Here is a 55,919-nt window from a genome sequence, read left to right on the forward strand (position 1 = left end):
GTGCTGGCGGACCGGAACCAGGACCCGCTCACGATCCGGCGTCCGACACTGGGTGCGAGACATCATGCGCCTCCCCGTAGACGCCCCCGCACCCTCAACGCTCAAACAGCCAATTCTGCCGTCCTAGAAAAAAAGGCCGGCGCTTGGTGGCGCCGGCCTTTTCTCGGAGCGGCGACATCCACCTTTCGGCCGACGTCCCGTTTTATTGGTCGGAGTAGCAGGACTTGAACCTGCGACCCCCTGTCCCCCAGACAGGTGCGCTACCGGGCTGCGCTATACTCCGTCACGTCCGCTCCGTCGGGCCGTTCGAGCACCGACACCCCGAAGGGTCCGCGGGTCTTAGCTTTCCGCTCCGGGGCACGCAAGCCCCGTTCCTGCGCTTCGCCGAAACAGCATGCTAGGCCGCAGCGGGCGCAGGCGAAGAAGCCTCTTGCGCGATGCCGGCCGGATCGGACACGACGCGGTGCAGCGCAGGGAGGTCGGCGGTGGCGGTCTATTTCACGAGCGACACCCATTTCGGCGATCCGCGCATCCTGCGGCTCGATCGCCGGCCCTTCGCCGACCTCGCGACGCACGACGCCGCGTTGATCGCGAACTGGAATCGGGTCGTCGGCGCCGACGATAGCGTCTGGCATCTCGGCGACTTCGCCCTCGGACCGCCGCGGGAGCGAGTCCACGCGATCCTCGCCGGCCTTCACGGCGTGAAGCACCTGATCGTCGGCAACAACGACGGCCCCGACACCCTCGACGCGCCGGGCTGGGCCTCGATCGCGCATTACGCGGAGATCGCGGTGGAGGGTCGCGGCTTGGTGCTGTGCCATTACGCCTTCCGGACCTGGAACGGCATCGGCCGCGGCGTGCTCAACCTGCACGGCCATTCCCACGGGCAGCTGCGCACTGCGCCCAAACAGTACGATGTCGGCGTTGACGCCCAGGGGTTCGTGCCGGTGGACCTTGCCGCGATCCTGATTTCGCGCCGCAGCCGCAGCGCAGCGAAAGCGGAACCATCGGTCTAGCTCCGCCGTTGTGCGCTCATACCGGCGGTTGAAAGACACCGGTCGAATACTTCGCCTCTTCCAGCGTACTGCTTACGTGATTGTCTTCACGGTGGCCCATGACCCGATCTGAGACACCGATGCTGGCCGTGTTCGGCCTGGTCCTCTCCCTCGCCCCGGCGTTCGCGGCGCCGGCGTGCCTCGAGGCTCGCGCCAAGATCGACGAGGCTTCGGCCCTTCGCTACCAGGCGAGGCAGGAAGCCCGGCTCGGAAACCACGACCGCGTCTGCGACACGCTCGACGAGGTCGGCGACCGCTACAACGACGCCCGCGACGGCTTCGAGGATTGCGGCGCCGGCGTTGTCGCGATCGATCTTCGCACCGAGTTGCGAAACCTTCGCATCGCCAAACGCGTAAACCGCTGCGACTGACCGGGTGCGCGCCCGCACCGCAAAGCCTCTTCGTTCCCACCATCGTCACATCGAGCGCGACGCTGCACGTCGCCGACAGGGCCAGCCGCCATGACCACCGAGACCCAGACCGTTGCCGTCCCGACCGGTCCCTCCTTCGCCGCCGCGCTCTGCGGGTTCCTGAGCACCACCGCCGCGACGACCATGCTCATGTTCCTGCTGAGCAGCGTCTGAGCCGGACGGACATGCTCAAGGCGCGACGGACCAGAACCGGCGCCGATTGAAGAGCATCTCCTGCGTGCCGATGGTCGGCGCGGCCGCCACGGGCGGCGGGCATGCCGGCTCCGCCCGTGGCGGAGCCGCCATCAGGGTCATCGGCGTGGCGGGGAACAGGCCAAGCCGCTGCTGGATGTCCGGGTTGCGTGCGCCGGCGATCGCGGCGATGCCGACGATCAACGCCCCGGCCACAGCTCCCAGAACGAAGTTCATCATCCCACACGATTCCCGCGGTCCGACCCACCCACGGCCCGCACGCCGCGTGTGATCGCGCAAGCCGGCGGCATTGCGGCGGGATCGGCCGTCGTCTCTTGGCAGCGATCACTCCATGCGCCGATCGGCCCCTGGATGAACACCTCACGCGGAGGTGGTGCCCCTTCCGTCATGGCACTGGCCACGCCATATTTCTCCCATGGCAATACCGAAGAAGCCCCGGCACGTCTCAGCGACCGGAAAGGCCGACCGGCCGGACGTTCAGCCGCTCGACCCGTTCCTGGCGCAGCTGCTGAGTCCCGCCCTCGCCCGCAAGCCCCAGATCCAGTCCGAGCGGCAGGCGGAGCTTCCGCGGCCGGGCCAGCGCAAGCCAGCCAAGGCGAAGCCGGCTCCGAAGACTGAAGCGAGAGAACCCACCGGCTTCGGCGAAGCGCCGCAGCGCGGCTTCACCACCGCACCCGGTGCCGAGATCGATCCGGCTCTTGCGCAGGCGCTCGGCCTGACCCCGCCCGAAGACGGGCCGGCGCCGGAAGGCGCACCGGACCAATCATCGCTGGCCTCCGACGGCGTCTCGGCGACGGTGGATGCCCTGCAGCGGTTGCTCGAAGAGGGCAACCCGCTGTTCAAGAACGGGGAGACTTGGGTTCCGCACCGGCCGGACCGGCCGGCGAAGTCCGAGGGCGGCAAGCCGTTCCGCCTCGAATCCGAGTTCACGCCGGCGGGCGACCAGCCCACCGCCATCGCCGAGCTCGTGAAGGGCGTGAAAGCCAATGAGCGCGACCAGGTGCTGCTCGGCGTGACCGGCTCGGGCAAGACCTTCACGATGGCGAAGATCATCGAGGAGACTCAGCGACCGGCCCTGATCCTCGCGCCGAACAAGACGCTGGCGGCGCAGCTTTACGGCGAGTTCAAGAGCTTCTTCCCCGACAACGCAGTGGAATATTTCGTCTCCTACTACGACTACTACCAGCCCGAGGCCTACGTGCCGCGCTCGGACACCTTCATCGAGAAGGAATCGTCGATCAACGAGCAGATCGACCGGATGCGGCACTCGGCGACCCGGGCGCTGCTCGAGCGCGACGACGTCATAATCGTCGCGTCGGTCTCGTGCATCTACGGCATCGGCTCGGTCGAGACCTACACGGCGATGTCGTTCACGGTGACGTTGGGCGAGAAGATCGAGCAGCGCCAGCTCGTCGCCGACCTCGTGGCGCTGCAGTACAAGCGCATCCAGTCAGACTTCGCCCGCGGCACCTTCAGGGTGCGCGGCGACGTGATCGAGCTGTGGCCGGCTCACTTGGAGGACCGCGGCTGGCGCATCGGCCTGTTCGGCGACGAGATCGAGGGGATCGTCGAGTTCGACCCGCTCACAGGCAAGAAGATCAACGAGCTGAAGTTCGTGAAGGTCTACGCCAACTCGCACTACGTCACGCCGCGACCGACGCTGCAGCAGGCGATCAAGGGGATCAAGAACGAGCTCAACGGCCGCGTCGAGGAGCTGACCAAGATGGGCCGTCTGATCGAGGCCCAGCGCATCGAGCAGCGCTGCACATTCGACATCGAGATGATCGAGGCGACGGGCGCCTGCAACGGCATCGAGAACTATTCGCGCTACCTCACCGGCCGCAAGCCCGGCGAGCCGCCGCCGACCCTGTTCGAGTACCTGCCCGACAACGCGTTGGTCTTCGCCGACGAGAGCCACGTCACCGTTCCGCAGATCGGCGGCATGTACCGGGGTGACTTCCGCCGGAAGGCGACGCTCGCCGAATACGGCTTCCGCCTGCCCTCCTGCCTCGACAACCGTCCGCTGCGATTCGAGGAATGGGACGCGATGCGGCCGCAGACGGTCAACGTCTCAGCCACGCCCGGCAAGTGGGAAATGGAGCAGACCGGCGGCGTCTTCGCCGAGCAGGTGATCCGCCCCACCGGCCTCGTCGACCCGGTGATCGAAATCCGCCCGGCGCGGAGCCAGGTCGACGACCTGCTCGGCGAGGTGCGCGAGGTTGCGCTCGCTGGCTACCGCACCCTCGTCACCACGCTGACCAAGCGCATGGCCGAGGACCTGACCGAGTACCTACACGAGAACTCGGTTCGCGTGCGCTACATGCACTCCGACATCGACACGCTGGAGCGCATCGAGATCATCCGCGACCTGCGGCTCGGCGCCTTCGACGTGCTGATCGGCATCAACCTGCTGCGTGAGGGCCTCGACATCCCAGAATGCGCATTGGTCTGCATCCTCGATGCCGACAAGGAAGGCTTCCTGCGCTCCGAGACCTCGCTGGTGCAGACCATCGGCCGCGCCGCCCGCAACGCCGACGCGCGCTGCATCCTCTACGCCGACCACATCACCGGCTCGATGGAACGGGCGATGGCCGAGACCGAGCGCAGGCGGCAAAAGCAGCTCGCCTACAATCTCGAGCACGGCATCACGCCCCAGAGCGTGAAGCGCGGGATCAGCGACATCCTCAGCAGCGTGTTCGAGCGCGACCGCGTCCAGGTCGACACCGGGATGGCGGAGATCACCGTCGGCCACAACCTCAAGGCAGTGATGGCCGACCTGGAGAAGCGGATGCGCACCGCCGCCGCCGACCTCGACTTCGAGGAGGCCGCACGCCTGCGCGACGAGCTGAAGCGCCTCCAGGCGACGGAGCTGATGATCTCCGACGACCCGATGGCGCGGCAGGCCGACGTGGAGCGGGACGCCGGCAAGTACGGCCGCAGGGCGCCGCGCGGCTCCGGCACGCGCATTTCGAAGCCGACCCTGGACAACATGGGGCCGGGCACCGACCGCGAGCTGCCGGCGAACGCCGTCGCCTGGACCGAGCGGCCGAAGCCGCGCTCGACCCAGGGGCTCGGCGGCCAGAAGCCGAAATACAAGGGGGGCGGCGGCCGGCGCTGAACGCGCCGGTCGCAGGTCCGGACGCGACCTCGACAAGCCGATCGTTTTTAAGTGGAGGCTTGGGTCGGGCACCCGCGGCTGCATCCGATACACGCCTGCGGCCGACACGAAAAAAACAACCGCGGGTTGTATTTTCAAACTCTCGTTAAGCATTCGCGCTCAGGTTGCATGAGCCATGCAATGGGTCTCTCGCGTTGTGTTTTACGACGCGATGCAGCCTCCCGGCATGGGTCCCAGTCGGAGTGCTCCCATGTCTCGTCGCCAGAACCGCGCCTCCGCGCGTCCGTCCACGCTCGCGCAGGGTCGCGCCGCCCTTCGCCCGCACGACGTCATCGCGATTCCGATGCTGAGTGGGGTGCTTCTCCTGGGCACCTCCGGCTTGGCCCAGGCCCAGCTCCTGCGCGGAACGCTCGATACGGTGACCTCCGTGGTGAACGGAACCACCGGGAGCTTGGCGACCGTTGATGCAACGCTCGGTGGTGGTTCCCTCGCCACCGTCGGAGCGACCGTCGGTGGTGGCAGCGTCGCCAATGTCGGAGCCACCGTCGGCGGTAGCTCGGTCGCCGATGTCGGCGCAACGGTCGGCGGGGGAACCGTCGCAAGCGTCGGCGCCACAGTTGGTGGTGGACCAGTTGCTACTGTCGGCGCAACGGTCGGCGGCGGCACCCTGGTCGACGTGGGCGCGACCGTCGGCGGAGGAACTGTCGCAAGCGTCGGGGCGACGGTCGGCGGGGGCTCCATCGCCGGCGTCGGCGTGACCATCGGCGGCGGCACTGGAACCGGCACCGGCGGCACGGGGGGCGGAACCGCCTGCAATCCATGCACCGGTGGAGCGGGCACAGGCGGTGGCACTGGCACCGGCGCTGGCGGAACCGGCGCCGGCGGGACCTACGACCCCACCCGCGTCGCGTTGTTCGAGCTGCGGCTGTCGAACGTCGAGAAGCTGCCGATCCGCGGTAACAACACCAGCTCGTTCCCGCTTCCGGCCGCAGGCGGCGCGGACGCGCTCGCGGCCGGCTATGGTGCTTCCGCCGGGGGGGGCAGCGCGACGGCGCTCGGGACGCAGGCGAACGCCGCCGGCGACGGGTCGATCGCCATCGGCCGCAGCGCCTCGGCGACACAAGCCAACGCGATCGCCATCGGCCCCGGCGCCCGGACCACCCGCGCGAACCAGGTCGCGATCGGCAACGGCTCAAATACCTATACGCTCGGCGGGATCGGGTCGGCCCAGAGCGCTGCGGCCCAGTCCGGCGAGACGCGGTTCGTCACCTCGGACACCGCAGGAAACCTCGCCACCTCGGGCTACGGCCCTAGCACGATCGCCGGCCTCGGCTCCCGCCTCGACTCGGCGGAGGGGCGGCTCGGCGGAGTCGAGGCCCGCGTCGGCACCCTCGAATCGCGCACCAACGCCCTATCGCAGTATAGCACCGAGACGCGTCGCGAGGCCCGCCAGGGCGTCGCCACCGCGCTGGCGATGCCGACCGCCTCGATGCCCTCGGCACCCGGCCGCACCACTTGGGTGCTGAACAGCGCGACCTACCGCGGCGAGTGGGCCGGCGGCGCGGCGCTCTCTCACCGTCTGCCGACTGCGGTCCCGCTGGCGATCAACGTCGGCTACGCCTACGGCGGAGACGGCGGCCACGGGGTGCGAGCCGGTCTTGGCGGCGAATTCTGAGCGCCCGCGGCCCTGCCGTAATCAGCCCATCGCGCGCTTGATGAAGCGGTCGTCGAAAGTGGTCGCAAGGTCGATCTGCGCACTCTGCATCTCCGCGTCCAGCGTCCGCACCAGGTCGAGGACGCTGGTCATGCCCTCCTGGGTCGGGATGCCGGTGCGCGAGTAGCTTTCGAGCGACTTGCCCACCGCTTGGACGTAGAGCGCCCGGTCGCCGAACTGGTAGGTGGCGGGCACGAGGTCGGCGATCGCCTCGGGCGAGGCTGTGGCAAGCCACTTGAGCGCCTTGGCGAAAGCGTTGACCACCCGCTGCATCGCCGCCGGGTGGTGCTCGATCCAATCCTGCTTGGTGTAGACCACCGCCGCCGGGTTCGGTCCGCCGAAAAGGGCGCGGGTCCCGGCCTCGGTGCGGGTGTCGACGAGGATCTGGATGTCGCCGTCGGCCTCCAGCTTGGCGATGACCGGGTCGAGGTGGGCGATCGCGTCGATCTCGCCGCGCTTGATCGCGGCGACGGCGCCGGCCCCGCCGCCGATGCCGATGAGCGGCGCGTCGGTGGCCTTCAGCCCGGCCTTGATCATCGCGAACTGCACCGCGAGCGCCGTGGACGAGCCCGGCGCGGTCACGCCGACCTTCCGGCCCTTGAAGTCGGCGACGGACTTCACCGTGCCGGCGAGGTCCTTGCGCACGGCGATGACGATCGCCGGCAGGCGACCGAGTTCGCACACGGCGCGGACGTCCTGACCCTTGGCCTGCATGCGGATCGTGTGCTCGTAGGCCCCGGTGACGACGTCGACCGAGCCGCCGACCAGCGCCTGCAGCGAGCGGGCGCCACCGCCGAAATCGGAGATCTCGGCCTCGACGCCCTCCTCCGCGAAGTAGCCCTTCCGCTCGGCAACCGTCAGCGGCAGGTAGTAGAGCAGCGGCTTGCCGCCGACCCCGATCCGCACCTTCACGGTGTCGGCTTGCGCGTCCCTGCAAGCGGCGAGCACCGCGGCGGATCCGGCGAGGAATGAGCGGCGGTGCATCGCAAACGTCCTTTCAGTTCCGTCCCTGCGGGCCGCGCGGGCGCCAGGCCAGGAGGCGGTTCTCGGCCAGGGTGACGAGGGCGTCGATCAGGACGACGAACACGGTGAGGATCAACATCCCGGCGAAGACGCCCGTCACGTCGAACACGCTCTCGGCCTCGTGGATCTTGTAGCCGAGCCCGGCCGACGCGCCGAGATATTCGCCGACCACCGCCCCGACCAGCGCGAAGCCCACCGCGGTGTGGAGCGAGGAGAACATCCAGGTGAGCGCCGACGGCCAGTAGACGTGGCGCAGCAGCCCGCGCTCGCTCATCCCGAGCATGCGGGCGTTGTCGCGTACCATCGGGCTGACCTCGCGCACCCCCTGGTAGACGTTGAAGAACACGATGAAAAACACCAACGTGAACCCGAGGGCCACCTTGGACCAGATGCCGAGGCCGAACCACAGAGCGAAGATCGGTGCCAGCACCACCCGCGGCAGGGCGTTGGCCGCCTTGATGTAGGGGTCGAACACCGCGGCCAGCAACGCGTTGCGCGCGAACAGGAAGCCGAAGGCGATGCCGCCCGCAGCCCCGAACGCGAACGCCAGCACCGTCTCCTGCAGAGTGATCGCGATGTGGCCCCAGATCTCGGGCGACGTGATCTCGGTCCAGGTCCGCGCCAACACCGCGCCGGGAGTCGAGAAGAAGAACTGGATCTGCCGCGGCTGGCCGAGCACTGGGTAGAAGGTGAGCACGTGCCAAATCGCGAAGCCCGCTACCCCGACGAGGATCTGGAGCGCGAGCAGGCCGAAACGGTTCACCGGCGGGTCTCCGAAGGGTGAGGCGTCATGCCGGCCCGTTCGCGTAGGCGCGCGAGACCTCGACGCGCAGGCAAGACCAGATCCGCTGGTAGAGCGCGTGGAACTGCAGGTCGAGGCGGATCTCGGCGATGTCCCTCGGCCTAGTCAGGGCGACGGGGAAGTCGCCGACGACCCGCGCCGCCGGCCCGGCCGACAGCACCACGACCCGGTCCGCCAGGCCGATCGCCTCCTCCAGGTCGTGGGTGACGAACAGCACCGCCTTGCGGTCGGCGGCCCAGAGGTCGAGCAGCAGGTTACCCATGATCTGCCGGGTCTGCGCGTCGAGCGGCCCGAACGGCTCGTCCATCAGCAGGATCTCGGGGTCGCGGATCAGCACCTGAGCGAGGGCCACGCGCTTGCGCTGCCCCCCCGAGAGCGTGTGCGGATAGCGGTCGGCGAAGGTGGCGAGGCCGACGCGCCCGAGCCACTCGCCCGCCCCTGCGCGGGCCGCGGCGCGGGGGACGCCCTTCGGCTCGAGGGCGACGGCGACGTTGTCGAGCGCGGTCTTCCACGGCATCAGCGCATCGGACTGGAAAAGGTAGCCGGCCCGGCCGTTCAGGCCTCGCAGCGGCGCGCCGAACGCCGCGACGCGGCCGGACGCGGGCTTCAGCAAGCCGGCCGCGGCGTTAAGCAGGGTCGACTTGCCGGACCCGGTCGGGCCGACGACGGCGACGAACTCCCCGGGCGCGACCGCGAGGTCGATTCCCTCCACCGCGACGTAGCGCCGGCCGCCCTTCAGGGGGAACGCGATCGCGACGTCTTCGAAGTCGAGGGCGTTCGGTCTGCCGGTGGGCGAGAAGTCTCGATCGTCCACGCTCCCCTCCCCCGGCGCCCGCGCGGGATCCGGCAGGTCATCGGGTCTCGATAGAGGGGCCTAGGCGGCAGGCCAAGGGGTTGCGCTCTGACATCACTCGCAACCTTCCATGCCCCGCAGAGGGGAAGGGAAAGCGCCTGCGCTGCGGACGCCTCCTCAGCGCGCCCCGCGGTGCAGGTCGCCGTCGATCAGCAGTGCGCTCTTGTTGTCGAGGCGCGTGCGATAGACCTGCAGATTCTCCATCACCCGCTGGACGTAGTTGCGGGTCTCGGTGAACGGGATGCGTTCGACCCAGTCGATCGCGTCCACGTCGCCCTTGCGTGGGTCGCCGTAGGCGTCGATCCACTTCTTCACGTTGCCGCCGCCGGCATTGTACGAGGCGAAGGCGAGGATGTACGAGCCGCGCCAATCCTCCATCAGCTCGCCGAGATGAGCCTGGCCGAGGCGCGCGCTGTAGATCGCGTCGGTGCCGAGCCGCTCAGGATCGTAGGCCGCAGAGACCCGGCGGGCGGTTCGCTGGGCGGTGGCCGGCATCATCTGCATCAGGCCGCGGGCGCCGACGCCGGACTGGGCGCGGGGGTCGAACTGGCTCTCCTGGCGCGCGATGGCGAACACCATCGCCTTCTCGACCAGTGGCACCGAGCCGAACGCCTCGTAGGTCGGGATGCCGATGGTGGGGTAGGCGTGGGCGTCCAGCGGCAGCCCGCGCTGGACCGCGAGCTTGCCGACGGCGACGAGGGCGCGGGCGTCCTTCATCTCGACGGCGAGGTCGCCGAGCGCCTGCACCTCGCGGGCATCCGTCAGGCGCTGCGCGGTGTCGATGTAGAGCGGCAGCGCCATCTCCTTCAGCGAAGCCGCCGCCAGCAGGCGCAGGGCACGGATGCAGAGCCGGTCGTCGAAGGCGGCGCGCGCAGGGCCGTCGAGATCGGCCGGCGCGCGGAGCGCGAGGCTTGTCTGGCCGAGCTTGGCCCGAGCGAGTTGCCCGTAATAGGCGATCGGCTGCAGCGCGGCGGTCTCATAGAATCCCTTGGCCGACTCGGCCTGCCCGAGGGCGTCCGCCGCCCGGCCCTGCCAGTAGGCGGCGCGGGCAATCGAGATCGGCGTCTCGGCGATGCCGGCGGCCAGCGCGAAGTGGCGGGCGGCGGCCTCGGGGTCGCCGCCGAAGCGCAGGGCGATCCAGCCGGCGTGGAACTCGGCCTCGATCCGCTTCTCCACCGTGCGGGCCGGGTTGGCGCTCGCCACCGCGTAGGCGGTCTTGGCGTCGCCGAGATCGATCAGCTTGCGCGCGACGATGCGGCGCTCGACCCACCACTCGTCGCCATCGACGAGCACGTCGAGGTTGCTCGGCGCGGTCGCCAGCACGGCGGCCGCCTCGGCCGGCTTGTCGGCCCGGCGCAGGAACTGGGCGCGGGACAGGATGTACGAGCTGTCGTTGCGCAGGGACGGCGGCACCGCGGCTAGCGCCGAGGCCGCTCCCGAGCTCTTGTCCTCGACGGCCCGTCGCGCCCGCACCAGGCTGGCGTAGGCGCCGCCCGCGTAGGTCGCGGCCCGGCCGGCCGCCTCCCAGTCCTCCTTCAGCAGCGCGCGCTCCATGCGGTAGCGGTGGTCGATGCGGGTGAGCACGCCGGGGAAGGCGTCGGCGACCTTGCCTTCGAGCGAACGGCCGAAGGTCTCGGAGCGCCACAGGTCGCGCACGAGGTCGGCGGCGTCCCCGTCGAGGCCGTCCGCCTTGAAGGCGAGCGCCAGGGCGAACTTGCCGGGCGCGCTCGCCGGCCGGGAGGCGCCGAAGAAGGCGCGCACCGTCGCCGGGTTCTTGCGCTCGGAGAGCAGGGCCTCCTCGGCGCGACGCCGCAGCAGCGGGCCGGCTGGCCAATCCGGGTTGGCGCGGGTGAAGGCGACGGTGCGCTCGAAGCCGATGCCCGCGCCGGCGCGGATCGCGACCCATTCGAGTAGTGCCTTGGCGGCGGGGTCCGAGAAGCCGTCGCGCAGGCGGTCGCCGTCCGCGACTTTGCCCTTGCGGTAGAAGTCGATCGCCTGGCGCAGCTGGGCGACGTCGGTGTCGCCGACCCGCGCGATCGGGCCGAGGCCCGGCACCTCCGGCACGGGGGCGGCCGGCGTCACGGTGGCGTCCGGCAGCGGGAAGGCGACCGGCGCGTCGGGATCGGCGGAAGCGTAGGCCGCAGCGCCGGGCGGAAGCGCCTGCCCGGTGGCGAGCGGCTTCGACGGGCCGGCCTCGCTCGCGGTCTTGGGATCGAGCTTGAGCGCGTCGGCGGCGACCGGGTCGGGCGCGGCCTTCGCGCCCTCCACCTGGCTCGCGGGCGCGATGGCGTCGCTGGCGGGCGGCGTCGGCTGCGAGGCGGCCGGCGCCGGCGCGGCCGGCAAGTCCGCGGAGGGCAGGCCCGCGGAGGGGGCGGCAAGCGCCACGCCCGCGGTCAGCGCGAGGCCGAGGGCGACGATCTGCGAGCGTGTGAGGGACGCCATGGATGCGGTCACTCCCTGGGACCCGGTTTCGACGGATGCCGGCAAAGGACAGCCTCGGGCCGGAGCGTTAAGAACGCATTAACCGCGTGCGCGAAGGGTTTGCGCGGGGGGGGCGGAAGCCCTATGTCTGCGCCGCCCGCAACATGGCGCCGGACCACCGGCGACTGCCGGACCGGGCGAAGTGACCGGCTGGGACGCCCGAGATGACCGAGACCACTGCGCGCCGCCTGCGGGGCTCCATGACCGCACTGGTGACGCCGTTCCGCGACGGCGCCTTCGACGAGGCGGCGTTCCGAAAGTTCGTGGCTTGGCAGATCGAGCAGGGCAGCCACGGCCTGGTCCCGACCGGCACCACCGGCGAGAGCCCGACGCTCACCCACAGCGAGCACGACCGCGTGGTCGAATCCTGCATCGACGAGGCCGGCGGCCGCGTGCCGGTGATCGCCGGCGCCGGGTCGAACTCCACGACGGAGGCGGTCGAGCGGGCGCGGCACGCGGAGAAGGCGGGCGCCGACGCGGTGCTCGTGGTCACGCCCTACTACAACAAGCCGACGCAGAACGGGCTCTACGCCCACTTCAAGGCCGTCAACGACGCGGTCGGCATCCCGATCATCATCTACAACATTCCTCCGCGCTCCGTCGTCGACATGAGCGTCGAGACGATGGCGCGCCTGTTCGAACTCAAGAACATCGCCGGGGTGAAGGACGCGACCGCCAAGATCGATCGCGTCAGCCTTCAGCGCCAGGCCATGGGCGAGGGTTTCATCCAGCTTTCAGGCGAAGATGCGACCGCGCTCGGCTACAACGCCCACGGCGGCCACGGCTGCATCTCCGTGGTCTCGAACGTGGCGCCGAGGCTCTGCGCCGACTTACAGGAGGCGACGCTGTCCGGCGACTACGCCAAGGCGCTGCAGCTACAGGACCGGCTGCTACCGCTCCAGGTCGGGCTGTTCGCCGAATCGAACCCCTCCCCGGTGAAGTATGCCCTGGAGCGTCTCGGCCACATGAGCGCCGACGTGCGCCTGCCGCTGGTTCCGGTCTCGGACGAGACCAAGGCGATCGTCGACGCGGCCCTACGCCATGCCGGCCTCCTGGCCAGCTGACGCCGCGCACCAAAGAAACCGATGGCTCCCAAACCCGAACCGAACCGCCGCATCGTCGCCGACAACCGCGCCGCACGCTTCCACTATGCGATCGAGGACACCCTGGAGGCCGGTATCTCATTGACCGGCACCGAGGTGAAATCGCTGCGCAGCGGCCGCGCGACCATCGGCGAGGCCTATGCTGGGCCATCCGGCGGCGACCTGATGCTGTTCAACGCCTACATCCCGGAATACGTCCAGGCGAGCCGCTTCAACCACGAGACCAAGCGCCCGCGGCGCCTGCTGCTGCATCGCCGCCAGATCGACAAGTGGATCGGCGCGACGCAGCGCCAGGGCTACACGGTGGTGCCCTTGAAGATCTACTTCAACGAAAAGGGCCGTGCGAAGGTCGAGCTCGGCCTCGGCAAGGGCAAGCAGGCCCACGACAAGCGCGAGGCCAGCAAGGAGCGCGACTGGCAGCGCGATCGCGCTCGGATTTTACGCGACCGGGGGTAGGTCTCGGATCGCTGCACGCAGGCCGCCACGCCGGGCAACGGGAACACGGATCGCGCCAAAACCCCAACGCACCTCCCCTCCCCCTTTGCGGAGGAGGGAAGGCGAGGATGCCTCACGCAATGTTAGAGTTCGACGGTACGCCTGAGAGTGCGAGCCGTAACGCCGCTTCTCGCACGCCTCTCCCCTTGAGTCGGAGCGACGCCATGGATCCGAACCTTGCCCTGCCCGCCGACCTCCCCGCCCCGATCGACGACGGCGCGGCGGCGCATCTGGTCGAGATGCGCCTGCCCGACGTGTCGCTGGCCGCGACCGACGGGACTCGCGTTTCGCTGGCGAAGTGCGCCGGCCGCACGGTGGTCTTCGCCTATCCGCGCACCGGGGAGCCGGGGAAGCCGAACCTCGTGCCCGACTGGGATGCGATCCCCGGTGCGCGCGGCTGCACCCCGCAGGCCTGCGGCTTTCGCGATCTGCATGAGGATCTGAAGGCCCGGGGCGTCGCGCAGGTGCACGGGCTGTCGACGCAGACGAGCGCCTACCAGCGCGAGGCGGTGGAGCGCTTGCAACTGCCATTCACGCTGCTGTCGGACGCGTCCCGCGCCTACGCCATGGCGGTGCGCCTTCCGACCCTCGAGACAGCTGGCACCATCCTGCTGCGGCGGCTCACCCTCGTCATCGACGACGGAGTCGTGACGAAGGTGTTCTACCCGGTGTTCCCGCCCGATCGCAGCGCCGCCGACGTGATCGCCTGGCTCGATGCGGAGGCCATGAAGCCCTAGTCGGCGTCGGGCGCGTCCGGCGCGCCGTTCTGGCCCTGGCGGATGCCGTAGCGGCTTTCGAGGCCGGGATTCGGGCGCGTCGGCCGCTCCGCGTTGTCGCGCATGCGGTCCCCGGCCGGGCGGACCTGACGCTCTCCCGAGTCGCGGCCGACCTTGCCGATCAGCTGGACGAGGTCGACGAATTCGTCGGCCTGACGCCGGAGGTCGTCGGAGATCATCGCCGGCTGGGTCTGGATGGTCGAGACCACCGTCACCTTCACGCCGCGACGCTGCATCGCCTCGACGAGCGACCGGAAGTCGCCGTCGCCGGAGAACAGCACCATGTGGTCGATGTAGGCGCTGAGCTCGAGCGCGTCGATCGCGAGCTCGATGTCCATGTTGCCCTTGATCTTGCGGCGGCCAAGGGAGTCGGTGAACTCCTTGGCCGGCTTGGTCACAACGCGGTAGCCGTTGTAGTCGAGCCAATCGATCAGCGGACGGATCGAGGAATATTCCTGATCCTCGACCATGGCGGTGTAGTAGAACGCCCGGATCAGGTTGTCCCGGCCCTGGAATTCCTTCAGCAGCCGCTTGTAATCGATATCGAACCCGAGAGCTTTCGTCGTGGCGTAGAGGTTGGCGCCGTCGATGAACAAGGCGCTGCGTTGTAGTGCACTCATGGCACGATCCATCTTTGAAATATCGACACAGGAAAATCACGCCGCGTGCCGCGCCTACGATGCAGGCGAACGACACGCATCAATGTTACGGCTGCCAAATCGCACAAACGGATGAAAATCGAATTTATTTTTTTCAAAACGCAGGCGACGGTTCGCAATAGTAACCGCTCGGTATTCTTGAGGGGCGCCGACGAACGTGTCAAGCTCGGGCATAAAATCGGCCGCCCATCGCTTGTGGTAATGCAACCTCGTCGATACTTTTGAGAACAATTAAGCAACGACTGATCGACATCTATCTCCCGGCAGATCAGATTAGATCCACCGGATGCTCGGTCGTGATCAAGCCTTCGTCATCACCCGGCTTCCGGGCTTCACCGGCGGCAGCGCGGCGAGTTCCGGCGGCAGGGCGTCGGGGGGATAGGCCGGGATATCGAGGGTTACAAGCGAGACCAGGGGTAGGCCGATCTCGCCGCGGCCGCCCGATCGGTCGATCAGGCAGGCGGCCCCGACGACCTCGCCGGGCTCCGCCTGGAGCGAGGCGAGGCATTCGCGGGCGGAGAGCCCCGTCGTGACGATGTCCTCGACGATGACCGCGCGCTGGCCCGCCGGGATGCTGAAGCCGCGCCGCAGGGTGAACGGTCCGCCGGGATCGCGCTCGACGAAGATCGCCCGCGCCTCGAGGTGGCGTGCGGTCTCGTAGCCCGGCACGATACCGCCGATCGCTGGCGAGACGACGATGTCGACCTTGCCGAACCGCGCCGTGATGACGGCGGCCAGCGCCTTGCACAGGCGCTCCGTGCGCGGCGGCTCGGAGAAGATGGCCATCTTCTGCAGGAAGACCGCCGAACGCAGGCCGGAACTCAGGATGAAATGGCCTTCGAGCAGCGCGCCCGCATCGCGGAATTCCGCCAAGACTTCGTCCGGACTCATGCGCGCGTGGCTCCTGGCGGGATTGGATGCAGACGCTGCGCTTGTGGCAGCGGCGGCAGGGGGAGGCAAGCCGCTGACCGTGCAGGGTGCGGCGTCGGCGGCGCCCAGCCGAGCGGCCGCCGTCCAAAAGATCCTCCCCATCATGCCGGGGCGGCCCGAACGAACGGCAGCCCTATCCGTTCACCCGGTCCACCCGGCTCACCGTGCGCTTGCCCCTGAGTTCCGCGACGATCGCGTTGAGGTGCTGCAGGTCCCAGACCGAGAGGTCGATGACGATGTCGGTGAAGTCCTGGGTGCGGCGCTTCATCGATAGGTTGTCGATGTTCCCGTCGTGGTCGGCGATGACCTGGGCGATCTGCGCCAGCACGCCGGGCTCGTTGATCGATTGGGTGGCCAGCCGCGCCGGGAAGCGCTCGGTGGCGTCCGCCTCGATGTCCCAGCGCACGTCGAGCCAGCGCTCGGGCTCGTTGTCGAAGGCGGCCAGCGCCGCCGACTGGATCGGGTAGATCGTCACGCCGACGCCGGGCGTAAGGATGCCGACGATGCGGTCGCCGGGCACCGCACCGCCATCCGGTGCGAAGCTGACGGGCAAGTCGCCGGCCAGCCCACGGATCGGAATCGCGTCGGTGCCGTCCGCCGTGCCGCCGCCGGGGAAGGTCAGGCGCATGGTCTGGTCCTTCGTGCGGATCAGCCGGCCGGCACCGTTGACGACCGGCTGCGCGACCCCCGCCGGCCCGGTCTTCCGCTCGTCCTTGTAGTCCGGGTAGACGCCGCGCACGACGTCGCCCGAGAACATCTCGCCGCGCCCCACCGCCGCGAACACGTCCTCGACCGAAGTGCGGGCCAGGCGCGGGAGCGCGCCGCGCAGCTTGTCGTCGGAAAAGCTCTTGCCCGCCCGCTCGAAGGCACGGTCGAGGATCTGGCGGCCAAGGCCTGCATATTGCCGGCGCACCGCCGAACGGGTGGCGCGGCGGATCGCGGCGCGGGCCTTGCCGGTGACGACGAGCGATTCCCAGGCGGCCGGCGGCGCGGCCCCGTCCGAGCGCGAGATCTCGACCTCGTCGCCGTTGGCGAGCTCGTGCAGCAGCGGCGCCATCCGGCCGTTGATCTTGGCGCCCACAGCGGAGTTGCCGACATCGGTGTGCACCGCGTAGGCGAAGTCGATCGGCGTGGCGCCGCGCGGCAGGGCGATCAGGCGGCCCTTCGGCGTGAAGCAGAACACCTGGTCCTGGAACAGCTCGAGCTTGGTGTGCTCCAGGAACTCCTCGGGGCTGTCGCCCTCGGCCAGCAGCTCGATCGTGCGGCGCAGCCACTGGTATGCGCCGCTTTCGGCGGCGAGGCGTGGGGCGACGCCGCCTTCCGACTCGCGGCCGGCGGGAAGCTTGGCGGCCTCCTTGTAGTGGGCGTGGGCGGCGATGCCGTACTCGGCGATGTCGTCCATCGTGCGGGTGCGGATCTGCAGCTCGACGCGCTGGCTCTTCGGACCGATCACCGTGGTGTGGATCGAGCGGTAGTCGTTCTGCTTCGGGGTGGAGATGTAGTCCTTGTAGCGCCCCGGCACCATCGGCCAAGTGGTGTGCACGACGCCGAGTGCGGCGTAGCAATCGTCCAGCGTCTCCACCACGACGCGGAAGCCGAACACGTCGGACAGCTGCTCGAAGGCGACGGACTTTCGCTCCATCTTCGACCAGATCGAGAACGGGCGCTTCTGCCGGCCCGTGACGGCAGCCTCGATCCCGCGGGCGGACAGCTTCGCTGTCAGGTCGCGCTCGATCGTGTCGACCAGGCTCTCGGACTTCGCCGTGAGGTCGGAGAGCCGCCGGGTGACGGTGGCGTAGATGTCGGGTTTGAGGTTGCGGAAGGACAAGTCCTCCAGCTCCTCGCGCAGCTCCTGCATGCCCATACGGCCGGCGAGCGGCGCGTAGATGTCCAGCGTCTCCTGCGCGATCCGCTCGCGCTTGTCCGCGCGCATGTGCTGGAGGGTGCGCATGTTGTGCAGGCGGTCGGCGAGCTTGACGAGCAGCACGCGCACGTCCGCCGCCACGGCGAGCAGCAGCTTGCGGAAGTTCTCGCCCTGGGCCGCGCGCTTCGAGACCATGTCGAGGCGCTTGAGCTTGGTCAGGCCGTCGACCAGCGCGCCGATCTCCGGACTGAACAGCTCGCGGATCTCGTCGAGGGTCGCCGCCGTGTCCTCGACGGTGTCGTGCAGCACGGCCGCGACGATGGTCGCGTCGTCGAGGCGCAGGTCCGTGAGGATCGCGGCGACTTCGAGCGGGTGGGCGAAGAACGGATCGCCCGACGCCCGCTTCTGCGTGCCGTGCGCACGCATGGCGTAGACGTAGGCTCGGTTGAGCAGCGCCTCGTTCGTCGCGGGGTTGTAGCGCTTCACCCGCTCGACGAGTTCGTACTGGCGCATCATCCGCCGGGAGACCCTTTCCGATCCGGTTCGAACCGAAGTCTCACGCAAGCCGCGGGCCTGCGCCAGCCCCGATCGCGTCGCAGGGCGAGATACATGAAGACTCGCGCCAAGCAAAAGGCCCGGCGTCGCCGCCGGGCCTGATCTACGCCATCGCGTGACGGCGCCGGGGCTACTCGCCCTCGTCGTCGGTCTCGACCGGGGGCGCGAGGTTCTCGAGGCCGCGGAGCAAGTCTTCCTCGCTCATGCGGTCGAACTGCGGCGCGGAATCGTCGCTCGCGGCGGTCGGCGAGACCGCGGCGGCGGTCGGCGAGCTCGACAGCAGCGGCACGGCCTCGGCCTCCGGCTCGTCGACCTCGACGTACTTCTGCATCGAATGGATCAACTGTTCCTTGAGGTCGTCGGCGGTGATCGTCTCGTCGCCGATCTCGCGGAGCGCCACGACCGGGTTCTTGTCGCGGTCGCGGTCCACGGTAAGCGGGGCGCCGGCGGCGAGCAGGCGGGCGCGGTGGCTCGCGAGCAGGACGAGCTCGAACCGGTTCTCGACCTTCTCGATGCAATCTTCGACGGTGACGCGAGCCATGCGCAGCGGCTCCTTCCAGCGGATACGGGGGATGTCGGGCGGTGCCGGCTCATACACCGGATGCGGTTTGGCAACAAGCACAGCGGTTTGGAAGCGGACGCCCTTTACAGTCTCGCTCGGAAACAGTCAGAAACGATCGACCGGAGCGGGTCGTCGTCCGGCATGCGGGAGCACGACATGACCGATCGCCTGAGCCGGCGCCACCTCCTCGGCTGCGGCTGCCACCTCGGCGGTGCCGCTCTCGCCGCCACCGCCCTGCCCACCAGTGCCTTCGCCGCGAGCCTGTCTTCCAAGAAGACCGACATGAGCCCCGATCAGGCGCTCAAGGTGATGAAGGACGGCAACGCCAGCTATCTCACCGACTCGCCGGTGCGGGCGGCACAGGGGCGCGAGCGCCGCATCGAGATCGCCCTCGGGCAGACGCCGTTCTGTGTCCTGGTGAGCTGTTCCGATTCGCGCGTTTCGCCCGAGATCCTGTTCGGCCGCGGCCTAGGAGAGCTGTTCATCGTGCGCAACGCCGGCAACACCGCCGACACAGCCGCCACCGGCTCGATCGAGTACGCGGTCTCGCAGCTCGGCGTGCCACTGGTCCTGGTGATGGGCCACAGCCGCTGCGGAGCCGTCGAGGCGGCGGTGAGCGTGGTTCGGGACAACGCACAGTTCGCCGGCTCGATCGGGCGGATGATCGAGCCGATCGTTCCGGCCGTCCTCTCGGTTCGCGACAAGGCCGGCGATTTCGTCGAGCACGCGGTGCGCGCCAACGTGAGCCGCGTGGTCTCCCGCTTGCGCACCGCCTCCGAGCCGTCGCTGCTCGATCCGCTGAAGGCGGGCAAGCTCCGCATCGTCGGGGCCGCCTACAGCCTCGACACCGGCAACGTCGACTTCTTCGACGAGGGCTGACACCCTCGCCGGTTTGTGCGCTGCATTGTTGACACCTGCGGCGGGCGGTGCGACTGCGCCGCCCTTTCCGAGCAACGGGGTAGGCGACGGAGCGACCGTGCGGGCACTTATCTTTCCGGGCCAGGGCAGCCAGGCCGTCGGCATGGGCAAGGCGCTGGCAGAGGCCTTCCCGCAGGCGCGCGCAGTGTTTTCGGAGGTGGACGAGGCGCTGAGCCAGCCGCTCGCGCGCCTGATGTTCGAGGGTCCGATCGAGGCGCTGACGCTGACCGCCAACGCCCAGCCGGCGCTGATGGCCGCGAGCCTCGCGGCGTTGCGGGTTCTGGAGGCCGAGCGCGGTCTCGACCTCGCGCGGGATGTCGCCTTCGTCGCCGGCCACTCGCTCGGCGAGTATTCGGCGCTGGCCGCCGCCGGCAGCCTGACGATCGCCGACACCGCGCGCCTGCTGCGCATCCGCGGTGAGGCGATGCAAGCGGCCGTCGCCCCGGGCGACGGCGCCATGGCGGCGCTGATCGGCGCCGACACCGAGACCGCTGCCGCGATCGCGGCGGAGGCCGCCGATGGCGTGGTCTGCGATGTGGCCAACGACAACGGCGCCGGCCAGGTCGTGCTGTCGGGCGACAAGGCCGCGGTGGAGCGCGCCGTGGCGATCGCGCAGGCACGCGGGATCAAGCGGGCGGTGATGCTCAACGTCTCCGCGCCGTTCCATTGCCGCCTGATGCAGCCCGCCGCGGATGCCATGCGCGCGGCCCTCGACGCGGTGACGTTGCGCGCGCCCATCGTCCCCCTCTACGCCAACGTGCTCGCCGCCCCGGTCTCCGATCCGGCCGCGATTCGCCAAAACCTCGTGGCGCAGGTGACGGGCACGGTGCGCTGGCGCGAGAGCGTCGCGGCCATGGCCGCAGCAGGCGTCGACACGTTCTACGAGGTCGGCTCCGGCAAGGTGCTGTCCGGCCTCGTCAAGCGGATCGCATCGGGCGCATCCGCGACGCCGGTCGGCACGCCGGAGGATGTGGCTGCATTCCCTCGGAGCTAGGGAAGGCAGCGCGGGTCCCCTCTCGCGTTCGGGAGAGGGACAGGGTGAGGGGTCAGGTCTTTCCGGAGAGGGCATACCCCTCACCCCCAACCCTCTCCCGCAAGGGAGAGGGGGCCGGTCACGCCGACCGTGACAGGCCCCAAAACGCCGCCGATAGAAACCAACTCGACCAACAGGTGATCCCCATGTTCGACCTCACCGGGAAAAAAGCCCTCATCACCGGCGCGACCGGTGGGCTCGGCGGCGCCATCGCGCGGTCGCTGCATGCGCAGGGGGCCACGGTGGCCCTGTCGGGCACCCGCGCCGAGGCGCTGGAAGCCCTGGCCGGCGAACTCGGCGAGCGCGCCCACGTGCTGCCGACGAACCTGTCCGACACCGCCGCCGTCGAGGCGCTGGTGCCGGCGGCGGAAGCCGCGCTCGGCGGGCTCGACATCCTGGTCAACAACGCCGGCATCACCCGGGACAACATCTTCGTGCGGATGAAGGACGAGGAGTGGGACCAGGTCATCGCCGTCAACCTCACGGCCGCGTTCCGGCTGTCGCGGGCGGCGGTGCGGGGCATGATGCGCCGGCGTGCCGGGCGGATCGTCAACATCGGCTCGGTGGTCGGCACCACGGGCAACCCGGGCCAGGGCAACTACGCGGCGGCCAAGGCCGGCCTCGTCGGGCTCACCAAGGCGCTGGCGGCCGAGGTCGCCTCGCGCAACGTCACGGTGAACTGCGTCAGCCCCGGCTTCATCGCCTCGCCGATGACCGACGTTCTGAACGAGAAGCAGCGCGAGGGCATCCTCGGCCGCGTGCCCGCGGGGCGCCTCGGCGAGGGCGCAGAGGTGGCGGCCGCAGTGGTCTACCTGGCCTCGCAGGAGGCGGCCTACGTCACCGGCCAGACGCTGCACGTGAACGGCGGCATGGCGATGGTGTGACGCCATCGCGCGAGGCCCCTCCATCCTGCGGAAAACGCGGCGAAATCGGCGCGCGAACCGCACCGATGAACGCTTCGTGAACCGGGCCTCGCCAGCGTCGAAACCCTGTGTTAACACCCCGGCTGCCGTGCAGGGGGTTGACGGTTCGGCGGGTTCCGAGTCCAAGGCCAACAGGATTTCAGGACCCAGCGCGATCGGTCACCGGCCGCCAGAGACAAGTCCGGCCCGACACCAAGGGCCAACGGCGGCAACGGCGCCATTCCTTTCACCCACGTAACGTGAAGTACCGAGGACCAGCAACGATGAGCGATATCGCTGAGCGCGTGAAGAAGATCGTCGTCGAGCACCTGGGCGTCGAGCCCGAGAAGGTGGTCGAGGGCGCGAACTTCATCGACGACCTCGGTGCCGACAGCCTCGACACCGTCGAGCTCGTGATGGCGTTCGAGGAAGAGTTCAACGTCGAGATCCCCGACGACGCCGCCGAGACCATCCAGACGGTCGGCGACGCGGTGAAGTTCCTCGAGAAGAACTCGGCCGCCTGAGCGGTCGAAACATCCTTCGGGTCGACGCGGCGCGGGCGGGGTGGAAACGCCCGACGCGCCGCACTCGTTGTTGAAGCGGAACGGGTTCGGGATAGCGCGATGCGGCGGGTGGTGGTTACGGGTCTAGGGATGGTCACGCCGCTCGGCAGCGGTGTCGAGCACACCTGGAGCCGGCTGATCGCCGGCGACAGCGGCGCCGGCCCGATCACCACCTTCGAGACCTCCGACCTCGCCTGCCGCATCGCCTGCACCGTGCCCCTCGGGGACGGCGGCGACGGCACATTCAATCCCGACGCCTGGATGGAGCCGAAGGAGCAGCGCAAGGTCGACCCGTTCATCGTCTTCGCGATGGCGGCCGCCGGCCAAGCCCTCGACGATTCCGGCTGGCACCCGAAGAGCTACGAGGACCAGTGCGCCACCGGCGTGATGATCGGTTCGGGCATCGGCGGCATCGGCGGCATCTACGACGCGTCGGTCACCCTCAAGGACAAGGGCCCGCGGCGGATCTCGCCGTTCTTCATCCCCGGGCGGATCATCAACATGGCCTCGGGCCAGGTCTCGATCGCGCATGGGCTGAAAGGCCCGAACAGCGCCGTCGTCACCGCCTGCTCCACCGGCACGCACGCCATCGGCGACGCGGCTCGGCTGATCATGCTGGGCGATGCCGACGTGATGGTCGCGGGCGGCGCGGAATCGCCGGTCGACCGGTTGTCGATCGCGGGCTTCGCCGCCTGCCGCGCCCTCTCCACCGGCTTCAACGACACGCCGACCAAGGCCTCCCGCCCTTACGACAAGGCGCGTGACGGCTTCGTGATGGGCGAAGGCGCCGGCGTGGTGGTGCTCGAGGAGTACGAGCACGCCAAGGCCCGCGGCGCCAAGATCTACGCCGAGGTGGTCGGCTACGGGATGTCGGGCGACGCCTACCACATCACCTCCCCGTCCCCGGACGGCGACGGCGCCTTCCGCTGCATGACGGCCGCGGTGAAGCGCGCCGGCATCGACCCAGGTGCGATCGACTACATCAACGCCCACGGCACCTCGACGCCGATGGGCGACGAACTGGAGCTGCGCGCCGTCGAGCGCCTGCTCGGCGCCTCGGCCGCCGGCATCGCCATGTCCTCGACCAAGTCCGCCGTCGGCCACCTCCTCGGCGCGGCCGGCGCCATCGAGGCGATCTTCTCGATCCTGACCATCCGCGACGGGGTGATCCCCCCGACCCTCAACCTCGACGACCCGAGCGTCGAGACCGCCCTCGACCTCGTGCCGCACGAGGCCAAGCGGAAGCGCGTGGACATCGCGCTGTCGAACTCGTTCGGGTTTGGCGGGACGAATGCGAGCTTGGTGGTGCGGCGGGTCGCCTGAATTCATCGACGCGTCTGAGCACAGCACCGAATTGCTTACTTGAAAAGAGCCCGCGTGATGGCTGGAGCTCTAACTATTTGACCCATGAAACATCTGGGGAAATAATTATAAGATTGTTCGGCTGCTTATCAAAAATATAATTTCATCCAGAAAATCAGTATTTCGTACCATATGCTTGTAACTCTCCATATTACCTCACGTATAAATTTTGATCTAAAAAGCACAATACTTGGGCTCACTGGCTAGATGCAATGTATACCCCTGAAAAATACACGATGATCGCACTTATTCGTGCAGGCATCGTGTATGCTTAAATAACCCTAAAAATTACAGCTTCTAATTACCAAGACTTCCGTTCCCCCAAATCCGGCACCCGTCCCTGCGGCGTGAGCCCGTGCACCACCTCCGGCAGCACCTGAGAGAGCTGGGACAGCAGCGAGTCCCGGTCCATCCCGGTCTGGTTTTGGAGAGCGCAGAGGGTGTCGGGGCCGAGCGCGCGGGCGAGGTCGTGGGGTTCGATGCTGCGGTTGCTGCCGTGGCCGATCCACGAGTCGATGACGTCGCCCAAACCGCCCTGGCGGAAGCGATCGACGAGGCCGTCGAGCCCGCCGAGATCGCCCGCCGTTTCATGTGCGACATGTCCTGGTTGAGGAACCTGGGATCGGTCGCCGGGTCCGTCGAGCATGCCCGAGAGGTCGCTGAAGTCGCCGGGCGGCAGCGGCGGGTCGCGACGGCCGCCCTCCTGGTCGAAGCCGCCGATGTCGCCGGGGTCCTGGCCGGCGCCGTCGTCGGCCGAATGGCCGGGATCGCGGCCGTAGGGTCCGGCGCCGCCAGAGCGCTCAGTGTCGGGGCCGGGCTCCGGCCGGCGCTGGCCGCCGCCGAGAATGTCGCCGAGCGCTCCACCCAGGCCGCCGCTCGCGCCCTTGGCGAGCAGCAGCATCAGCAGGGCCTTCACGATCGGCGACATCGCACCGCCGCCCGCGTTGCCGGCATTGCCCCGTCCGCCGCCGAGCACCTGCCCGAGCACGCCGCCGATCACCGAATCGAGCAGACCCATGGTGCTTTCCTTCGCCTGTGAGGGACGGAGCGCGAGACGCCGCCGCAGGAGCGCATGAAAAAGCCCCCGCCGATCAACGGCGGGGGCGGGGACGAGGTTGCGTCGTGACGGTCAGTGCGCGGCGCGCGTCCGGTCCGGCAAGTGCTGCATCGGGTTCGTCCGCGCGTCGGGGAGGGTCCCGGTGTCCATCACGTCGGTGCTGGGTTTAAGCGCGTGCGGCGCCGCGACGTCGCCGTTCGCGCGCTTGGCGCCGTTCGGCAGGGTCGCAGGGGTGGGCTGGTCGATGTGGCTCGCGGCGGACTGGGCGCGGGCCGGCTCGACGAAATCGCCGAGCAGGGCGACCGCGCCGGACGCGGCAAGGCCGGCGACGAGCAGGGCGGTGGCGGCGAGGCCGGCGCGGGGGCGCAGGCCGATGTGGCGTCGAGCGGAGCGATCGAGTCTCATGGCGTGGGGTCCGTTGCGTGTCTCCGGTGAGCCCGAAGGCTCTGTCTGGAGGGGCAACGCCGGATCGGGGCGCCTTGGTTCCGCGCCATCCTCAGCTTGTCGGGGGATCGTGCGGTCGCACCCGGGCGGACCTCCGGGCGAGCGCACCCAACGCGCAGCCGGCGAGGTGGGACACCAGTATCGCCACCGCGCTCTCCAGCCAGAAACCCTGCACGCCGGGCACGATCCCCGCGATGGCGAGCGCGGCCAGGGCCAGGGTCGCGACCCCGAGCGCGGCGGGGATCGCCGGCCGGGCCGGCAACCCAGTGAAGCCGCCGACGGCGAGGCCGAGCACGAGTGCGGCCAACGATCCCGGCCACAGGCCGGCGAGGAGGAGCATCACGGCAAAACCTTTCCGGAGGTCAGGGCAGCACGGCGAAGGCGATGCCCGGCCGCTCCGAGAGCTTGTCGGCGACGACGACCTGGTCGAGCCCAGCGCCGGCCTGGAGCAGGTACTCGACCACCGCACCGGCGCGCAGCCGCGGCAGGTCGGGCTCCGGCGCCTCGGCGGTCTCCTTGCCGGCCTTCGTGTCCTTGGCCGGCTTGGTGTCCTTCGCCGCCTTGGCGTCCTTCGAACTCTTCGCGTCGTTCGAAGTTTTGGTGTCCTTCGAGCCCTTGGCGTCCTTTGCGGGCACCGCCTTCGCGGCCGGCTTGGTCTCACCGGACTTAGTGGGCTCGGGCTTGGCCAACGCAGCCTTGCCGGCCTCGGGCTTGGGCGCCGCACTCGCGATACCCTGCGTCTGGGCTGCGTCCGCCACCTTCGCGTCCGGCGGGGCGGTCTTTGCCGGATCGCCGTGGCCGGCGACCGCGATGCGCAGCGACGGGCAGGTCTTGGCAAGCTCCGCGAGGCGATCGAGCACGGGATAGAAGATCGGTGACAACGCGCCTGAGCCGGGCGCGAAGCGCAGGCCGGTGCCGCCGACGAGCGCCGTCGCGGCGCTGCGGCAGGTCTCGGGGTCGCGCGTCGGCGCCGGGTTCTTCGGCACCACCGCCACGCTCGCGGTCCATCCCGCCGGCATCGCCGCCGGCAGGGTCGCGGCGACCCGCGCCGCGGCCTCGCGATACAGGCTCGTGCCGGAGAGGATCAGCGTCCGGTCGGCGACCGCGACCTCGCCGCTCGACAGGCTCGCCAGCACCGGCACCGCGGCGGTGAGAGCCGCAGCGAGGTCCGGCGGCGCGCCGTCGGCGATGCGGGTGCGGTCGATGATGCGCTCGCGGAAGAAGCGCGGGCGCACCACGGCGAGCAGCCGGTCGCGCGCCTCGGCATCGGGCAGGTGGCCGGACAGGCTGACGCCGTCAGCCTCGCGGCGGATCGCGACGCGGTAGGGGGAGAGCGGCTTCACCGCAAGCGCGACCGAGCCCGCCCCGACCCCGGCGGGCCGGGCGTCCCGCATCACCGCCTCGATCTCGCCGACGGCCTGGCTGTCCACGGCATCGCCCGCCACCGACACCCGCGCGCCGTCGAAGCGCGCGCCGCCGCCCTGCATCAGCCCGACCAGGCGGATCAGGAATTTCGCCAGCGCATCCGGGTCGACGTCCTTAGCGAGGCCCCGTGCGGTGCGCATCCGGTCCGTGACCGCGGTGCCGTCGGAGATCTCGCCGGCTAGGCGCCCGATCTCGGCCCGCGCGGATTCCGAAACCACGAACCCGTCGAGCACCAGCCCGCCGCCGGGGTTTCGCGACACGCTCATGGTGAAGTCGTCGGCCCGCGCGGGCACAATGTCGATGCGCCCAATGGTGTAGCCGGGCGGCGGGTCGGTCAGCGCAGTGCGCAGGGCGTCGTAGGCGGCGAGGTCCAACGCCGCACCTGAGAACGCGATCGAGAGGTCGGTCACCGTCGCGGTCCCGCCGGCGGCGAGGTTGCGCAGGCGCGCGACGGCGTAGGCTGCTGCCGCCGGGAAATCCGGCGGCGCGCCGCGGGCGGCATGCGCCGCGTCGTCGATCGCGGTCTCATCGGGGATCTCGGCGGCCAGACGCGTCCGCAAGGCGGCGCGGCCGATCTCCGCCGGGCGGCTGCCAGAGAACGCGATGCGATCCGGCGCAGTCCGGGTCGCGCTCCAGGCGAAGGGCGCGGCCGTCTCGATCAGGCCGATCTCGGGGACGATCCGGCGCGGCTCGGGAAGCGCCTCCAATCGGGCGAGCGCCGCCGCGCGGGCGGCCGGCCCCGGCGCCTCGCCCTCGGCGACGAGATCACGCCCGCGGACCGAGACGCGCAGCCACGGCTCGGGCGATCCCGCCTCGGTCGCCTGAGCCACCGTCTCGCCCGCCGCCGCGATCCGCGCGGCGATATCCGGCGCGGCATACAGCGTCGCGCCGACCCAGATCAGGCCGAGCCCAGGCAACCCGAGGAGCCAGCCCGCGGAACGCAGGCCTTGGTGTGTCATGGCGAGCGGTTCATTACGAGCGGATCATGGCGAGCGGACGATGTCGCAACACCGGCGACGCCCCCGAGGCTTGCCGGACGGCATGGACCGCCATCGCGGCATCATGAAGGCCGGGATGGTCTCAGCCTTCGCGCAGCATCTCCAGTTCGAGCCAGCGCTCCTCCGCCCCAGACAGCTCGGTCTCGGCTTGGGCGAGCATCGCCGACGCCTTGTCGAACCGGGCCGCGTCGCGGGCATAGAGGCCGGGATCGGCCAGCACCGTGCGCAGCTGCGCGATCACGCCCTGCAACTTCTCCATGCGGGCAGGCAGCGTCTTGAGCTCGTGCTGGTCCTTGAAGTTCAGCTTGCCCTTGGCAGCAGGCGCGGCATCCGCCCTCTCGCGCGGCTCGCTCTTTCCGCGCGCCTCGGCTTTTCCCTTGGCGCCGGCGCGGGCCTGCACGCCGACGCCGCGCTGGTTGACCATGTCGGTGTAGCCGCCGGCATACTCGACCCAGCGCCCCTCCCCTTCCGAGACCAGAACGCTGCCGACGACGCGATCGAGGAAGTCGCGGTCGTGGCTCACCAAGATCAGGGTGCCGGAATAGTCGCCGAGCATCTCCTGCAGCAGGTCGAGCGTTTCGAGGTCGAGGTCGTTGGTCGGCTCGTCGAGCACCAGGAGGTTGGCCGGCTGCGCCAGCGCGCGGGCGATCAGCAGGCGGTTGCGCTCGCCGCCCGAGAGCACCGAGACCGGGGTACGCGCCTGCTCGGGGGTGAACAGGAAGTCCTTGAGGTAGCCGACTACGTGGCGGCTGACGCCGTTCACCACCACCGCGTCGCCGCTGCCGCCGGTGAGCACTTCCGTGACGGTCATGCTCGGCTCCAGCACCGCGCGGGCTTGGTCCAGCAACATCATCTTCAGGTTGGTGCCCTGGCGGACGCTCCCGTCGTCGGCCTGCAGCTTGCCGGTGAGCAGATTGATCAACGTGGTCTTGCCGGCGCCGTTCGCGCCGACGATGCCGAGGCGGTCGCCGCGCATCACCCGCAGGGACAGGTCGGCGACGATCCGGCGCTCGCCATAGCTCTTGCTCGCGTTCTTGGCCTCCATCACCAGCGTGCCCGAGGCCTCGGCCTCGCCGGCCTGCATCGTCACGGTGCCGACCGGCCGGCGGTCGTCGCGGCGCTCCTTGCGCAGCGCATGCAGGTTGCCGAGGCGGCGGACGTTACGCTTGCGCCGGGCGGTGACGCCGTAGCGGAGCCAGTGCTCCTCGTCGTTTATCTTGCGCTCGAGCTTGTGCCGGTCGCGCTCCTCCTCATCGAAGAAGGCGTCGCGCCAAGCCTCGAACCCGGAGAAGCCTTGCTCGATGCGGCGGGTGACCCCGCGGTCGAGCCAGATCGTGGCGCGCGACAGGGCCGAGAGGAAGCGCCGATCGTGGCTGATCAGCACCATCGCGGCGCGCGTCCCCTTCAGCTCGGCCTCGAGCCATTCGATCGCCGGCAGGTCGAGGTGGTTGGTCGGCTCGTCGAGGAGCAGCACGTCGGGCTCGGGTGCCAGCGCTTGCGCCAGCGCCACGCGGCGGCCCTCGCCGCCCGAGAGCCGCGTCGGGTCCTCGCTGCCGTCGAGGCCGAGGCTTTCGAGCAGGTAGCGGGCGCGGTGATGCGCGTCGCCATCGCCGAGGCCCGATTCGACGAATTCGAGGGTGGTGGCGAACCCGGAGAAATCCGGCTCCTGCGCGAGGTAGCGGATCGTCGTCCCCGGCTGGACGAAGCGGACGCCGCGATCGGGCTCCACGAGCCCGGCGGCGATCTTCATCAGGGTCGACTTGCCCGAGCCGTTGCGGCCGACGAGGCAGGTGCGTTCGCCGGGCGCGACGGAGAAACCCGCCCCCTCGATCAGGGGCGTGCCGCCGAAGGTGAGGGCGACGTCTTGAAGGGTCAGAAGCGGTGGGGCGGCCATGCCGGGCTTATGGCAGCGCGGCCGCCTCACCACAAATCGAAGTCGGCTCAAGTAAACCGGAGCGCGCTCAGGCAACCGGGTTCGCGGGGCCGGTCGGCGTCGGCATGCCGGGCGTGGTCACCGGAACCTCGGCTGGGGTGATGCCGGGCGCTTCGCTCGGGCTGTCGCCCGGGATCTCGGGGCTCGGGCCCGGGCTCGGCACGGTGGGCGGGTCGTAGGGCGTGTCGGGGGCAGGCGTCGGGTTCGTCGGCACCTCGGGGATCGCGCCGGGATCGGCCATGGGAAACGCTCCTCGCTTGACGTCGCGGCGCGTCTTGAGCGCGCGCCGCGTGACGAGCGTGAACGGCGGGGTCGCCCCGGGTGTTCCGGCGCGCGCCGCCTTGCGCGCTACTTCTTGGTCAGGAGCAGGTTGCCTTCCTTGCCGACCATCCGCTTCACCTTGTCGGCGAAGAGCGCAAGCAACAACGGCAGGTGGCACTCGACCCGCACGCTGTCCTGGCCGACGTCGATCTGGCCGTTCATGTTCTGCTTCATCGCGGAGATCGCGAAATCGAGCCGGTCGCCGGTCCAGGTGAGATTTTCGATGCTGATGCCGCTCTTGGCGAGCAGCGCCCGCCCCTGCTCGACGCCGGTCTCGATGCGGCGGCGCGCCTCGTCGCGGCCGAGGTCGTGCGGGATGTCGACGATGAGGGGTTTTGCCATGATGTCCGCTGCGTCTCCGGTTCAGGCTCGGAGATGGGGCCGGCCGGCGCGCGCGGCAACGCCGGCCGGCATCCGCATCAGTTCATGACGTGCAGCGAGACGTAGGTGGTACCGCCCATACCCAGCGCCCGGGCCGAGCCGCGGGAGAGGTCGATGATGCGGCCACGCACGAACGGCCCGCGATCGTTGATCCGCACCACCACGGACCGGCCGGTGCGCTGGTTCTCGACGCGGACGCGGGTGCCGAAGGGCAGGCTGCGGTGGGCGGCGGTCATCCCGTTCGGGTTGAAGCGCTCGCCGCTCGCGGTGCGATGGCCGCTGCCGTACCAGGACGCGCCTCCGCTCTGGGCGGCGGCCGGCTGGGTGGCGGCGACGAGCGACAGGGCGGTTCCGAGGGTGGCGGCGGCGATCTTGGCGACGGGTCGGATGTGCATGCTTCGGTCCTTGGTCGTTGACGAGGGCGGCGCCAATCGAGACCGAACGGGGCTGAAATAAGACCCGCACATTTTGGGCATCCAGATCACATTCCGGCCGAATTCCTCAACGCAGCTTAACATTCGATCGCTCAAGCAACGATCATGCATCCAAGACTTCGATTTTTCTACGCGTGAATGCGCGATTACGCTGCGGTATAGTCTTCGACAGGCTTCGGCGGGAGCCGCCAAACCCGCGTAAGGCGGCGAAGATCTGCGCTCAGCGAAACCCTGCCGCCCGCCCGAGGACTGAGCTTGGCCGTTGCGTCGCGGCGGATCGGGACGGCGCTTTTGGCTCGGTTCAGGGCGAGCCTGCGATCGATCGGCCGGCTTTCGCGGACGCGTCCTCGGAACCGCGGCAGGCGACCAAACACCGAGCCAACCCGGTACTAAGGTCCCGACGATCGGCAAACGTGGTAGCCTCGTCCGAATGCAAGGCGCCGGCTCGTCAGGCCTGTCCCTCTGGAAGTCTGCGCAGGAGCGGCGCCGAACCGTGACGTCATCGATCGAAGCCCACGCGCTGCCGGTGCGCGTCTACTACGAGGACACCGACTTCTCGGGCTTCGTCTACCATGCGAGCTATCTGCGCTTCATGGAGCGCGGCCGGACCGAGTTGCTGCGCGGGCTGGCGGGCGACCAATCCGAACTGCATCGCGAGGCCGACGGGTTGGTCTTCGTCGTGCGCCGGATGGAGATCGACTATCTGAAGCCCGCGCGGATGGACGACGCGCTGACGATCCTCACCCGCACGCACGAGTTGCGCGGCGCCTCGATGCACCTTCACCAGGAGGTGCTCCGCGGCGACGACCTCCTGGTCCGCGCGTCCGTGGTCGTGGCCTGCGTCCGCGAGGGCCGGGCGATCCGCCTGCCCCCGGGTCTGCGCCGGGCGTTGTCCGCTCCCGACAGCCTTTGATGCACGCGCTTCGCCTTCGAGCGAGTCGGCAGCGGCGTCGCTCGAAGACGTTCTCGTGAAGGGGGGCGGCGCGATCAGATCCGCCGGACTTCCTCCAGGAACGTCGCGACCGCCCGCGTGACCTCGGCCATCTGGTTGTCCATGTCGGTGGTGGCTTGGAGCACGGTCTGCGCTGAATCCGTCGAGGTCGCGGCGCTGGCCGCCACCGCGCTGATCCCGCCGCTCACCTCGGTGGTCAGGTCGGCGGCGTCGCGCGCGCTCCGGCTGATCTCGGCCGAGGCGGCGGCCTGTTCCTCGGCCGCCGCGGCGACCGTCGTCGAGCCGGCATCGATTCCCTTGATCACCTCGGAGATCCGCTCGATCGACGAAACGGTCATCCGGGTGGCGGATTGGATCATGTTGATCTGATCGGAGATGTCGCTCGTCGCCTTGGCCGTCTGCGCGGCCAGTTCCTTGACCTCGGCCGCCACCACCGAGAAGCCCCGGCCGGCGGGGCCGGCGCGTGCCGCCTCGATGGTGGCGTTCAGGGCCAGGAGATTGGTCTGGTTCGCGATCGAGTTGATCAACCCGACGACGACACCGATGCGCTGCGAGGTCTCAGACAGGGTGCTGACGTTCTCCATCGCCTGCTGCGCCTCCGTCACGGCCTGCGCCGTCACGCTGCTGAAATGGGTCATCTGCCGCGTGATCTCGGCATTGGAGGCGCTGAACTCCTCCACGGCCGCGGCCACCGATTGCACGTTGACCGTGGTCTCCGCCGCGCTGGAGGCCGCCCGTCCCGCGCTCTCAGAGGTCTGTCCGGTGGCGTTCAGCACGCTGTCGGCGGCCTGCCGCATCGCGCCCGTGGCGGCGGCGGTCTGATTGAGCGCGGCCTGCATCGTGCGGTCGAAGCTGGCGATCCCGTCCGTGAGCGGCGACACGTCGGCCCAGGACAGCACCGCGGCGATGTACTCGCCGTTGGCGGCGTGGACGGCGGACACGTGAAGATCGAGGGTCTTGGGGCCGAGCTTGATCTTGGTGCGCCACGGCAACCGCGACGGATCGCCGACGATCGAGCGCTGGTGGTGGGGGTTCTTGTGGAACACGTCCATCGACTGGCCGACCATGCGGTTGGGATCGACGACGGACGGCAGGTGCTGCCGCAGGGCGTTCAGCGTCTCCACGCTCCGCTTGTTCGCATAAGTAATCGCCGCGGTGGTCGGATTCAACACCAGAACGTTGGTGGGCAAGGCTCCGAGGACCGCTTCGAAGTCGACCGCATGCGGCGACTCGGTCATCGTCTCGACGGAAGGAGCCTTCGCGCTCCGGCGCAATGTCAGGAATGCCATGGAAACCCATCGATGACCCAAGCTCGGGCCCACCACGAGCGCGTTGACGAGGATCTTCGACCATGAATCGCCGATCAGGGTAAAAAAGCCATTAATTTACTCGGTATTTTGACGAATATAAAGATTACAACCTTAGGATGAGAAATCAAATACATTTAATATAAAACAAACACTTTCGTCGCCTTCGATTTGAGTAGTGTCTCGCTCGATTGAAATAACATCCTTATTCTGCGATCCGCCCTGGTCCGGCGTGCAACGCTTCCTTAACCGCGTTCGGCGCTTCACTCGGCCGAGACGTCGAGGGTGCGCTGCGGCGACGACCCTACTTTCGACAGATTCGCGGGCGATTTTTCAGGCATCGCCCATGGTTCAGCCGGATGTCGCGAGGGTTTCCCCCTCGGAAGCCGCTCCGCCATGGGGACGTGAGGACCACCGACCATGAACCCAGCCGATGCGATGCAGGCTGCGCCCGTCGCCGACATGACGCTGCTCGGGCTGTTCCTGCAGGCCCACGTCGTCGTCAAGTTCGTCATGATCGGCCTGCTCGGATCGTCGATCTGGTGCTGGGCGATCATCGTCGACAAGACGCTGCTGTTCCGCCGCACCAAGGACGAGATGGACGCGTTCGAGGACGCGTTCTGGTCCGGCCGCTCGTTGGAGGAACTGTACCGCTCGTTCAACGACCGCCCGGCCACGGGCCTTGCCGCCCTGTTCGTCGCGGCGATGCGCGAGTGGAAGCGCTCGTTCGAGGGCACCGGCCGCCAGATCCAGTCACTGTCGCAGCGCATCGACAAGGTGCTCGACGTGACGATCCAGCGCGAGGTCGAGCGCCTCGAGGGCCGCCTGCTGTTCCTCGCCTCCATCGGCTCGGCCGGCCCGTATATCGGCCTGTTCGGCACGGTCTGGGGCATCATGACCGCCTTCACCTCGATCGCCGCTTCGAAGAACACCTCGCTCGCCGTGGTGGCGCCGGGCATCGCCGAGGCGCTATTCGCCACCGCGATCGGCCTGTTCGCGGCGATTCCCGCCGTGCTGGCCTACAACAAGCTCCAGGCCACGGTCTCCAAGCAGCAGTCGCGCCTGGAAGGCTTCGCCGACGAGTTCTCCGCCATCCTGTCGCGCCAGATCGACGAGCGCCTGTCGCTCGCCGCCTGACCGACCGCGAAGGGATCGACACATGAGCATGGCGGCGGGCGCTCAAGGGGGCGGCAAGCGGCGGCGGCGCGGCAAGCGCGGCGGGCCGATCAACGAGATCAACATGACGCCGTTCATCGACGTCGTGCTGGTGCTGCTGATCATCTTCATGGTGGCGGCGCCCATGATGACGGTGGGCGTGCCCCTCGATCTGCCGCAATCCAAGGCCTCGCCCCTGAACTCGGACACCAAGCCGGTGACGATCTCGATCCGCCAGTCCGGTCAGGTCTTCCTCGGCGAGGACGAGCTCACCGACGACACCATCATCCCGAAGCTGACCCTGGAGGCCAAGTCCGGCTTCGAGGAGCGCGTCTTCGTGCGCGGCGACAAGCGGGTCGACTACGGCCGGGTCGCGCAGGTGATGGCGATCGTCACCGGCGGCGGCTTCAAGAAGGTGGCGCTCGTCACCGAGCCCGAGCAGCGGTAGCGCGTCCGTGAGGCTCGCCTCCTTCCGCAGCGAACCGGGCTTCTGGGTCTCGGCCGGCACCCATGTCGGGCTGCTGGTCTTCGCCCTGTTCAGCGTCGCCGCGCCCGCGCTTCCCGAGGCGCAGGAGGGCGTGCCCGTCGAGGTGATCACCGAGAACCAGTTCTCCGAGCTGACCAAGGGCGAGCGCAACGCCGAGAAGCCGTTGTCGGACGCCAAGCCCCGTGCCGACAAGAAGGCGGAGAAGTTCGAAGAGAAGGAGCCGGAGAACGCGAAAGTCGATTCTCCGACAGCGCCGACGCGCACCAGCGACATGAAGCTCGCCAACGCCGACGAGATGCCGCTGCGCGTCAACGAGCCCGACCCGTCGGCGGAAGCGGCCAAGGCCGCCAAGATGGCCAAGGAGAAGGCGGAGGCCGAGAAGGCCGACGCCGCCAAAGCCGAGGCGAAGGCGGAAGCCGCCAAGGCCGCCGCCGCGGAGAAGGCCGCCGCCGCCAAGGCGGAAGCGAAGGCCGCCGCCGCCGAGGCCGCCAAGGCGGAGGCGGTGAAGCGCGAGCAGCTCGCCAAGCTCGTCGAGCGCGAGGAGGCGGAAGCCGCCGCCGCAGAAGCCAAGGCTGCGGATGCGAAGGCCAAAGCCGAGGCGAAAGCCAAGGCGGACGCGGCCAAGGAGGCGGCCAAGGCTGCCGAGAAGGCGGCCGCCGCCAAGGCCGAAGCCAAGGCGAAGGCGGAAGCCGAGGCCGAGCGCCAGAAGGAGATCGCCGAAGCCAAGGCCGAGGAGGCCAAGGAGAAGGCTGAGGCCGCAGCCGCCGCGAAGGCCGAGGCTGCGGCAAAAGCCAAGGCGAAGGCGGTCGCGGATGCGCGCGCCAAGGCCGACGCCGAGGCGAAGGCGCGCAAGCAGGCCGAGCTCGCCGCCAAGTTCAATGCCGGCGACATCAAGTCGATCCTGGCTTCGAAGGCGCCGTCGCAATCCACCGGCTCGACCGGTCACGAGGTCCAGCGCACGGCCTCCCTCGGCGCTGCCACCGGCACCGCGCAGCGCCTGTCGCCCTCGTTGCGCGACGCCCTCGTCGGCATGCTGCAGCAGCAGATCGAGCGCTGCTATTCGGCGCCGCCCGGCGCGGCGCAGGGCGTGGTGCTGCCGGTGCTCGACATCCGCCTGAACGCCGACGGCTCGCTCTCGACCGAGCCGCGGATCATGCGCGGCGGGTCGAGCTCGGTCGACCAGTCGATCGCGCAGGCGGCGTTGCGCGCCGTGCGCCGGTGCGCGCCCTACAAGATCCCGGCGCAGTACCAGCCCTATTACAACGACTGGAAGGCGATCAACGCGGAGTTCGAGTTCACCGCGACCTGACGCCGAAGCCGACCCGAAGTCTCGACCTCGCCGGCACCCGCTCCAACGTTTCCGGACCAAACCCCATGCTGCATCGTTCGCTCACCCGGGCCCGGCACGTGCCCGCCGCCCTCTATGGCCTCGCGCTGCTGCTGCTCGCGGCCATCGGCTTGAGCGGGCCGGCCCAGGCCCAGCTTCAGCTCCGCATCGGTGGCGGCTCGTTCCAGCCGATGCCGATCGCGGTGACCGACTTCTCGGGCGACGCGAACCTCGGCGGCCTCGTCTCGAGCGTCGTGACGAACGACCTGCGCCGCTCCGGCTACTTCCTGCCGCTGGAGAAGGGCCGATTCCCCGAATCGCCGAACTTCGATGCCGCCCCCGGCTTCGAGAAGTGGCGCGCGGCCGGCGTGCAGGGCCTCGTCACCGGCCGCGTCTCGCGCGACGCCTCGGGCCGCCTCAAGGTCGAGTTCCGCTTGTGGGACGTGACCTCGGGCCAGCAGATCACCGGCCAGCAATACGGCACCGACGCCGCCAACGCGCGCCGCGCCGGGCACCTGATCTCGGACAGCGTCTACACCAAGATCACCGGCCTCGGGCCGTGGTTCGACAGCCGCATCGCCTTCGTCGACGAATCCGGCCCGAAGGAGAACCGCCGCAAGCGCCTGATGGTGATGGACCAGGACGGCGCCAACGTCCGGGCGCTCACCACCGGCGAGAACGCCGTCGTCGCCCCGCGCTACTCGCCGGCGACGCAGGACATCGCCTTCATGGCGCAGGCCGCCGGCCACCAGCCGCGGGTGCAGGTGATCAACCTCGAGACCGGCAGCCGGACGGCGATGGGCAACTTCGACTCGATGAGCGCGAGCCCGCGCTTCTCACCCGATGGCCGCCGCCTCATCATGAGCGTGCAGCAGGGCGGCAACGCAGACATCGTCACGATGGACATCGCCTCGAAGGCCCAGCATTCGATCACCAATGGCATGGCGATCGACACGTCGCCGACCTACTCGCCGGACGGCGGCCAGATCGTGTTCGAATCCGACCGCGGCGGCTCGCAGCAGGTCTACGTGATGGGCGCCGACGGCTCGAACCCGCACCGCATCTCGTTCGGGGAGGGCTCGGCCTCGCAGCCGGCCTGGTCGCCCAAAGGAGACCTCATCGCCTTCACCCGCCAGCGCAAGGGTGGCTTCGCGATCTGCGTGATGAAGCCCGACGGCTCCGGCGAGCGGGTGCTGACGGAAGGCTTCCACAACGAGGGGCCGACCTTCGCGCCGAACGGCCAGTACGTGCTGTTCTTCCGCGATCCCGGCGGCCAGGGCGGCGGCAAGCTCTACATGGTCGACATCACCGGCAAGGTCGAAAATCCGGTGCCGACCCCGTCCTACGCCTCCGACCCGACCTGGTCGCCGCTGCTGGCCGGGAAGTAGTTTTCGGAAGCGGAGCCCGGCGACCCGTCGGGCTCCCCTTCACCCGCGCTTCTGCGCCTTCACGTATCCACCGATCGCGGCCTGGCAGTTCGGCGAGAGGCTGGCGCGGTTCTGCTTGAAGCAGGCCTGGACCTCCGGGGCGTCGGGGGAGAATTCGCTGCATAGGGCGAGGTAATCGCCGGTGCAGTTCTGCTTCAGCGCGGCGCGGTCGGGCACGGCCGACGCGTTCGGCGCGGCGAGCGCGGCGGTGGCGGACAGGGTGAACGCGAACACGGTACGAACGAGCAAGGTCGGCTTCCTTCAGCGACCCGGACGACCCGGGCGGAGGTGCGTAGACCAGCCCATCCTGGCCGGAATGGGTTAGCTTGGCCGTCGGCCTCCAGCTTCACCCCTCGCGCAGAAGCCGGTCGCGCGCTCGGAGTGCCGGGAAGAGCCGGCCCCAGAGCACGGCGACCAGCACGGTGGCCGCGCCCCCGACCACCACGGCCGGCACCGCGCCGATCAGCGCCGCGACCGAGCCGGACTCGAACTCGCCGAGTTCGTTCGAGGCGCCGATGAAGACGGTGTTCACCGCCGACACCCGGCCGCGCATCGCGTCCGGGGTCTCGCCTTGAACGAAGGTCTGGCGGACGTAGACGCTGATCATGTCGGCGGCACCCGTGACGAACAGGCAGGCCATCGACAGCGGCAGGGAGGTCGAAAGGCCGAACACGATGATCGCGACACCGAAGACCGCTACGGCGCGCAGCATCCTCACGCCCGCATGGCGCCGCAGCGGCCGGTAGGCCAGCACGACGGCCATCAGCACGGCGCCGGCCGCGGGCATGCTCCGAAGCGCCCCGAGCCCGAGCGGGCCGACATGCAGCACCTCGGCCGCAAAGATCGGCAGCAGGGCGGTGGCGCCCCCGAGCAGCACCGCGAACAAGTCGAGGCTGATCGCGCCGAGCACCACCGGATGGGCCCGGATATAGCCGATCCCGGCCGACAGCGTCGCCCAGGTCACCGGCGGCCGCTCCGACACGGGGGCCGGGCGGAAGCGGATCGCGGCGGTGGCGACCGCCGCGAGGGCGAAGCTGGCGGAGGCCGAGCCGAACACCACCTTGGGCCCAAGGGCGTAGAGGAAGCCGCCGAGCGCCGGCCCGAGCACCGACGCGCTCTGCCAGAGCGAGGCGTTCCAGGCGATCGCCGAGCCGAACAGGTCGCGCGGCACCAAGGTCGGCAGCAGCGCCTGCAGGGAGGGGTTGGCGAAGGCGCGCGCCGTACCGATCAACACGACGAGCCCGTAGATCGGCCAGACCGCGCCGGCGCCGCGCCAGGCGTAGGCGAGCAGCGCCGCGCTGGTCGCCGCCTGCACCGCGAAGGACGCCGCCGCCACCAGGCGCCGGTCGTAGGTGTCGGCGACGTGCCCGGTGATCAGCGCGGCCAGCATCGCTGGGAGGAACCCCGCCAGCCCGACGAGGCCGAGCGCGAGCGCCGAGTGGGTCAGGTCGTAGACGAACCAGCCGACCGCCACCGCCTGCATCTGGTAGGCAAGGCCGGTGAGGAACCGGGACATGCCGAACAGGCGGAAGTCGCCGTTGCGGAAGACGGTCCAGCCGGATGAGGAAGGTTCGTACATCGCCTGCGTCGTGGCCACGCGAAACCGCTTGGTCAAGCCGGCCGGCGAGGTCGTATTGAGCGTCTGCGTCGAGACTGCGATACCAAGCGTGTGGATCGCTGCGAACGCGTCGGCGGCGTCATGGAATGTCTGCGATGCCGTCGCCGACCGCTAGCGGGACGACAGGGCGCAACCTTACTCTTAGATAGCCCCTTTGACTTACACCTAGAAGTTGTTGCTGCGACCCATAAACTAATATGTCATGTTCAAAGTCTTGGAAGCCGATTTTTTAAGCTTTCTCCGCAATATTACATGAAGATCACGAACTACAAGGCTCACTGGAATGTCGTTTATCAACCAGAAGGTGAATGCCGTCATCGATGCGATCGACCGGTCACAGGCCCGCATTGTGTTCGGCCTGGACGGCCGGATCCTCGATGCAAACGCGAATTTCCTGAGCCTGTTCGGCTATGCCTTGTCTGAGATCCGCGGCCAGCATCACGGAATCTTGATGGAGGGCGCCGAGCGCGAGACCGCAGAGTATCGAGCGTTCTGGGAGGCCTTGGCCCGCGGCGAGACGCAAGCCCGCACCTTCAAGCGCGTCGCCAAGGACGGCCGTGAGATCTGGCTGCAGGCCTCCTACAATCCGGTGCTCGATCGCGGCGGCCGGCCGGTACAGGTCGTCAAACTCGCCACCGACATCACCGCCGAGACCAAGGCGGCAGCAATCTGCCAGGGCCAGATCGATGCGCTCAACCGCTCCCAGGCGGTGATCCACTTCACGCTGGACGGCATCGTCACCGATGCGAACGCGAACTTCCTTACGACGATGGGCTACCGCCTCGACGAAATCAAAGGCCGCCACCACCGGATCTTCGTCGAGGCGGCGGACGCCGCCTCGCCCGCCTACGCCGCGTTCTGGAAGACGCTAGCCGCGGGCACCTTCCAGGCGGGCGAGTTCCGCCGGGTGGGCAAGGCCGGCCAGGAGGTCTGGATCCACGGCGCCTACAATCCGATCCTGGACCGCGATGGACGTCCCTTCGCCGTGGTGAAGTTCGCTACCGACGTGACCGCGCAGGTAAACGAGCGCCGCCGCCGCGCTGAAGGCCAGCGCCTCATCCAGGTCGACCTCGGCCACATCATGCAGGAGATGTCGGGGGTCAGCCGCCAATCGACCGAGACCGCGCGCGCGGCGGCCGAGACCTCCGGCAACGTCCAGGCGGTGGCAGCCGGGGCCGAGGAGTTCTCGGCGTCGATCGAGGAACTGACCCGGCACGCGGTCGAGGCGAAGTCGGCATCCGACGAGGCGGTCGGCCGCTCGGACGAAGCGCGCACCATCATCTCCGGCCTCACGGCCTCGGCCGAGCGGATCGGCAGCGTCATCACCACGATTCGCACCATCGCCGACCAGACCAACCTCCTGGCTCTGAACGCGACCATCGAGGCGGCGCGCGCCGGTCAGGCTGGCCGCGGCTTCGCGGTGGTCGCCGCCGAGGTGAAGGCCCTGGCCACGCAGTCGTCGCAGGCGACCGAGGAGATCGGGAGGCAGGTCACCGCTGTGCAGGAGGCGACGGCCGAGGCAGTACGGGCGATCGAGCTCGTGAGCCAGACGATCGGGCAGGTCAGCCAAATCTCGCTCAGCGTCTCCTCCGCCGTGACGCAGCAGGCGGCGGTGACGCGTGACATGTCGGTGAACATGCAGAACGCGGCCGAGAGCGTCCAGCGCGTCCGGCTGAACATGGACGGCATCGCCGACGCCTCGAGGACCGTCGACACCCGCGTCCAGGCCGTGGCCGAGGCGGCCCGCGCCCTCGGCTGAACCGGGGCGGCCTACTCGGCCGCCTCCTCGGTCGCCTCGGATTCCAGGTCCCGCGCCGCGTGCGACGCGGGCAGGACGATCGGGAAGGTGCAGCTCACGCAGGTGCCGGCGCCGGGGCGCGAATCGAGCGAGACCCGGCCGCCATGCAGCTCGACGAAGGAGCGCACGATCGACAGGCCGAGGCCGACCCCGCGATGGCGCGTGCCGAGGGTGTGGCTCTCGAACCGGTCGAACACGTGGGCGGCGATCTCGGGCGGCATGCCACGGCCCTGGTCGCGCACGCTGAGGACGAGGTCGCCAGCCGTCCGGCGCGCCTGCACGGTGATGCTCTGGCCGGCGCTGGAGAAGCCGACGGCGTTCGACATCAGGTTGAAGAGGATCTGGCGGACGCGCTTCCCGTCCACGAACACGCTACCGATGTCGTCGGGCACGTCGAGGACGAGGCTGAGATCGGATTCCGCGAGGCGGTCCTCGATGCCGAGCAGCGCGGCCTCGATGGTGGCCTGAACGTCCACGGTCTCGCGCTGGAGCTCGAGGGAACCGGCATCGATCGAGGCGAGGTCGAGGATGTCGTTGATGATCACCAGGAGCGCGCCGGACGAGCGCATGATGTGATCGGAATATTCGCGCTGGCGGGCGTTCAGCGCACCCACGGTCTCGTCTCCGAGAAGCTGGGTGAAGCCGATGATGTTGGTGAGCGGCGAGCGCAGCTCGTAGGAGACGTGGTGGACGAACGTGTCGCGAAGCTGCGCCGCCTTTTCGAGCGCGTCGTTCTTCTCGGTCAGCGCCCGCTCGACGTTCACGCTTGCGGTGACGTCGATCAGGGTGATCAACGTCGCGCCTTCGGGCAGAGGCTGGGCGGTGCAGTCGAGCACGGTGCCGTCCACCATCTCGAGCTTGCAGGCGATGCCGGTGCGCGATTCGAGGCCAACCACCGCGTCGCGGATGTCGAGCCACGGCTCGTCGGCTGGCGCCAGCACGCGGCACGCCTCGATCACCGCCTCGACGTGCGGGCGGGCTTCCAGGCTCTCGTGGTCTAGTCGCCAGGCAGCGGCGAAGGCGCGGTTGGCAAAGGTGAGGCGCCCGTCGGCGCCGAACACCGCCACCGGCTCCTTGAGGGTATCCAGGGTCTCGGCCTGCACCCGCATCAGCGCATTGTATTGCGATTCGAGCTTCATCCGGTCTGAGACGTCATCGAAAAGGTAGGTCAGGCCGCCTTGCGGGTTCGGCTCGGCCAGCACCCGCAGCGTGCGGCCGTCGGGCAGGTACCACCAGGCCGGGTTGGCTTCCGCCGACCGGTAGGCGGCCAGCACGCCCTGCTTCCAGCTGCGGAAGTCGGCATGCTCCTCGAGCTTTCGCGCGGCGCGCAGGTGGTCGAGGATCTCGCCGTCGAGGGGGCGGGCGTCGAGGAAGCCTTGGTCGAGGTCCCAGAGCTGGCGGTAGGCGGCGTTGTGGAAGATCAGCCGCTGGCCGGCATCGAACATCGCGACCGCGGTCGGCAACTGGTCCAGGGTGCGGACATTGGCGTCCATCTGGCGCTGCAGGTCGGCGCGCACACTCTCCAGCTCGGAGACGTCCACCGCGATCCCGACCCGTCCGCCCTCCAGGGCGGTCTCGGTGACGTCGAGGATACGCCGGCCACCCGCCACCACCGCGGACAGGCGAAGTGCCGGACGTTGCCCGGCGGGGCGGCGCTGGGCGTCCTCGCGGGCGATCATCTCGCGGGCCGGACGGTCGAGGAGCTCGATGCCGTCCTGGATCGCGCCCTCGCGGGTGGTGGCTTCCACGGCGGCGACGTAGGCGGTGTTGACCCAGGCGAGGCTGCCCTCGCGGTTGCGCCGCCAGACCGGCTGCGGGATCGCGTCGAGGAGGCCGGCCAGCGCCGAGAGGCCGCGGCGGGCATCTTCCAGGGTCTCGCGCAACTCGGAGATCTGCCGTCGGTCCTCGGTGGTCTCGCGCAGGCGCAGCAGGACGCGGCCGGCCACCGCCTGACCCTGCGCCTCGATGCTGCGGCCGGACTGGCTCCGCAGCGTCGCGCGGAAGCTCGTGCCGCGCACCCGAAGCGCCTCGACGGCGGTCTCGACCGCCTCGGCGTCGGCGGGGACGAGCCAGCTGCCGAAGGCGAGGATGCGGCGGGCCGAGCCGGAGGCCGGACGCGCGCCGTCGAAGGCGAGGCCGACATCGCCTTCGACCACCGCCTCGCTGCGGCCGTCCCAGGTCACGATGATCTGGCGCTCGGCGGCGAGCAGCATTTCGGCCCGGTCGTGGGCGCCGCTGAGGGCGTCGAGGGCCGCCGCCTGCTCGCGCTCGCGGCGGGTCCAGCGCGAGCGCTCGCTCAGATAGAGAAGGGCGACGATGGTGGCGAAGGCGACGAGGCCGCCGAAGATCGCTGCGGCGGCGACGTTGTGCATGTGCGAGCCGAAACCCCAGCTCGGAAGGTCGGCGCCCGCCGCAAGGGAGGGAGCCGGCAGGCCGACGGCGGCGATGAAGAGAGCGCCGGCCCCGGCTGTGCGCCGTGCCGCCCGATCGACCGCCATGATCCGTCCCGTCTCCAAAAACCGCCGGTCAGATCGACGCGAACGAACGCGCGGCGACGGGTCCCCGCCCGCACGATTCGGGTGGATGGAGATCCGACGACCCGACGACCTGTCGAACCGCAGGTAGTCTAACGCGCCGGGGATTTGCGCCGGAAGGGGAATTAGCTTGGCTGTAACCCGTCGCCGGCAGGTCGCAGACGAACGACACACAGAAGACACAGTCCGCCATGGCCCTTGCGGCTTGACAAACGAAGAGGGCCCGGCGCTTCCGCCGGGCCCTCTTGTCGCTCGTCCGTACCGCTCGGCGCGTGCCCGCGCCGAGCGCCTCAGTAGCGGTAGTGGTCGGGCTTGAACGGGCCGTTCTCGGAGACGCCGATGTAGGCGGCCTGGTCGGGGCGGAGCTTGGAGAGCTTCACGCCGATCTTCTCGAGGTGGAGGAGGGCCACCTTCTCGTCCAGCGCCTTCGGCAGGGTGTAGACCTGCTTCTGGTACTTGCCCGGGTTGGTCCAAAGTTCGATCTGGGCGAGCGTCTGGTTGGTGAACGAGGCCGACATCACGAAGGACGGGTGGCCGGTGGCGTTGCCGAGGTTCACCAGGCGACCTTCCGACAGCAGGATGATGCGGTGGCCGTCGGCGAAGGTGATCTCGTCCACCTGCGGCTTGATGTTCGACCACTTGAGGTTCTTGAGGCCGGCGACCTGAATCTCGTTGTCGAAGTGACCGATGTTGCAGACGATCGCCCGGTCCTTCATCGCCCGCATGTGGTCGAGGGTGATGATGTCCTTGTTGCCGGTGGCGGTGACGAAGATGTCGGCGCGCGGCGCCGCGTCTTCCATCGTCACGACCTCGTAGCCTTCCATCGCGGCCTGGAGCGCGCAGATCGGGTCGACCTCCGAGACCAGCACGCGGCAGCCGGCGTGGCGCAGGGAGGACGCCGAGCCCTTGCCGACGTCGCCGAAGCCGGCGACCATCGCGACCTTGCCGGCCATCATCACGTCGGTGCCGCGGCGGATGCCGTCGACCAGCGACTCGCGGCAGCCGTAGAGGTTGTCGAACTTCGACTTGGTGACGGCGTCGTTCACGTTGATCGCCGGGAAGAGCAGCTTGCCCTCCTTGGCGAGGTTGTAGAGGCGGTGAACGCCGGTCGTGGTCTCTTCGGAGACGCCCTTGATCGAGTCGGCGAGACCGGCGAACCAGCCCTTCGGCTTCTCGGCGAGCTTCTTCTTCAGGAGCGCGAAGAAGATCTCCTCCTCCTCGGACTCCGGCTTGTCGAGGAAGGCGGTGTCGCCGTTCTCGGCACGCAGGCCCAGGTGGACGAACATGGTGGCGTCGCCGCCGTCGTCGAGGATCATGTTCGGCATGCCGCCGCCATGCCAGTCGAACAGCTTCGAAGTGTAGTCCCAGTACTCCTCCAGGGTCTCGCCCTTGATGGCGAAGACCGGGATGCCGGCGGCAGCGATCGCCGCGGCGGCGTGGTCCTGGGTCGAGTAGATGTTACAGGACACCCAGCGGATGTCGGCGCCGAGGGACTTCAGCGTCTCGATCAGCACCGCGGTCTGGATCGTCATGTGCAGCGAGCCGGCGATCCTGGCGCCCTTGAGCGGCTGCGACGGGCCGTACTCCTCGCGGGTGGCCATCAGGCCCGGCATCTCGGTCTCGGCGATCGAGATTTCCTTACGGCCGTAATCGGCCAGGCCGATGTCCTTGACGATGTAATCCTGGGCCATGCTGCGTCGCTCCGTGTCTCGGGTTGCCTCTCGCCGAGGCATCTAGCAGAGCACCGGATACGAAGCAATCAAGACATAAAGATGTCTTTATGCGTTTTCGAACGACTTCAGGAAGCTCGCGCTCAGCTCTTCAGGCGGTAACCGGTGCGGAAGATCCAGGCGACGAGGCCGAGGCAGACCGCCAGGAACAGGCCGGTCATCGCGAGGCTGATGCCGATGGCGACGTCGGCCGTGCCGAAGAAGGCCCAGCGGAATCCACTGATTAGGTAGACCACCGGGTTTGCGAGGCTGACGGTCCGCCAGAACGGCGGCAGCATCTCGATCGCGTAGAAGCTGCCGCCGAGGAAGGTCAGCGGCGTCACGACGAGGAGCGGCACCAGCTGCAGCTTCTCGAAGCCGTCGGCCCAGAGGCCGATGACGAAGCCGAACAGGCTGAAGGTCACCGCCGTCAGCACCAGGAAGGCCATCATCCAGACCGGGTGCTCGATGTGAAGCGGCACGAACAGGGCGGCGGTGGCGAGGATGATCAGCCCGATCAGGATCGATTTCGAGGCCGCGGCGCCGACATAACCGAGCACCACCTCCACCGGTGAGATCGGCGCCGACAGGATCTCGTAGATCGTGCCCGCGAAGCGCGGGAAGTAGATGCCGAACGAGGCGTTGGCGATGCTCTGGGTCAGCAGCGCGAGCATCACGAGGCCCGGCACGATGAAAAGGCCGTAGGGCACGCCGTCGACGGTGCTCATGCGCGACCCGATCGCCGCACCGAACACCACGAAGTAGAGCGAGGTCGAGATCACCGGTGCGAGGATGCTCTGCATCGCCGTGCGCCAGAAGCGGCTCATCTCGAACCGATAGATCGCGCGGATGGCAGGCCAGTTCATCGGTTTGCCTCTCGATACTGACGCCCAGAGAGGCGAGCGCCACACGGGCGGCGACGCGCATTCGCGCTTGCCGGCAGCCGGGGGATGGTGGGTTGGGATCTCGCGGCCGCCGGGATCATGCGCGTTCCCTGACGAGGTCGACGAAGATATCTTCCAGAGATGACTGGCTGGTGCGCAGGTCGCTGAACCGGATGCCGGCCGCGCCTAGGTCGGTGAGCAGGCCGGTGATGCCGGTGCGCTCGGCCTTGGCGTCGTAGGTGTAGACGAGCTCCTGCCCGCCTTGGCTCAATTCAAGGCCGCGGTCGGCAAGGTCGGCCGGCAACGCGGCCAGCGGCGCCTGCAACTGAAGCGTGAGCTGCTTGCGCCCGAGTTTGCGGATCAGCTCGGCCTTCTCCTCGACCAGGATGATCTCGCCCTTGCGGATCACGCCGATCCGGTCGGCCATCTCTTCGGCTTCTTCGATGTAGTGCGTGGTTAGGATCACGGTCACGCCCTGCTCGCGCAGGCGCCGCACCATGCGCCACATGTCCTGGCGGAGTTCCACGTCGACGCCCGCCGAGGGCTCGTCGAGGAACAGCACCGTCGGCTCGTGCGAGAGCGCCTTGGCGATGAGAACCCGGCGTTTCATGCCGCCCGACAGGGTCATCAGCCGCGCGTCGCGCTTCTCCCAGAGCGAGAGGTCGCGCAGCACGCGCTCGATGTGGCCTGGGTCCTTCTTCAGCCCGAACAGTCCGCGGGTGAAGCTCACCGTGTTCCACACGCTCTCGAAGGCGTCGGTGGTGAGTTCTTGAGGCACCAGCCCGATCGCCTTGCGCGCGCCGCGATAGCCGGAGCCGATGTCGTGCCCGTCCACCGTCACGGTGCCGGTGCTCGGCGTGACGATGCCGCAGACGATGTTGATGAGCGTCGACTTGCCGGCCCCGTTCGGCCCGAGCAGGGCGAAGATCTCGCCGCGGGCGATCGCGAGGTTCACGGTCTTCAGGGCCGAGAGGCCCGAGGCATAGGTCTTCGACAGGTTCTCGATGGAGATGATCGGCGACATCGTGGCCCGTTCAGGAAGTTCCGGCCCGGCGAAGGCGGAAAGGGAGTGCCCTACAGCATTTCCGTAGCGTCCTGCAGGGCGACGAATTAGACGCCCATCGCGCGCGGTGTCGAATGGCACCTGCCACTTTCACGTGCACCTCGGCAGCCATCGCGCCCGGCTCACCGCTTGCGCGGCGCCCGCCTCGCCGGCTTGCGGACCGGCGGCACCACCTCCGCGTCCGCCTCGAACATCTCGTCGGTCTCCGCCGGCGCCGGTGCGACCACACGCGGGGCCGGCTTCGGCACCGGGCGGAAGCGCGGCGGGTCGGCCACCGTCTCCGGCGCTTCCCACACCGCCAACATCGGCATCGGCGGCGGGTCGCGCTTCGGGCGGCCGCGCGGCTTCAGTTCGGGCTCTGGCATCGGGTCGAAGGCGTGGGCCAGCACCTTCTTCATCACGCCGGGCAGCGGCTCCTCGTCGAGGTCGCGGCGCGGGGTGAAGCGCATCCCGGCCGGCTCCTGCGTCGACAGCGCGACGCGGGCCAGGAACACGGTCAGCTCCAGCGGGAAGTGGGTGAAGCCGTGCCGCACCAGGCCGGGCAGGCGCTTCCAGCGCGCGTCGAGCGGCGCGTCGAGGAGCGCGCCGGCAGGGTCGTAGTCGGGCGCCCACGGGCTCATCGGCGGCTCGGCCATGCTGCCGAGCAGGCCTTCCGGCGGGCGGGTGCGGAGCAGGACCGCCTCGTCACCCGAGCGGACCACGACGAAGGCCGCGCCGCGCCGCAGGGTGCCTTTCACCGCCTTCACCTTACGCGGGAAGGTCTCCGGGTTGCCGGCCGCGCGAGCGCGGCAGGGCGCCATCCACGGGCACAGCGCACAGGCCGGACGCTTGGGCGTGCAGATGGTGGCGCCGAGATCCATCACGGCCTGCGCGAAGTCGCCGGGCCGCTCGGTCGGCACCAAAGCTTGCGTCACGCGCCGGATTTCGGGACGCGCGCCGGGCAAGGGCGCCTCGATCGAAAACAGCCGCGTCATCACGCGCTCGACGTTGCCGTCCACCGCCGCCTCGGGCCGGTCGAAGGCGATCGCCGCCACCGCGCCCGCCGTGTAGGCGCCGACGCCGGGGAGCTTGCGCAACCCATCGAGGTTGTCGGGGAATCGCCCAGCCGCAGCGACCGCCTTGGCGCAGGCGTGGAGGTTGCGCGCCCGGGAATAGTAGCCGAGCCCGGCCCAGGCCGACATCACCGCCTCCTCCGGGGCCGCGGCCAGGGCTTCGATGTCGGGGAAACGGGCGAGGAAGGTCGCGAAGTAGGGCTTCACCGCCGCGATCGTGGTCTGCTGCAGCATCACCTCGGAGAGCCAGACCCGGTAGGGATCGGGCCGCTCGCCGGGCAGCGCGCGCCAAGGCAGGACGCGGCGGTGCCGGTCGTACCAGACCAGCAGGTCGGCGGCCTTCGGGGAGGGTTCGGACGCAGGCATCGCCGGCAGGCATAGCGGCATGGCGCGTGCGCCGAAAGCGCTCCCTTTGCCGCCGGCCTTGCGCTATCCTCGCCGTCGCAACCGGCGGGATCTTCCACAAGCATGGCGCGCGTCAAACCGCTGGCCGAACTGATCGAGGGCTGCATCGGCCCGGCCTTCGCGGCGCAGGGCTTCGCCTCGACCGACATCCTCGCGGCATGGCCGGACATCGTCGGCGAGCGCCTGGCGAAGTTCTGTAGGCCCTCGAAGCTCGAATGGCCCAAGCGCAAGCGCCGGACCGAGGACGCGCCCGATTCGGGCACGCTGGTGGTGCGGGTCGAGGGCGTGTTCGCGATCGAGCTGCAGCATCTGGCGCCGGTGGTGATCCAGCGGATCAACGCCCATTACGGCTGGGCCTGCGTCGGCCGCATCGTGCTGCAGCAGGACCGGGTCGGGCGCGTCGCCCGGCGCGCACCGGAACCGACGGTGGATCCGGGCCGGCGCGGCGAGATCGCGCAGGCGGTCTCCGCCATCGAGCACGACGGCCTACGCGATGCCCTCGACCGCCTCGGGCTCGCCGTCGTGGCGACCTCGCCCCGGCGCTAGGCGCCTTGCCAGGGTGCGCCGGCGCGGTTACCGCATCCCGAGAAGTCGACAGGACGGAACGCGGAAGGCAGGCACGGCCATGATCACCCGGCGCGACGCTTTGAAAGCCACGGGCCTCGCCATCGGCGCCGCCCTCATCCTGCCGAAGCTGTCGGCGGCCGCGTTCGCCGAGAGCGTGCCGGTCGACGGGCTGATGCAGCCGGGTCCGCTGGGCGACGTCTGGCTCGGGCCGAAGGACGCGAAGGTGACGATCATCGAGTACGCATCGATGACCTGCTCGCACTGCGCCGCCTTCCACAAGGCAACCTACCCGACCCTCAAGGAGCGCTACATCGACACCGGCAAGGTACGGTTCACGCTACGGGAATTCCCCCTCGATCCCCTCGCCACCGCCGCCTTCATGCTGGCGCGCTGCGACGGCGACGCGAAGTACTACCCGATCACCGACCTGCTCTTCGACCAGCAGCCGGCCTGGGCCTTCACGCCGAAGCCCGTCGACGCCCTGGAGCAGATGCTGAAGCAGGCCGGGATCTCGAAGGACAAGTTCGAGACCTGCCTCAAGGACCAGAAGCTTTACGCCGCCGTGAACGGCGTGAAGCAACGCGGGCTCGAGACCTTCAAGGTCGATTCGACGCCGACCTTCTTCATCAACGGCGAGCGTTACACCGGCGAGATGACGGTCGATGGAATCGAGAAGATCATCAAGCCGATCCTCGGCGCGTGAGGGGGTTCCGGCCGGCCTGCGCGCGACGGCTTGCGCGCGTGCGGGCTTGGGCCGGAATTCCTCAATGCCGAGAATGATTTAAGCTCGGCCTTTCGAGCCTTGACACCCTGGGGCGCCGAAACTAAGGTGCGCCGCGCTTCAAGGAGGCAATCCGCCCGGTTTCGTTCCTCTCGCCAATGTGAGTTTTCGCTGTGAGCGGCAACGACGCAAGGGAGGAGGGTGAGACCGGACGGCCCGTGCCGCCCGACAGCGAACTCTCGGCGAGGCTCCGACGTCTCGAGACGCAGATCGAACGGAAGCGGCCCCCGGCCCCTCCCGCTCATCCGTCGCGTTCAGGGTCGTCCGGAAATCCCTCCGCCCTCGGGCAGGCCATGACGATCTCCACTGAGTTCGTCGCCGGCGTGATCGCGGGCGGGGTACTCGGCTGGATCTTCGATCGGATGCTCGGGACGAAGCCCTGGGGACTGATCGTCTTCCTGATGCTGGGGTTCGTCGCCGGCGTCTTCAACGTGATGCGGGCGTCCGGTTTCGCCGGGGCCCGTTCCGGACGGGACACCCCACGGGATCCGTGAGGGCGACCGGTGTCTTGTGACCAACGACCGGGTTCGGCCATGCGGGCCGCCGGCAGCGAAACGTGAGGGCGGAAGACGGCATGGCGGCCAGCATCGACCCGGGGCACTCCGTCGCCTTGCGACCGGATCCGATCCATCAGTTCGAGCTCAAGTCGATTCTGCCCTTCGGGCATCTCGGCCATCAGGAACTCGCGTTCACCCAGTCGGCGCTGTACATGTTCGCCGCCGTCGGCGTCATCGCGCTCCTGACGATCGTCGCGACCTCCAGCCGCTCGGTGGTGCCGGGCAGGATGCAGTCGCTGGCTGAGATCTTCTACGAGTTCATCGCCGACACCCTGCACCAGGCCACCGGCGACGGCGGCAAGCGCTTCATGCCGCTGGTGTTCTCGCTGTTCATGTTCGTGCTGATCCTCAACCTGTTCGGCATGATCCCCTACGCCTTCGCGGTGACGAGCCACCTCGTCGTCACCTTCGGCCTCGCGGCCCTGGTGATATCGGTCGTGGTGATCTACGGCGTGATGAAGCACGGCGCCCACTTCTTCGGCCTGTTCGTGCCGCAGGGCGTTCCGAAGCCGCTGCTGGCGCTTCTGGTGCCGATCGAGGTGATCTCGTTCATCTCGCGGCCGATCAGCTTGTCGGTGCGTCTGTTCGCCAACGTGCTCGCCGGGCACATCGCGATGAAGATCTTCGCATTCTTCGTCGTCGGGCTGCTTTCCGCAGGCGCATGGAGCGTGCTATCGCCCCTCCCGCTGTTCCTGACGATCGCGCTGACGGCCCTCGAATTCCTCGTTGCGGCGCTTCAGGCCTACGTCTTCGCGACGCTGACGGCGATCTACCTCAACGACGCGCTTCACCCCGGCCACTAACGGCCGGCTCCACCCGCGGCAAACGACGCACTCGTTTCTAGACACTTCAGGAGTTTTCTATGGATCCCGTCGCTGCGAAGTACATCGGCGCCGGCCTCGCTTGCCTCGGCATGGCCGGCGCGGGCATCGGCCTCGGAAATCTGTTCGGCCAGTTCCTGGCGGGCGCCCTTCGCAACCCCTCGGCCGCCGACGGCCAGCGCGCTACGCTGCTCCTCGGCTTCGCGCTGACGGAAGCGCTCGGCATCTTCTCGCTGCTGATCGCCCTGCTCCTGCTGTTCGCCGTCTGATCGACGTCGACATCGCCGCCGCGCCGTTCCAGGCCGCGGCGGCCGATCACCGGTGAGCGCTCCGCCCGTCGCGCGAGCGCTCGATTTCTTCCAAGGTCATACGGACGGGGCCATGGCGCAGCCGAATTCCCTCACCACACCGCCTCCCGGTTCCGACGTCCACATGGTGCCGGCCGGCGCCCCGGAGCCGGTGCATTCCGCTGCGTTCCCGCCCTTCGAGACCCACACCTTCCTGGCGCAGCTGATCTGGCTCGCCCTCGCCTTCGGCCTGCTCTACTGGCTGATGGCCAACATCGCCCTCCCGCGCATCCAGGGCATCCTGCACGACCGCTCCGCGCGACTCGCCGCCGACCTCGACCAGGCGCAGGCGATGAAGGCCGAGGCCGACGCCGCCGGCGAGGCCTACGCCAAGTCGCTGCGCGACGCGCAGGGCAAGGCCCGCGAGATCGCCCAGGGCACCCGCAACGACCTTGCCGCCGCCGCCGAGACCAAGCGAAAGGCGCTCGAGGCCGAGCTCAACCAGAAGATCGCAGCCTCCGAGGCGACGATCCAGAGCCGGACCCAGGAAGCCATGGGTAACGTGCGCTCCATCGCCAGCGAGACCGCCTCGGCGATCGTCGAGCGGCTGACGGGCCAGGCGCCGGACCAGGCCAGCCTCGACCGCGCCCTCGATTCCACCGCGACCGCGCACTGAGACGGAAGAACCCATCATGTTGATGACAGCGGAATTCTGGGTTGCCGTCGCGTTCGTCATTTTCATGGCGATCGTCTGGAAGGTCGGCGGCTTCGGGATCATGACCAAGGGCCTCGACGGCCGCGCCACCCGCGTCCGCCACGAGCTCGACGAGGCCAAGCGCCTGCGCGAGGAGGCGGCCGCCGTGCTCGCCGACTACAAGCGTCGCCGCACGGAAGCGGAGCGCGAGGCCGAGGCGATCATCTCGAGCGCCCGCGAGGAAGCCGAGCGCGCCGCAGCCGAAGGCCGCCAGCGCCTCGACGACTTCATCGCCCGCCGCACCAAGTCGGCCGAGACCAAGATCGCCCAGGCCGAGGCGAAGGCCCAGGCCGAAGTCCGCGCCGCCGCGGCCGACGCCGCGGTGAAGGTCTCCGAGACGATCCTGCGCGAGCGCATGCAGGGCGACGCCGCCCAGGCGCTGGTGCGTTCCAGCCTCGGCGAGATCCGGACCCGCATGCGGGCGTAAGCGCCGCATCACCGTGACGAACGGATCAAGCCGCCTTCGGGCGGCTTTTTCGTGTGCTTTCCAATGTGCGGAAGTCGTTCGAGCAGGCTTGTGCGTCGTTCGACGCCAGCGCAGTCGGACGCCCCCGCCGTTCGAGGAAGGGGCGTGCGACTGCGGGCTTAACTGACAAGACGACGATGAGTGGTGGGCGCCAGGCGCGGGTGGTTCAGCCTGCCGCGCCCATCACCGCGCGCAGCTTCGCGCGGTAGGTGTCGATGACCACGAGCTTACCGGCGCGCTCGGCGTGCCAGAACGTCCAGCCGTTGCAGGCGGGCAGGCCCTGGACCAGGGCCCCGACCTTGTGGATCGAGCCGATGGCGACGCCGACGTCGAGCTGGCCGTCCGGACGCACGGTCGCCTTGAAGCGGCGGCGCTCGTCGGTAAGCACGTCGCCGGCCTTGAGGTGCCCGGCCTCGACCACGGAGAGGAACGGCACCCGCGGCTCGGCGCGCTTGGTCGGCGCGACGAGGAGCGCAGCCCGCGACAGCGGCACGACCGCGTCGATGCGCCGACGCGCGGCCTCCGCGTAGACCTCTTCGCGCTCGCAGCCGATGAAGCGGCGGCCTAGCAGCTTGGCCACGGCGCCGGTGGTGCCGGTGCCGAAGAACGGGTCGAGCACCACGTCGCCGGGGTTAGTCGCCGAGAGCAGCGTGCGCGCCAGCAGCGCCTCGGGCTTCTGGGTCGGGTGGACCTTGTTGCCGTCGGCACCCTTGAGGCGCTCGTCCCCGGTGCAGAGCGGAATGAACCAGTCCGAGCGCATCTGGAGGTCTTCGTTCCCCCCTTTGAGCGCGTCGTAGTGGAAGGTGTAGCCTTTCGATTCGGCGGAGCGGGAGGCCCAGATCAGGGTCTCGTGCGCGTTGGTGAAGCGCTTGCCGCGGAAGTTCGGCATCGGGTTGGCCTTGCGCCAGACGATGTCGTTGAGGATCCAGAAACCAAGATCCTGCAGCGCGCTGCCGACGCGGAAGATGTTGTGGTACGAGCCGATGACCCACAGGGTAGCGTTCGGCTTCATCACCCGGCGGCAGGCGGTGAGCCAATCGCGGGTGAAGCTGTCGTAGCTGGCGAAGCTTGCAAACTTGTCCCAGTCGTCGTCGACGGCGTCGACCCGGCTCTGGTCCGGCCGCATCAGCGAGGCGTCGCCGAGCTGCAGGTTGTAGGGCGGGTCCGCGAAGACGCAATCGACAGAGGATGCCGGCAGGCGGTTCATCGCCTCGATGCAGTCGCCGACGAGGATCTCGTCGAGGGGAAGGCGCTGGACGGCGGGTACGAGACCCAACCGTGGTGCCGACGAAGCGCGCCCGGTACGCGAGACAAGTTTCCGGGCGGCGGCGTCGGCAACCACGGTACGCGGGGAAGCCATGGCAAACACCGGTTACGCGACTGACAGGCAGACTATGCCCCCGTTAAGGTAAAGGTCGGGTTTCCAATTTGCGGAACTTCATGTCCCGGTTTGGGGCTGGCTCTGCTTGCAAGCTCTCCGATCTGGTCGCCGTGCGTTGCGTTCACACGGATTTAACCTTTGCCGCCGGCGCGGTTTGCCTGGTCGACTCCGAACGCAATCCGCCCCGGCCGGAGCCGACACGGAGTGCGCAACGAAGTGATCGCAGCGTTGCAACTTCAGACATGGAAAAGGCCGCCCCTCCCGGGGCGGCCCTTTCATTCGGCAATCTAAAAAGAAATCACCCGCCGATGCGGTTGGCGAGGGTGGCCGAGTGGCCGTGCTCGTCGGCGATGTAGGGCAGCGCCTCATTGGCGAACTGGCGGCCTGCGGCGTTGTCGCCGTTGCGCGAGTAGGTCTCGTAGAGTGCCAGGGTGCGGGCGTCCGAGCGGGCCTGCTGGTCGATGTAGGTGCGGTCGAAGTCACGGCCGTTGCGGGCCGACTTCAGGCGCTCGATCCGGTTCTGGCCGTTCGGGCCGATCGCGACGCGGCGACCGGGCTCGGTCGGGCTGTTGTCGATGATGCCGACGCCGCCGAGCACGCCGCCGACGATGCTGGTGCCGAGGTTGGCGGCGATGGTCACCGGGGCGAGCACGAGGCCGACCGGGTTGTCGATGCGGGTGTCGAAGCCCTGGCGATCGGAGACGACGGTGCCGCCGCTGCTCAGCGACGTGCCCTCGGGCAGCAGCGCCTTGGTGGTGGCCTCACGCTCGGTGATCACGCGGTTGGCGTAGTTGCGGACCCGAGGGTTGCGCGAACGCTCCAGGGCGATGCGGCTCGACTCGATGCTGACGGCGTCCGAGCGAAGCGCCTCGGCGCGGAACTCGGGTGTGTCGGTGCCGGCGGCGCCGACGCCGCGCTCGAACGGCGAGACGCGGATCGGAAGGGCGTCCTGCGCGAAGGCGGGGGCGGTCAGCGCGGCGAGCGAGAGGCCGAGCACGGCGAGGGTGGCGGTACGCTTCATAGGATGACGATCCTTTTTGTGGTTCGCCGGCACGTCGAGGCGCCAGGGCGATTGCCGGCACAACAACCTGCGTGTCCGCCTGTTCCGCACCTGCGAAGCTTAAAGCCAAGCTTGCAACGCATATCAGCCTACAGAGTTCGCCGTTCGCGAGCTTGTGAGAGGAGTGGCGGAACCCTGATTAATCGTTCTAACAGGATGACTTATGCGAGAACCGGGGGCTTCGCCTGCTTGCCCTACCTACCTGATTTAATGCATTCAATGCATAGCTGCGAGTGGTAGACGACATGCGAGCCCTCTGCTGGATGCTCTCAGTTCCCGGCAAACCGCACGGCGGTCGCGCAAGCGCGGAGGAAAACCCTACGCCTCGGGCTCGGCGTCGGTGAAGAGGCCGACCTGGGTGATCGGATCACGCTTCGGCACGGGAAACCCCATGTGCTCGAAGGCGCGCCGGGTCAGCACCCGTCCGCGTGGCGTGCGCTGCACGAAGCCCTGCTGGAGCAGGTAGGGTTCGATGATGTCCTCGATCGCATCGCGGGGCTCGGAAAGCGCGGCGGCGATGGTCTCGATCCCCACGGGGTTGCCGCCGAACGAGACCGCCAGCAGGGTCAGGTACTTGCGGTCCATCACGTCGAGGCCGACCGGGTCGACGTCGAGCAGCTTCAGCGCCCTGTCTGCGATCGCGCGCGTCACGGTCGGCGCCTCGGCGACCACGGCGAAGTCGCGCACCCGGCGCAGCAGGCGGCCGGCGATGCGCGGCGTGCCGCGGGCGCGTCGCGCGATCTCGTTGGCGCCGTCGTCCGACATGCCGAGCCCGAGCACGCGCGCACCGCGGGAGACGATGAGCTGAAGCTCGTCGATGTCGTAGAACTCGAGCCGGATCGGGATGCCGAAGCGGTCGCGCAGCGGCGTCGTCAGCAGGCCGGCGCGGGTGGTGGCGCCCACCAGCGTGAACTTCGGCAGCTCGATCTTCACGGAGCGGGCGGCCGGCCCCTCGCCGATGATCAGGTCGAGCTGGTAATCCTCCATCGCGGGATAGAGGATCTCCTCCACAGCCGGGTTGAGACGGTGGATCTCGTCGATGAAGAGCACGTCGCGCTCTTCGAGGTTGGTGAGCTGGGCCGCGAGGTCTCCGGCCTTGGCGATCACCGGCCCCGACGTCGAGCGGAAGTTCACCCCGAGCTC

Annotated in this window: 54 protein-coding genes and 1 tRNA gene (1 of these 55 running past the window's edge); 26 read left to right on the forward strand and 29 right to left on the reverse strand. The window is 69.1% G+C overall.

Annotation, left to right across the window (positions count from 1 at the left end; translation table 11 throughout):
- Window positions 1–206: 206 nt before the first annotated feature.
- Window positions 207–283 (reverse strand) — tRNA-Pro (locus FV234_RS04250).
- Between the two features lie 202 nt (window positions 284–485).
- Between FV234_RS04250 and FV234_RS04255 the strand changes: the two genes are divergently transcribed.
- From FV234_RS04255 to FV234_RS26910, 3 genes are all read left to right on the forward strand, one after another.
- Window positions 486–1,016 carry a metallophosphoesterase gene (locus tag FV234_RS04255; RefSeq protein ID WP_147763861.1) on the forward strand — a complete coding sequence of 177 codons (531 nt, stop codon included), beginning with the start codon at window positions 486–488 and terminating at the stop codon, window positions 1,014–1,016.
- A 119-nt stretch (window positions 1,017–1,135) separates the two neighbouring features.
- Window positions 1,136–1,426, forward strand: coding sequence for a hypothetical protein (locus FV234_RS04260; protein ID WP_246686112.1), 291 nt, complete (start codon window positions 1,136–1,138; stop codon window positions 1,424–1,426).
- A 90-nt stretch (window positions 1,427–1,516) separates the two neighbouring features.
- Window positions 1,517–1,639, forward strand: coding sequence for a hypothetical protein (locus FV234_RS26910; RefSeq protein WP_281406043.1), 123 nt, complete (start codon window positions 1,517–1,519; stop codon window positions 1,637–1,639).
- A gap of 15 nt (window positions 1,640–1,654) precedes the next feature.
- Here the strand turns inward: FV234_RS26910 and FV234_RS04265 are convergent, their stop codons facing one another.
- Entirely contained in the window at window positions 1,655–1,861 is a 207-nt protein-coding gene (locus tag FV234_RS04265; protein WP_348643052.1) for a hypothetical protein, read from the reverse strand.
- A 232-nt stretch (window positions 1,862–2,093) separates the two neighbouring features.
- Between FV234_RS04265 and uvrB the strand changes: the two genes are divergently transcribed.
- Both uvrB and FV234_RS04275 read left to right on the forward strand, forming a co-directional pair.
- Window positions 2,094–4,796, forward strand: a complete 2,703-nt coding sequence (gene uvrB, locus FV234_RS04270) for an excinuclease ABC subunit UvrB (protein ID WP_147828211.1) — start codon at window positions 2,094–2,096, stop codon at window positions 4,794–4,796.
- A 250-nt stretch (window positions 4,797–5,046) separates the two neighbouring features.
- Window positions 5,047–6,471, forward strand: coding sequence for a hypothetical protein (locus FV234_RS04275; protein WP_147828212.1), 1,425 nt, complete (start codon window positions 5,047–5,049; stop codon window positions 6,469–6,471).
- A 21-nt stretch (window positions 6,472–6,492) separates the two neighbouring features.
- On the opposite strand, the gene FV234_RS04280 is transcribed toward FV234_RS04275, so the two are convergent.
- From FV234_RS04280 to FV234_RS04295, 4 genes are all read right to left on the reverse strand, one after another.
- On the reverse strand, window positions 6,493–7,494 hold the full coding sequence (locus FV234_RS04280) for an ABC transporter substrate-binding protein (RefSeq protein WP_147763866.1): 1,002 nt from the start codon (window positions 7,492–7,494) through the stop codon (window positions 6,493–6,495).
- Between the two features lie 13 nt (window positions 7,495–7,507).
- Window positions 7,508–8,296 (reverse strand): ABC transporter permease, encoded by a 789-nt coding sequence (locus FV234_RS04285; RefSeq protein ID WP_147828213.1) that lies wholly within the window; start codon window positions 8,294–8,296, stop codon window positions 7,508–7,510.
- 25 nt (window positions 8,297–8,321) lie between these two features.
- A complete protein-coding gene (locus FV234_RS04290; protein ID WP_187273573.1) occupies window positions 8,322–9,149 on the reverse strand; it encodes an ABC transporter ATP-binding protein in 828 nt (275 codons plus the stop codon).
- Between the two features lie 156 nt (window positions 9,150–9,305).
- Window positions 9,306–11,630 (reverse strand): lytic transglycosylase domain-containing protein, encoded by a 2,325-nt coding sequence (locus FV234_RS04295; protein ID WP_147828215.1) that lies wholly within the window; start codon window positions 11,628–11,630, stop codon window positions 9,306–9,308.
- Between the two features lie 203 nt (window positions 11,631–11,833).
- Between FV234_RS04295 and dapA the strand changes: the two genes are divergently transcribed.
- The 3 genes from dapA to FV234_RS04310 all read left to right on the forward strand — a co-directional run bounded on the left by dapA (window position 11,834) and on the right by FV234_RS04310 (window position 14,004).
- Window positions 11,834–12,733 carry a 4-hydroxy-tetrahydrodipicolinate synthase gene (gene dapA / locus FV234_RS04300; protein WP_147763870.1) on the forward strand — a complete coding sequence of 300 codons (900 nt, stop codon included), beginning with the start codon at window positions 11,834–11,836 and terminating at the stop codon, window positions 12,731–12,733.
- Window positions 12,734–12,754: 21 nt separating this feature from the next.
- Complete coding sequence (smpB, locus tag FV234_RS04305; RefSeq protein ID WP_147753492.1) at window positions 12,755–13,228, forward strand: SsrA-binding protein SmpB; 474 nt, start codon at window positions 12,755–12,757, stop codon at window positions 13,226–13,228.
- A gap of 203 nt (window positions 13,229–13,431) precedes the next feature.
- The gene (locus FV234_RS04310) at window positions 13,432–14,004 is read left to right on the forward strand and encodes a peroxiredoxin (RefSeq protein WP_147763871.1); all 573 of its coding nucleotides are present in this window, start codon (window positions 13,432–13,434) and stop codon (window positions 14,002–14,004) included.
- Here the strand turns inward: FV234_RS04310 and FV234_RS04315 are convergent.
- The 4 genes from FV234_RS04315 to rpoZ all read right to left on the reverse strand — a co-directional run bounded on the left by FV234_RS04315 (window position 14,001) and on the right by rpoZ (window position 18,592).
- Complete coding sequence (locus FV234_RS04315; protein WP_147753490.1) at window positions 14,001–14,663, reverse strand: NYN domain-containing protein; 663 nt, start codon at window positions 14,661–14,663, stop codon at window positions 14,001–14,003. The genes FV234_RS04310 and FV234_RS04315 overlap by 4 nt on opposite strands.
- A 339-nt stretch (window positions 14,664–15,002) precedes the next feature.
- Entirely contained in the window at window positions 15,003–15,593 is a 591-nt protein-coding gene (gene pyrE, locus FV234_RS04320; RefSeq protein ID WP_147763872.1) for an orotate phosphoribosyltransferase, read from the reverse strand.
- Between the two features lie 172 nt (window positions 15,594–15,765).
- Window positions 15,766–18,012, reverse strand: a complete 2,247-nt coding sequence (locus FV234_RS04325; RefSeq protein WP_147814170.1) for a bifunctional (p)ppGpp synthetase/guanosine-3',5'-bis(diphosphate) 3'-pyrophosphohydrolase — start codon at window positions 18,010–18,012, stop codon at window positions 15,766–15,768.
- A gap of 169 nt (window positions 18,013–18,181) precedes the next feature.
- The gene (gene rpoZ, locus FV234_RS04330; RefSeq protein ID WP_147727742.1) at window positions 18,182–18,592 is read right to left on the reverse strand and encodes a DNA-directed RNA polymerase subunit omega; all 411 of its coding nucleotides are present in this window, start codon (window positions 18,590–18,592) and stop codon (window positions 18,182–18,184) included.
- Window positions 18,593–18,769: 177 nt separating this feature from the next.
- Here rpoZ and FV234_RS04335 point away from each other — a divergent pair, with 177 nt between their 5' ends.
- The 5 genes from FV234_RS04335 to fabF all read left to right on the forward strand — a co-directional run bounded on the left by FV234_RS04335 (window position 18,770) and on the right by fabF (window position 23,352).
- The gene (locus FV234_RS04335; protein ID WP_147763874.1) at window positions 18,770–19,492 is read left to right on the forward strand and encodes a carbonic anhydrase; all 723 of its coding nucleotides are present in this window, start codon (window positions 18,770–18,772) and stop codon (window positions 19,490–19,492) included.
- 97 nt (window positions 19,493–19,589) lie between these two features.
- Window positions 19,590–20,525, forward strand: coding sequence for an ACP S-malonyltransferase (fabD, locus tag FV234_RS04340; protein ID WP_147763875.1), 936 nt, complete (start codon window positions 19,590–19,592; stop codon window positions 20,523–20,525).
- Between the two features lie 185 nt (window positions 20,526–20,710).
- A complete protein-coding gene (gene fabG / locus FV234_RS04345; protein WP_147763879.1) occupies window positions 20,711–21,448 on the forward strand; it encodes a 3-oxoacyl-[acyl-carrier-protein] reductase in 738 nt (245 codons plus the stop codon).
- A 302-nt stretch (window positions 21,449–21,750) separates the two neighbouring features.
- Window positions 21,751–21,990, forward strand: coding sequence for an acyl carrier protein (locus FV234_RS04350; RefSeq protein WP_066926221.1), 240 nt, complete (start codon window positions 21,751–21,753; stop codon window positions 21,988–21,990).
- Between the two features lie 99 nt (window positions 21,991–22,089).
- Window positions 22,090–23,352, forward strand: a complete 1,263-nt coding sequence (gene fabF, locus FV234_RS04355) for a beta-ketoacyl-ACP synthase II (RefSeq protein ID WP_147763876.1) — start codon at window positions 22,090–22,092, stop codon at window positions 23,350–23,352.
- A 340-nt stretch (window positions 23,353–23,692) separates the two neighbouring features.
- Here the strand turns inward: fabF and FV234_RS04360 are convergent, their stop codons facing one another.
- The 8 genes from FV234_RS04360 to FV234_RS04395 all read right to left on the reverse strand — a co-directional run bounded on the left by FV234_RS04360 (window position 23,693) and on the right by FV234_RS04395 (window position 30,345).
- Window positions 23,693–24,409 (reverse strand): YidB family protein, encoded by a 717-nt coding sequence (locus FV234_RS04360; RefSeq protein ID WP_147828216.1) that lies wholly within the window; start codon window positions 24,407–24,409, stop codon window positions 23,693–23,695.
- A gap of 111 nt (window positions 24,410–24,520) precedes the next feature.
- A complete protein-coding gene (locus FV234_RS04365; RefSeq protein ID WP_147762715.1) occupies window positions 24,521–24,853 on the reverse strand; it encodes a hypothetical protein in 333 nt (110 codons plus the stop codon).
- A gap of 91 nt (window positions 24,854–24,944) precedes the next feature.
- Window positions 24,945–25,232: a hypothetical protein gene (locus tag FV234_RS04370; RefSeq protein WP_348643053.1), complete on the reverse strand. Its 288-nt coding sequence runs from the start codon at window positions 25,230–25,232 to the stop codon at window positions 24,945–24,947.
- Window positions 25,233–25,254: 22 nt separating this feature from the next.
- On the reverse strand, window positions 25,255–27,276 hold the full coding sequence (locus tag FV234_RS04375) for a BON domain-containing protein (protein ID WP_147828218.1): 2,022 nt from the start codon (window positions 27,274–27,276) through the stop codon (window positions 25,255–25,257).
- A 121-nt stretch (window positions 27,277–27,397) separates the two neighbouring features.
- Window positions 27,398–29,209, reverse strand: coding sequence for an ATP-binding cassette domain-containing protein (locus tag FV234_RS04380; RefSeq protein WP_147828219.1), 1,812 nt, complete (start codon window positions 29,207–29,209; stop codon window positions 27,398–27,400).
- 67 nt (window positions 29,210–29,276) lie between these two features.
- The gene (locus FV234_RS04385) at window positions 29,277–29,489 is read right to left on the reverse strand and encodes a hypothetical protein (protein ID WP_147750585.1); all 213 of its coding nucleotides are present in this window, start codon (window positions 29,487–29,489) and stop codon (window positions 29,277–29,279) included.
- A gap of 107 nt (window positions 29,490–29,596) precedes the next feature.
- A complete protein-coding gene (locus tag FV234_RS04390; protein WP_147762711.1) occupies window positions 29,597–29,911 on the reverse strand; it encodes a polyhydroxyalkanoic acid system family protein in 315 nt (104 codons plus the stop codon).
- Window positions 29,912–29,988: 77 nt separating this feature from the next.
- Window positions 29,989–30,345, reverse strand: coding sequence for a septal ring lytic transglycosylase RlpA family protein (locus tag FV234_RS04395; protein ID WP_238270665.1), 357 nt, complete (start codon window positions 30,343–30,345; stop codon window positions 29,989–29,991).
- 532 nt (window positions 30,346–30,877) lie between these two features.
- Between FV234_RS04395 and ybgC the strand changes: the two genes are divergently transcribed.
- On the forward strand, window positions 30,878–31,297 hold the full coding sequence (gene ybgC, locus FV234_RS04400; protein ID WP_238270657.1) for a tol-pal system-associated acyl-CoA thioesterase: 420 nt from the start codon (window positions 30,878–30,880) through the stop codon (window positions 31,295–31,297).
- Window positions 31,298–31,371: 74 nt separating this feature from the next.
- Here ybgC and FV234_RS04405 read toward each other — a convergent pair whose 3' ends face one another.
- Complete coding sequence (locus tag FV234_RS04405) at window positions 31,372–32,574, reverse strand: methyl-accepting chemotaxis protein (protein ID WP_246686113.1); 1,203 nt, start codon at window positions 32,572–32,574, stop codon at window positions 31,372–31,374.
- Window positions 32,575–33,063: 489 nt separating this feature from the next.
- Between FV234_RS04405 and tolQ the strand changes: the two genes are divergently transcribed.
- The 4 genes from tolQ (at window position 33,064) to tolB (ending at window position 37,000) form a co-directional block, all read left to right on the forward strand.
- Window positions 33,064–33,780, forward strand: a complete 717-nt coding sequence (gene tolQ, locus FV234_RS04410; RefSeq protein WP_147750589.1) for a protein TolQ — start codon at window positions 33,064–33,066, stop codon at window positions 33,778–33,780.
- Window positions 33,781–33,802: 22 nt separating this feature from the next.
- Complete coding sequence (locus tag FV234_RS04415) at window positions 33,803–34,246, forward strand: biopolymer transporter ExbD (protein ID WP_187273574.1); 444 nt, start codon at window positions 33,803–33,805, stop codon at window positions 34,244–34,246.
- 7 nt (window positions 34,247–34,253) lie between these two features.
- Window positions 34,254–35,594, forward strand: coding sequence for a cell envelope integrity protein TolA (tolA, locus tag FV234_RS04420; RefSeq protein WP_147828221.1), 1,341 nt, complete (start codon window positions 34,254–34,256; stop codon window positions 35,592–35,594).
- A gap of 65 nt (window positions 35,595–35,659) precedes the next feature.
- Window positions 35,660–37,000 carry a Tol-Pal system beta propeller repeat protein TolB gene (tolB, locus tag FV234_RS04425; protein WP_147828222.1) on the forward strand — a complete coding sequence of 447 codons (1,341 nt, stop codon included), beginning with the start codon at window positions 35,660–35,662 and terminating at the stop codon, window positions 36,998–37,000.
- Between the two features lie 39 nt (window positions 37,001–37,039).
- On the opposite strand, the gene FV234_RS04430 is transcribed toward tolB, so the two are convergent.
- Together FV234_RS04430 and FV234_RS04435 are read right to left on the reverse strand one after the other, a co-directional pair.
- Window positions 37,040–37,288: a hypothetical protein gene (locus tag FV234_RS04430; protein WP_147762706.1), complete on the reverse strand. Its 249-nt coding sequence runs from the start codon at window positions 37,286–37,288 to the stop codon at window positions 37,040–37,042.
- Window positions 37,289–37,385: 97 nt separating this feature from the next.
- A complete protein-coding gene (locus FV234_RS04435) occupies window positions 37,386–38,618 on the reverse strand; it encodes an MFS transporter (RefSeq protein ID WP_147762705.1) in 1,233 nt (410 codons plus the stop codon).
- A gap of 322 nt (window positions 38,619–38,940) precedes the next feature.
- Here FV234_RS04435 and FV234_RS04440 point away from each other — a divergent pair, with 322 nt between their 5' ends.
- Window positions 38,941–40,416: a PAS domain-containing methyl-accepting chemotaxis protein gene (locus FV234_RS04440; RefSeq protein ID WP_147762704.1), complete on the forward strand. Its 1,476-nt coding sequence runs from the start codon at window positions 38,941–38,943 to the stop codon at window positions 40,414–40,416.
- A gap of 11 nt (window positions 40,417–40,427) precedes the next feature.
- Here the strand turns inward: FV234_RS04440 and FV234_RS04445 are convergent, their stop codons facing one another.
- The 5 genes from FV234_RS04445 to mutY form a co-directional block, all read right to left on the reverse strand.
- Window positions 40,428–42,953 (reverse strand): PAS domain-containing sensor histidine kinase, encoded by a 2,526-nt coding sequence (locus FV234_RS04445; protein WP_147762703.1) that lies wholly within the window; start codon window positions 42,951–42,953, stop codon window positions 40,428–40,430.
- A gap of 326 nt (window positions 42,954–43,279) precedes the next feature.
- Window positions 43,280–44,680 (reverse strand): adenosylhomocysteinase, encoded by a 1,401-nt coding sequence (gene ahcY / locus FV234_RS04450; protein ID WP_147762702.1) that lies wholly within the window; start codon window positions 44,678–44,680, stop codon window positions 43,280–43,282.
- Between the two features lie 122 nt (window positions 44,681–44,802).
- Window positions 44,803–45,564 (reverse strand): ABC transporter permease, encoded by a 762-nt coding sequence (locus tag FV234_RS04455; protein WP_147727174.1) that lies wholly within the window; start codon window positions 45,562–45,564, stop codon window positions 44,803–44,805.
- Window positions 45,565–45,679: 115 nt separating this feature from the next.
- Complete coding sequence (locus tag FV234_RS04460; protein WP_147762701.1) at window positions 45,680–46,606, reverse strand: ABC transporter ATP-binding protein; 927 nt, start codon at window positions 46,604–46,606, stop codon at window positions 45,680–45,682.
- A gap of 161 nt (window positions 46,607–46,767) precedes the next feature.
- On the reverse strand, window positions 46,768–48,063 hold the full coding sequence (gene mutY, locus FV234_RS04465; RefSeq protein WP_147828223.1) for an A/G-specific adenine glycosylase: 1,296 nt from the start codon (window positions 48,061–48,063) through the stop codon (window positions 46,768–46,770).
- A 102-nt stretch (window positions 48,064–48,165) separates the two neighbouring features.
- Between mutY and FV234_RS04470 the strand changes: the two genes are divergently transcribed.
- The 7 genes from FV234_RS04470 to FV234_RS04500 all read left to right on the forward strand — a co-directional run bounded on the left by FV234_RS04470 (window position 48,166) and on the right by FV234_RS04500 (window position 52,296).
- Window positions 48,166–48,648 (forward strand): DciA family protein, encoded by a 483-nt coding sequence (locus FV234_RS04470; RefSeq protein WP_147750598.1) that lies wholly within the window; start codon window positions 48,166–48,168, stop codon window positions 48,646–48,648.
- A gap of 79 nt (window positions 48,649–48,727) precedes the next feature.
- Complete coding sequence (locus FV234_RS04475; RefSeq protein WP_147750599.1) at window positions 48,728–49,372, forward strand: DsbA family protein; 645 nt, start codon at window positions 48,728–48,730, stop codon at window positions 49,370–49,372.
- 191 nt (window positions 49,373–49,563) lie between these two features.
- The gene (locus tag FV234_RS04480) at window positions 49,564–49,944 is read left to right on the forward strand and encodes an AtpZ/AtpI family protein (protein ID WP_147813650.1); all 381 of its coding nucleotides are present in this window, start codon (window positions 49,564–49,566) and stop codon (window positions 49,942–49,944) included.
- An 80-nt stretch (window positions 49,945–50,024) separates the two neighbouring features.
- Window positions 50,025–50,810 (forward strand): F0F1 ATP synthase subunit A, encoded by a 786-nt coding sequence (locus FV234_RS04485; protein ID WP_147750601.1) that lies wholly within the window; start codon window positions 50,025–50,027, stop codon window positions 50,808–50,810.
- Between the two features lie 59 nt (window positions 50,811–50,869).
- Window positions 50,870–51,097 (forward strand): F0F1 ATP synthase subunit C, encoded by a 228-nt coding sequence (locus tag FV234_RS04490; RefSeq protein WP_007566773.1) that lies wholly within the window; start codon window positions 50,870–50,872, stop codon window positions 51,095–51,097.
- A 163-nt stretch (window positions 51,098–51,260) separates the two neighbouring features.
- A complete protein-coding gene (locus tag FV234_RS04495; RefSeq protein WP_238270850.1) occupies window positions 51,261–51,791 on the forward strand; it encodes a F0F1 ATP synthase subunit B' in 531 nt (176 codons plus the stop codon).
- A 19-nt stretch (window positions 51,792–51,810) separates the two neighbouring features.
- On the forward strand, window positions 51,811–52,296 hold the full coding sequence (locus tag FV234_RS04500) for an ATP F0F1 synthase subunit B (protein ID WP_187273579.1): 486 nt from the start codon (window positions 51,811–51,813) through the stop codon (window positions 52,294–52,296).
- A gap of 205 nt (window positions 52,297–52,501) precedes the next feature.
- On the opposite strand, the gene FV234_RS04505 is transcribed toward FV234_RS04500, so the two are convergent.
- From FV234_RS04505 to ruvB, 3 genes are all read right to left on the reverse strand, one after another.
- Window positions 52,502–53,695, reverse strand: a complete 1,194-nt coding sequence (locus tag FV234_RS04505) for a site-specific DNA-methyltransferase (RefSeq protein WP_147762697.1) — start codon at window positions 53,693–53,695, stop codon at window positions 52,502–52,504.
- A gap of 319 nt (window positions 53,696–54,014) precedes the next feature.
- Entirely contained in the window at window positions 54,015–54,737 is a 723-nt protein-coding gene (locus FV234_RS04510; protein WP_147750605.1) for a DUF4142 domain-containing protein, read from the reverse strand.
- A gap of 357 nt (window positions 54,738–55,094) precedes the next feature.
- Window positions 55,095–55,919: the 3' portion of a Holliday junction branch migration DNA helicase RuvB gene (ruvB, locus tag FV234_RS04515; RefSeq protein WP_147750606.1), read on the reverse strand. Its footprint extends 237 nt past the window's final position; the window shows 825 of its 1,062 coding nt (coding positions 238–1,062); its start codon lies off the right edge, out of view — the gene reads right to left on this strand; its stop codon occupies window positions 55,095–55,097.

Source organism: Methylobacterium sp. WL8 (assembly GCF_008040045.1).
GTDB lineage: Bacteria > Pseudomonadota > Alphaproteobacteria > Rhizobiales > Beijerinckiaceae > Methylobacterium > Methylobacterium cerastii.

Coding starts and splice junctions, on each gene's coding strand:
- FV234_RS04275 (WP_147828212.1), top strand. CDS start 5,047: ATGTCTCGTCGCCAGAACCGCGCCTCCGCGCGTCCGTCCACGCTCGCG.
- FV234_RS04350 (WP_066926221.1), top strand. CDS start 21,751: ATGAGCGATATCGCTGAGCGCGTGAAGAAGATCGTCGTCGAGCACCTG.
- rpoZ (WP_147727742.1), bottom strand. CDS start 18,592: ATGGCTCGCGTCACCGTCGAAGATTGCATCGAGAAGGTCGAGAACCGG.
- FV234_RS04490 (WP_007566773.1), top strand. CDS start 50,870: ATGGATCCCGTCGCTGCGAAGTACATCGGCGCCGGCCTCGCTTGCCTC.
- FV234_RS04505 (WP_147762697.1), bottom strand. CDS start 53,695: ATGGCTTCCCCGCGTACCGTGGTTGCCGACGCCGCCGCCCGGAAACTT.
- FV234_RS04470 (WP_147750598.1), top strand. CDS start 48,166: ATGGCGCGCGTCAAACCGCTGGCCGAACTGATCGAGGGCTGCATCGGC.
- FV234_RS04485 (WP_147750601.1), top strand. CDS start 50,025: ATGGCGGCCAGCATCGACCCGGGGCACTCCGTCGCCTTGCGACCGGAT.
- uvrB (WP_147828211.1), top strand. CDS start 2,094: ATGGCAATACCGAAGAAGCCCCGGCACGTCTCAGCGACCGGAAAGGCC.
- FV234_RS04455 (WP_147727174.1), bottom strand. CDS start 45,564: ATGAACTGGCCTGCCATCCGCGCGATCTATCGGTTCGAGATGAGCCGC.
- FV234_RS04370 (WP_348643053.1), bottom strand. CDS start 25,232: ATGCTCCTCCTCGCCGGCCTGTGGCCGGGATCGTTGGCCGCACTCGTG.
- FV234_RS04385 (WP_147750585.1), bottom strand. CDS start 29,489: ATGGCCGATCCCGGCGCGATCCCCGAGGTGCCGACGAACCCGACGCCT.
- FV234_RS04390 (WP_147762711.1), bottom strand. CDS start 29,911: ATGGCAAAACCCCTCATCGTCGACATCCCGCACGACCTCGGCCGCGAC.
- FV234_RS04395 (WP_238270665.1), bottom strand. CDS start 30,345: ATGCACATCCGACCCGTCGCCAAGATCGCCGCCGCCACCCTCGGAACC.
- tolB (WP_147828222.1), top strand. CDS start 35,660: ATGCTGCATCGTTCGCTCACCCGGGCCCGGCACGTGCCCGCCGCCCTC.
- tolQ (WP_147750589.1), top strand. CDS start 33,064: ATGAACCCAGCCGATGCGATGCAGGCTGCGCCCGTCGCCGACATGACG.
- FV234_RS26910 (WP_281406043.1), top strand. CDS start 1,517: ATGACCACCGAGACCCAGACCGTTGCCGTCCCGACCGGTCCCTCCTTC.
- FV234_RS04405 (WP_246686113.1), bottom strand. CDS start 32,574: ATGACCGAGTCGCCGCATGCGGTCGACTTCGAAGCGGTCCTCGGAGCC.
- dapA (WP_147763870.1), top strand. CDS start 11,834: ATGACCGAGACCACTGCGCGCCGCCTGCGGGGCTCCATGACCGCACTG.
- FV234_RS04360 (WP_147828216.1), bottom strand. CDS start 24,409: ATGGGTCTGCTCGATTCGGTGATCGGCGGCGTGCTCGGGCAGGTGCTC.
- FV234_RS04315 (WP_147753490.1), bottom strand. CDS start 14,663: ATGAGTGCACTACAACGCAGCGCCTTGTTCATCGACGGCGCCAACCTC.
- ahcY (WP_147762702.1), bottom strand. CDS start 44,680: ATGGCCCAGGATTACATCGTCAAGGACATCGGCCTGGCCGATTACGGC.
- FV234_RS04510 (WP_147750605.1), bottom strand. CDS start 54,737: ATGAAGCGTACCGCCACCCTCGCCGTGCTCGGCCTCTCGCTCGCCGCG.
- fabG (WP_147763879.1), top strand. CDS start 20,711: ATGTTCGACCTCACCGGGAAAAAAGCCCTCATCACCGGCGCGACCGGT.
- FV234_RS04335 (WP_147763874.1), top strand. CDS start 18,770: ATGACCGATCGCCTGAGCCGGCGCCACCTCCTCGGCTGCGGCTGCCAC.
- FV234_RS04310 (WP_147763871.1), top strand. CDS start 13,432: ATGGATCCGAACCTTGCCCTGCCCGCCGACCTCCCCGCCCCGATCGAC.
- FV234_RS04415 (WP_187273574.1), top strand. CDS start 33,803: ATGAGCATGGCGGCGGGCGCTCAAGGGGGCGGCAAGCGGCGGCGGCGC.
- FV234_RS04460 (WP_147762701.1), bottom strand. CDS start 46,606: ATGTCGCCGATCATCTCCATCGAGAACCTGTCGAAGACCTATGCCTCG.
- FV234_RS04295 (WP_147828215.1), bottom strand. CDS start 11,630: ATGGCGTCCCTCACACGCTCGCAGATCGTCGCCCTCGGCCTCGCGCTG.
- FV234_RS04280 (WP_147763866.1), bottom strand. CDS start 7,494: ATGCACCGCCGCTCATTCCTCGCCGGATCCGCCGCGGTGCTCGCCGCT.
- FV234_RS04365 (WP_147762715.1), bottom strand. CDS start 24,853: ATGAGACTCGATCGCTCCGCTCGACGCCACATCGGCCTGCGCCCCCGC.
- FV234_RS04380 (WP_147828219.1), bottom strand. CDS start 29,209: ATGGCCGCCCCACCGCTTCTGACCCTTCAAGACGTCGCCCTCACCTTC.
- FV234_RS04260 (WP_246686112.1), top strand. CDS start 1,136: ATGCTGGCCGTGTTCGGCCTGGTCCTCTCCCTCGCCCCGGCGTTCGCG.
- FV234_RS04495 (WP_238270850.1), top strand. CDS start 51,261: ATGGTGCCGGCCGGCGCCCCGGAGCCGGTGCATTCCGCTGCGTTCCCG.
- smpB (WP_147753492.1), top strand. CDS start 12,755: ATGGCTCCCAAACCCGAACCGAACCGCCGCATCGTCGCCGACAACCGC.
- pyrE (WP_147763872.1), bottom strand. CDS start 15,593: ATGAGTCCGGACGAAGTCTTGGCGGAATTCCGCGATGCGGGCGCGCTG.
- FV234_RS04325 (WP_147814170.1), bottom strand. CDS start 18,012: ATGATGCGCCAGTACGAACTCGTCGAGCGGGTGAAGCGCTACAACCCC.
- mutY (WP_147828223.1), bottom strand. CDS start 48,063: ATGCCTGCGTCCGAACCCTCCCCGAAGGCCGCCGACCTGCTGGTCTGG.
- FV234_RS04375 (WP_147828218.1), bottom strand. CDS start 27,276: ATGACACACCAAGGCCTGCGTTCCGCGGGCTGGCTCCTCGGGTTGCCT.
- fabF (WP_147763876.1), top strand. CDS start 22,090: ATGCGGCGGGTGGTGGTTACGGGTCTAGGGATGGTCACGCCGCTCGGC.
- FV234_RS04440 (WP_147762704.1), top strand. CDS start 38,941: ATGTCGTTTATCAACCAGAAGGTGAATGCCGTCATCGATGCGATCGAC.
- FV234_RS04435 (WP_147762705.1), bottom strand. CDS start 38,618: ATGTACGAACCTTCCTCATCCGGCTGGACCGTCTTCCGCAACGGCGAC.
- FV234_RS04445 (WP_147762703.1), bottom strand. CDS start 42,953: ATGGCGGTCGATCGGGCGGCACGGCGCACAGCCGGGGCCGGCGCTCTC.
- FV234_RS04475 (WP_147750599.1), top strand. CDS start 48,728: ATGATCACCCGGCGCGACGCTTTGAAAGCCACGGGCCTCGCCATCGGC.